This window comes from Prosthecobacter sp. (genome assembly GCF_029946185.1).
GTDB lineage: Bacteria > Verrucomicrobiota > Verrucomicrobiia > Verrucomicrobiales > Verrucomicrobiaceae > Prosthecobacter.
Genome location: NZ_JAQSEA010000136.1, coordinates 1 through 40,785 on the forward strand (window position 1 = coordinate 1; position 40,785 = coordinate 40,785).

Consider the following 40,785-nt stretch of genomic DNA (forward strand, 5'->3'; position numbering starts at 1 on the left):
GTTGGGTTTGCTGCCCGGAATTGTCTGCCATACCCAGGGTCGCCTCGCTGAGGCTTCCTCCTTCGCTCAAGCTACGGAGGACGAGCTGGCATCCCTGGGCTATAATCCGCAGCCCATTCAGGGCTGGTGTGTGGCGGGACGAAGCGAGGAAAGAGCTCAAAAGGCCCTTACTAAGCGCCATGGATTCAGACCCTTTTTCAACTGTGCGTGGTTCTATATAACGGTTCGCAAAAACTCATTTCCATTTAGCGGACTGTCTCTTGCTCGAAGGTCATGGGCTTCCTTCTTCGCTCTCCTGCGTCGAGCTACGAAGGACAGGTCGACGGCGGCGGACTGAGGACAGCCAGCCCTACCAGCGACTGGCATGCGCGTGCACCGGCGCGAGGCAGGGAGCTTGGTCCTCCAAGCGCCGTCGAGCGTCGCCATGCGCCGTTTTCCGGAAATCTGTTTTGCGAACCGCTAGAACTTCCTCGATTGAATCGACGGCCTACGCTTCAGGGCAGATCCCTGGCGATGCTCTCAACGCGCCGCAAATGGCAACAAGGGAAGCTAATCTCCTTTCCACAATCCAGCCTACATTTCTGACACTCACAGGGAATCTGTGAACAGCGTGTGAGGACACGACGAAGGACGAGAAAGCCGGGGCTGCAATACGTGCGCTGGGTTTTACACGTCCGCGACTTTGACTGCTTTGGCTTGGGCGGCCTGCCACTCTTGGTAGCGTTCCAGTTCGCGCTGGACGAGTTTCAAACAGAAGGCGACTACGGTGGCGTCGTCGAGGTAGCCGACGCCGACGAGGACGTCGGGGATGACATCGGCTGGATTGAGGACGTAGAGCAGAGCCATGGACACGGCGCTGATGGCCCAATAGGGGATCTCGCGGTAGGTGCCTGCCCAGTAGTCCTTCACCATGCTGAGCATGATCTTGGTCTGCTCAAACACCTGCTTGAGCTTGGGCAGCTTGCGTTCGATCTCCTGGGCGCGCTGGTTGACCTTGGCTATGTCCAGATCGTGGTCGCCATTCGGGGGAGTGCTCATTGGGGAAAATAACCATCCGATGCGGTGAAGTCCAGGCGGCAGTGATGGAGCTTGGCGGGATGCAGGGCTTAAGATGAAAAGGCTAACGACAGCGCAGTGTCGCTTCTGAAGGACAAAAAGGACACCGTATTCGAAGACAGTCAGGAATGGCACTCGGTTAAAGACGTGGATCGTTGTTGCCGGTGATGCTGAGCCCCACGTGTCGCAGGCGGGTAGAGGAGCTGAGCGCAGACGCTGCTGGTGGCTGGTGTGGTGCAGCGGAGTGCTGGATTTGCTTCCCGCGCATGCATGCAAGCCCCCCTGGGCGATGCCCAGGGCTGCGATAGGCCGCACCTTTGGTGCTGAAGAACCAGAGTGCTGGCGCTCACGATAACCATCCTTAACCGAGTGCCATTCATGACAGCCAGACTTTTTGCAGCTGTTCATGCGTCAACCCTGGGTGGGATGTGAAGATTCTGCTACGTGAGGGAGATTGACATGCCTGCGGCGGTCCGAATCATTCACGTTCTCATGCCCGCAGAAAACGCTCCGCTTATTATCACCGAGCCGATTCATTCTTTGACCCGCGAACTCATTGAGTGCGGGCGGGATTTTCACCGGCGTGGCTGGTCACTGGGAACGAGCAGCAATTACAGCGCGGTGATTGAACGTGGGCCGCTGACGCTGCTGATGACTGGCAGTGGTTTTGACAAAGGACGTCTGGAGGCGGACCAGTTTGTGATGGTGGATGGAGAGGCTCAGGCACTGGACGAAGCCTTTTCCAAGCCCTCTGCGGAGGCGCTGCTGCACACTGTACTGGCAAAGCATGGTGCGGGGGCGGTGCTGCATACGCACTCCGTGGCGGCGACGGTTTTGAGCGAGCACTTTGTGAAGGACGGAGGCTTGAGAATCACGGGCTACGAAATGCTGAAGGGGCTCGCTGGTGTAACGACGCATGAGTCTGAGGCGTGGATCGAGATTTACCCGAACACGCAGGACATTGCGGCGCTGGCGAGGGTGATTGATGCGCGACTGCGAGATCCTGCGAGGCCGCTGCGCCATGGTTTTCTGATGGCGGGCCATGGCCTTTATACCTGGGGTGAAACTACTGCGGCAGCACGGCGGCAGGTTGAGGTGCTGGAGTTTCTCTTCGAAGTCGTCACACAGAAGCGATTGCTCTTTGGTGCCTTTTGAGGAGCACTATTCCCATGGCCCACATCCGCATTCCCTCCGCAGACCGTGTCATTCACGATGCGGAAAGCATCCGTCATTTTCTCCTGCCGCATGGCATTCATTATGATCGCTGGCCGGTGGCGGGGCGAATCGGGCGTGATGCCTCGCAGGAGGAAATCCTGGCCGCTTATGCACCGGAGGTGGAAGCACTGAAGCAGAGCGGCGGCTACACCACGGCGGATGTGGTGAACGTGACGCCTGATGTGCCCGGCCTGCAGGAGATGCTGAGCAAGTTCAACCAAGAACATCGCCATGCGGAGGATGAGGTGCGCTTCATCGTGAAGGGTCACGGCATCTTTTACATCAATCCTGAAAATGGTGATCCGGTGTTCTCCATCGAGATCGAAGCAGGCGATCTGGTCAACGTCCCCGCCGGTACCAAGCACTGGTTTGATCTGTGCGCCGACCGCACCATTCGTGCGATTCGCCTGTTTCGAGAGAAGGCTGGCTGGACGCCGGAGTACACGGGTGACGCGATTGCCAGCGGGTATCAGCCGCTGTGTTTCGGCCCAACTCCGATTGTGGCGAAAGGCTTCCGCATTGAGCAGGCTGCTTCCAGCGCCGCATGATCACGTTTGGAGGCAAACTGATCCTGCTGGACATTGAGGGCACCCTCTCGCCCCTGGCATTTGTGCATGACGTGATGTTTCCGTATGCGCGGCGGCGCGCAGGGATTTATCTCGCCATGCATTGGGGGACGGCGGTGATTTCACAGCTCGCGCGTGATGTGGGTGTGGCTGGCTTTGCTTCACCAGCCGAGGCGGAGGATGCCGTACATCGATTGATGGAGGCGGACGCGAAGGTGACTGGTTTAAAGCAGCTTCAGGGGATGATCTGGGAGGAGGGCTTTCGCAATGGCGAGCTGCGCAGCCGAATCTTTGACGATGTGCCGTTAGCGCTGGCGGGCTGGTGTCGGCAGGGGCGGGAAATCCGCATCTACTCCTCCGGCAGTGTTCATGCACAGAAGCTCTTTTTTGCGTACACGAAGCGCGGTGATCTTTCGGTGCATTTCTCCGGCTACTACGACACCACGACGGGTTCGAAACGCGAAACGGCCAGCTACGCTGCCATCGCGGCGGATTGCGGTCTAACGGCGGAGCAAATTCTCTTTGTGAGTGATGTTGTGGAGGAATTGAATGCGGCGCGAAATGCAGGCATGGTCACGGTGCTCGCGCTACGGCCTGGCAACCCACCTGCCCTGCTGCATGATCATCCAGCCATCACTTCCTTTTCAGAAATCTCCCTCGCATGAATATTCACGGACAGCCGCACCGCTCCATCGAAGCCGATCACGCCACGCAGAGTGCGCGGATCATTGATCAAACTTTTCTGCCGCATCAGGTGGAGTGGCGTGAGTTGCGGACGCTGGACGATGCTGCGGAGGCGATTCAGGTGATGCGGGTGCGGGGAGCGCCGCTGATCGGTGCGACGGCTGCGTTTGGTTTGTTCTTTGCGCTGCGGGAAGATGCCACGGATGCGGCGCTAGAAGTGGCTTATCACGTGCTGCATGCCACGCGACCCACGGCGATCAATCTGCGCTGGGCGCTGGACCGGGTGAGACGAGTGGTATCGCCGCTGGGTGTTGAAGAACGTGCCGCTGCTGCCTGGGACGAGGCGCTGGCGATTTGCGAGCATGATGTGGAGACGAATCATGCCATTGGGAGGCATGGGCTTGAATTGTTTCGGGCCATTCAAGCGAAGAAGGGTGATCCTGCGGCGACACTGAACGTGATGACGCATTGCAATGCGGGATGGCTGGCCACGGTGGACTGGGGAACGGCGATTTCGCCGATCTATCAGGCGCATGATGCGGGCATGAACGTACATGTGTGGGTGAGCGAAACGCGCCCGCGCGGTCAGGGGGCGTCGCTGACGGCTTTTGAACTCAAGGAGCATGGAGTGCCGCACACTTTGATCGTGGATAACAATGCGGGACATCTGCTGCAGCGCGGGCTGGTGGATGTGGTGATCGTGGGCACAGACCGCGTCACGGCGGAGGGTGATGTGGCGAACAAGATCGGCACGTACCTGAAGGCGCTGGCGGCCAAGGCGCATGACGTACCGTTTTATGTGGCGACCCCTGTGAGCACCATTGACTGGACGATCACGGATGGCATTCGCGACATTCCCATCGAGCAGCGAAGTGCGCGGGAGGTGACTCACATGCCCGGTCTGAATGCGGCGGGGCTGCGTGAAGAAGTGCTGATCGCGCCGGAGGGCACGCAGGCGCGTAATGATGGTTTTGATGTAACTCCTGCGTCTCTCGTCACTGCGCTGGTGACAGAACACGGGGCTTTTCTGGCCAGTGCCGATGCATTGCAGCAGTTGCGCTCTATGATTTAAGCCCTAACGCGTCATTATTTTTGTAATATTTTGACGCTATTTGACATCGGATTGTCAATGCTTCGAGTCACTTTCAACACACCCGAAAAATCACCCTTATGAATCGTTTACTTACCACTGTTTTGACAGGATGGGCGTTGCTCACAGGAGCCTCGAATGTTCAGGCGCAACAACCCGCCTCTCGGGCGATCATTGTCTTTGATGCCTCAGGCAGCATGTATGGCGAGGTGCCGGGTGGTGTGAAGATCGACATCGCGAAGAAGGTGGTGAGCGACATCGTCGGCTCGATTGATCCAGGCATGGAACTGGGTCTCATGGCTTACGGACATCGTAAAAAAGGTGACTGCGAGGACATTGAACTGCTGGTGCCGCCGCAGCCGGGCAGCTCGGCAGCCATCTTGAAAGCGGTGGCGGCTTTGGAGCCGAAAGGCAAGACACCGCTCACAGCGGCGGTGATTCAGGCGGCCAAGTACTTGAAATATGAGGAGGTGAAGGTGTCCGTGATCCTGGTCAGCGATGGCGTGGAGACCTGCCACAATGATCCCTGCACGGCAGCGGATGAACTGGAGCGGCTCGGTATCGACTTCACCTGTCATGTGATCGGTTTCGATCTAAAGCCGGGAGAGTCCTCGGGGCTTGAATGTCTGGCGAAAAAAACGGGGGGGATGTACCTCTCGGCCAAGGATGCCGCGTCGCTGAAGTCTTCGCTGGAAACCGCCATGAAGCAGGTGGCGAAGCCGGTGACGACGCTGGTGATCGAAGCCAAGAAATCTTCCGGTGGCGCATTGATCGAAGGCGCGACCTTTCAGGTGTTTGCGGAAGGTGGCGGTGAAAACGCCATCGCCACGGGCAACGGCGGCCGCTGGAGCACGGAGCTGCCGAAGGCGGGCAAATTCACCATCAGCGCCAAGTTGAACGGCAAAGTCGTCGAACTCGAGGCGACGGTGAAGGAGGGCGACACGGTGACGAAGGAAGTGGTGTTTGCAGAGAGCGGCATCAAGGCTGTCGCTTACGCCAAGGAAGGCGGCACGGCTTTTGAAAAAGATGTGTCCTGGGATCTCTTCGGCCCTGCGAATGCGGAGGGGCAACGCGAAACGATTGCCACGAGTTATGAGGCCAAACCTTTCCTCAAGGTGGTGGCTGGCAAGTACCTGCTGAAGGCCACACGCGGGGACGCCCGTGCCAGCGTGGAGGTCACGGTGAAGGATGGAGCAGCGCAGGAAGTGAAGCTCGTCCTCGGCAGTGGAAACCTCAAACTGAGCGCCATCAGCGCGGAGGGGCAGACCGCCATTACCAAAGACCTCAGCTGGGACATTTATTCACCGGCCGACGCCGAGGGGCAGCGCAAGCAACTCGGCAACAGCTACGAAGCACAGCCCATGTTTACCCTGCCCTCCGGGCCGTGTTTGATCGTCGCCCAATATGGCAACGCGAAGGGGCAACAAGAAGTCGAAGTCAAAGCGGGAGAGACGCAGAACATCGTCGTCCTGCTTGGCAGTGGCAAATTGAAGCTTTCCGTCATCATGGAGGAAGGCGGCAAACCGGTGGCGGAGGGCGTGTCTTGGGACGTCTTGGGCGAAGCTGATGCTGAGGGCAATCGGCCCAAGATCGCCTATAGCTACGATGCGCAACCCACACTCGCACTGCCCGCAGGCAAGTATGAGGTCGAAGTCGTTGTGGGCAATGCGAAGGGCAAAGTCATGGTGGAGATCAAGGCGGGAGCTACGCAGGAAAAGGTGGTGACACTCGGAGCTGGCCGGATCAAGCTCTCCGCTCTCGCCGTCGAAGGTGCGGAACCGCTTTCCACGGGTGTCTCCTGGGAGATTTTTGGCGACGCCGATGCCGAAGGCAACCGGGTGAAGGCAAGTTACAGCTATGATGCCGTGCCTACACTCAGCCTGCCTGCTGGAAAATACCTCGCCCAGCTCGACTGGGGCAGTGCCAAAGGGAAACAGGAGGTCGAGGTCGCCGCTGGCAAGCTCACTGAAGTCTCGATCGTCATCAACGCCGGCACATTGGCCCTGAGCGCCCTCATGGCTGAAGGCGCAGATCCTGCGCCTGAAGGCCTCAATTGGGATGTGTTTGGCGAAGCCAATGCTGAAGGGGAACGTCCGAAGGCCAGCTACAGCTACGATGCGCAGCCTAAACTCCACCTGACTGCGGGCAAGTATCTCGTGGTGGCGACACGTGGTGCAGCGGTGGCTCAGATTGAAGTGGAAGTATTGGCAGGGAAGATGGTGACCAAGGCTCTGACCTTGAATGCTGGAACCTTGAAAATTAGTTCAAGCACGCCCGGCAGCTGGGAGATTTTCGGCACAATGGATGCCGAAGGGAATCGGAAAAAAATCACCTATTCTTATGATGCGGAAGCCAAGCTTTTCATTCCCGCAGGCAAAGTGCTGGTGGTGCGCAGTGAGGGCGACAAAAAGGCTGAGCAGGAAATTGAAATCAAAGCCGGAGTACTTAGCGAGATGAAACTCGATGCTAAATAGTTGCCCTATCCCGTTCTGTTACTCAATAGGGCTTGTAAAAAGTCTTAAACCGCTGACCCTATAGTCCCAAACTATGAAACTAACTCCATTCATTCTGATCGCGCTGCTCGCTGGCGGCATTGCCTCATGCAAAAAAACAACGCCGGAAGCTTCCAAAGCCTCTGAAGACACCCAGAAAGCGATGGAAGCCGTCAAGGAGGCCATCAAATCCAACGCTGAAGTTGCAGCCCAGGAAATGGACGCTGCCAAAATTGCGACTGAAAAGAAGGCTGCTGAATTGAAAGTGGCTGCTGAGAAGGAAGCCGCTGTCCTCAAGGAAGCGGCTTCACGAAAAGCTGCTGAAGCGAGCAAGGCCATCGAAGAAGCCGCCGCGAAGGCGAAGGCAGCGCTGACACCGGCTCCTGCTCCTGCAGTTCAGCCAGCTCCTGTGACTCCGGCTGAATCGGCCGCTCCGACACCTGCGCCTGCGGCTCCGCCGGAAGCGCCTGCGGTGCCGAAATGATGTTCCATTTCACTGCGAAGTGAAGTGCCTAGAGCGTCAGGAGGAAACTCCTGGCGCTCTTTTTATTTTGGAGAATCGGCGGTGCTGACGGTGGGCAGGGCAAAGGGGGAGCCTCTTCGCGTTGAAGAGGTGGGGGCGTTGTGGGGGAGGGGCTTGATTGCCGATCTGGTGCGATGGGAAGAAGGACGCGTGAGGGATCAGGATGATCCCTCTCCTGCCGGATGCTGCGGCGAGGCGTTACACGGCCTGTGGCACGGCGAAGCCGGGGCGGTATTCGCGGGTGAGGAGGGCGAGGGCTTCGGGAGTGGCGGTGTCACCGATGAAGGTTTCCTTGGCGGGGTCGATCTCGAGCATGGGGCCCATCTTGATGTCGAGCTTGGAGGCATCGAGTTCGTTTTTGATGAGGTGCTCGTGGTAGTCGGCGATGACGTCGTTCCAGGGCTGGAAGTCTTTCACGGCGGCTTCGGCTTGCTCGCGGTTGTATTTTTGACCGAGGCGGAAGGAGTTGTTGGCGAGATGGCACCAAGCACTGGAGAAATGAATTTTTTCGACTTCGCCTTTGAGGTCCTCGGATTTGCGGCTGCGGATGGCGTCGATGAAATTGGCGGCGTGACTTTTGCCGCCGTCGCCTTTGAAGATGTGGAGTTTTTTGCCTGCGGCATCAAAGGCGGTGCCACCGCCACGGCTGCCGGTGTAGTAGCCGCCTTCGCATTCGATGATGAGGAAGGCCCCGGTGCGGCGGCGCAGATAGACGTCGGGCGCTTTGATGCCTTTTTGACGTGGGAGATTGTGGAAGTCGATGATGACCGGGATGCTGCCGGTGTCCATGTAGGCGAAGTGGGTGTTGGGTGTCTCGCCAGCGTCATCCCAGGCGAAGCGCCCACCGCCGGCGATGACGCGCTTGGGCAGGGCCACCTTGTCGCGGAAGACGACGTTGCGCAGATCGTCGAGTATGTGCGGGCCCCAGTTGCCCATTTCACCGTTGCCGGTGTTCCAGTCCCAATGCCAGTCGTAGTGGAGTTTTTCGCGGTAGAGGGGTTCGTCTTTCGCAGGGCCGAGCCAGAGGTCGTAGTCCAAGGTAGCGGGCGGTGTGAGGGGCTGCGCGAGTTTGCCGATGGAGTTGCGCATGCTGTAGTGATTGCAGCGCACGTATTTGATCTTGCCCATGGTTTCGGCATCGAGGAAGCTCTTTATCTCCTCCTGCAGGGGATCGCTGCGCTGCTGGGTGCCGCCCTGCACGATGCGGTTGTACTTGCGTGCGGCTTCGACGAGTTTGCGGCCTTCCCAGATGTTGTGGGAGACGGGCTTTTCCACATAGACATCCTTGCCGGCCTGCATGGCCCAGATGGAGGCGAGAACGTGCCAGTGATTGCCGGTGGAGACGACGACAGCGTCGATGCTCTTGTCTTCCATGACCTTGCGGAGGTCCTGGGTGGTCTTCGCGTTGGGGTAAACTTTTTTGGCCCGGTCTAGGGCGGCCGTATCGGGATCGCACAGATACGCGATTTCCACGCCGGGGACTTTGGCCATGCGGCTTGCATTGCCCATGCCCTGGCCGCCGAGGCCGATAGAGGCTATGCGGATGGTGTCATTGGCCCCGAACACACGGCTGGCGGAGAGGGCGGTGAAGGCGAGAGCGGACTGGGAGAGGAAGGAACGGCGGGAGGTCATGGCGGGAGCAGGTTGGAAGCAGGATATTTTGCTGGAACGAAGCGCGGGTTGCAACTCCTTCGCTCAATCCTGTTTTTTCGACCTATCGCACGCTCTGACGCTGATGGGCGCGATGGAGATAAGCGGAGCTTTGTGTCACCGCTACGCGGTTCCACTGGATATAAACGATGGATGGCTTGCAAACCGTGGGTTGGCACCCACGGCTACGATTATGCCAGCGCTACGCGCTTAAGAGGAGGGATGCGGGCGCTCCGGTTTCCATAGTCCTCCATTTCCCGGCGTCACGCAGTGGCGGAGTTGCGTTCGGCTGCGTTGATCTCGCTGATCTGGGTGTTGAGGGTGCAGAAGTCGTAAACGACGCCGACGAGAAAGAGACCGCCGGTGCAGAGGTAGATGAGGCCGGAGATCCATTTGCCCATGTAGAAACGGTGCACGCCGAAGATGCCCAGGAAGGTGAGGAGTATCCAGGTGATGGAGTATTCGAGATGGCCTTGGGCGAAGCGGTGGTCGGCATCGCGATCCATGCCGGGGATGAGGAACAGGTCCACGATCCAGCCGATGAGGAAGAGGCCGCCGGTGAAGAACCAGAGGATGCCGGTTTTCGGCTTGCCGAAGTAAAAGCGATGCGCGCCGGTGAAGCCGAAGATCCAAAGGAGGTAGCCGACCAGCTTGTTATGGGTGGAAGGAAGAGGGATGTTGTTCATAGCTGTGTGTATCATCATGCGTTGTGAAAATCATGCGATTCCAAGTTTTCGCCGTTTTCGCAACCGGTGGCTGAAGGCTGGACAAGCAGAGGCTGGGGCGGCTAAGCTCGATTTACTATGAACACCGCTGATCTTGTCTTTGTGGGTTTCAATCGTCGTGTGGCTGCACTGAAGCGCCAGACAGGGGAGCTTGTGTGGGAATGGAAAGCGCCCAATGGCTTGTCTTATGTAAGTCTGCTGCTGGATGGTGAAATGCTGATCGCCTCGGTGAATGGGTATATGTATGGGCTGGATGCGGCGACGGGAAACGAGCGATGGTACAATGAGATGAAGGGGTTTGGCACGGGTGTGGCGGCGCTGGTTTCTGTGAATGGGATGAGCAGCAATCCGGTGATGGCGGCGGCTGAGGAAGCGACGCAGGCGAGTCAGTCTGCTGGGCCGGTCAGCACGAGTACCTGATGCGGCTCGAGGACGCAGAAAGGAACATTGCGGACAATGGCGGATGCACTAAAGTGTACGGCATGACTCTGACTGTCACCATTCCTGACGTGCTTGCTGCTGCACTCCAGCGAGTGCAGCCTGCTTTGCCACAGGTGCTGCTCGACGGGTTTGCAGTGGAAGCCTAACGGGAGGGCATACTCTCGGCGGCAGAGGTGCGTGTGCTGCTGGGGCATGAATCGCGCTGGGAAACAGAAGATTTTCTTGCCGCACATGAGGCATGGCCAAGCACCACTCCGGAAGAAATTGCAGCTGATGGAAGCAGGTTATGCTTGGTGTCGTGACTGGCCTTCAATTCAAGTGGCATGGCGCTGAAAGTTGACGCATAGCACATCTGCGCTGGCATCGCTACGCGATGCCCATGCATGGATATGTTTATGCGCACGAAACGAGGGGTGTCGCTTCGCTCAACCCCTCGCTACTGGCTTTGATGGCTACGCCATCTCGAAGTTCGGCGGCAGCTTGAATCATCAAGTGAGCGTGCCCTGCCAGATGCACCAAAAAAAGAGGCCGCTTTGCAGCGGCCTCTTCGTGGTTTTGAGTATTGAGCGGATGAGGCTTAGCCGAGGTCTTCGGCAGGAGCGGCGTCGCCGTTTTCGCCGGCGGCGGCAGCTGCGTCCTTGTCTTTCATGGCGGCCTTGCGGCTCATCTTGATGCGGCCCTTGTCGTCGATGCCAATGCACTTGGCGGAGACGATGTCTCCGGTCTTGACGACGTCTTCGGTGCGGTTGACGCGGAAGTCGGCGAGTTCGCTGATGTGGATGAGGCCGTCCTTCTTGCCACCGAGGTTCATGAAGGCACCGAAGTTTGTGGTGCTGACGACTTTACCTGTGTAGATCTTGCCGACTTCGATTTCCTGGGAGGTGCCGCTGATCATTTCGATCGCGCGCTCGATGCCTTCCTTGCGGCTGGCATAGACGTACACCGTGCCGTCGTCTTCGATGCTGATTTCAGCACCGGACTCGGCCTGGATGGCCTTGATGTTCTTGCCGCCAGGGCCGATGAGCTCACCGATCTTGTCAGGGTTGATCTTGATGATCTCGATGCGCGGGGCATACGGGCTGAGAGGCTGCACTTCAGCGATGGCCTGGGCCATGGCGAAGAGAACCTGGGTGCGGCCTTCCTTGGCCTTGACGATGGCTTCTTCGAGGATGCGCAAAGGCAGGCCTGGAAGCTTGAGGTCAAGCTGGTAGCCGGTGACGCCTTCGGAGGTGCCGCAAAGCTTGAAGTCCATGTCGCCGAAGTGATCTTCGCTGCCGATGATGTCGAGCATCGTGAGGTAGCGGGTCATGTTTTCGCCTTCGAATTCGGAGACGAGACCGACGCTGATACCGCCGACTGGGCGCTTGAGAGGAACACCTGCATCAAGGAGGGCCATGACGCCGGAGCAGACGGAGGCCATCGAGGTGGAGCCGTTGGACTCCATGACTTCGCTGCTCACGCGGATGGCGTAAGGGAAGTCAGCCTTGGCTGGGATCACTGGCTCGATGGAGCGTTCAGCGAGGGCACCGTGGCCGATTTCACGACGATTCTGACCACCGAAGCGGCCGGTTTCACCGACGGAGAACGGAGGGAAGTTGTAATGAAGGATGAAGCGCTTGGATTCCGGGCCACCTGCGTAGGTGTCCATTTCCTGAGCTTCGTCAGCCGGAGCGAGGGTGGCGATGGAGAGAGCCATCGTTTCGCCGCGGGTGAAGCTGGCGGAACCGTGGGTGCGGGGAAGCACGGAGGCTTCGCCAGAAAGCTGGCGGAGCTGGTCGATGCCGCGACCGTCGCAACGGCTCTGCTTGTCTAGGATGGAGATGCGGAAGGCTTTCTTCTGGATGTAGTCGAAGGCCTGGCTGATTTCAAAGCCGGTGGCTTCTGGGAACTTGGCTTTGATGGCCTGCTCGACTTCGTCCTTGAGGGCGCCGACGGCTTTGCCGCGAGCCACTTTGGAAGGGGTGTAGAGAGCGCCTTCGATGCGATCGCCAGCGACGGCGTAGGCGATTTCGAGGAGTTCGTCTTTCACGAGCATGAGAGGAACTTCGCGCTTGGCCTTACCGGCGAGGCGGGTGAGTTCTTCCTGGGCGACGACGAGCTTGACGACTTCGCTTTGTGCAAAGTGAAGGGCTTTGACGAATTCCGCTTCTGGGATTTCGTTGGCGGCGCCTTCGATCATGACGACTTCGGTCTTGTTGCCGACGTACACGAGGTCCAGATCGCTTTCGAGGCGCTGCTTCTGGGTCGGGTTGACAACGAACTCACCGTTGATGCGGCCGACGCGGACGGCACCGACTGGGCCTGCGAACGGGATGTCCGAGACGCAAAGAGCGGCGGAGGCACCGTTCATGGCGCAGATGTCCGGATCGTTTTCGCCGTCTGCGCTGAGCAGGATGGCAACGACCTGGGTGTCATAGAGGTAGCCTTTCGGGAACAACGGGCGCAATGGGCGGTCCGTCATGCGGCAGGTGAGGATTTCCTTTTCAGTCGGACGGCCTTCGCGCTTGAAGTAACCGCCGGGGAAACGGCCTGCAGCGGAGGCTTTTTCCTTGTACTCAACGGAGAGGGGGAACCAGTCCTGGCCTTCCTTGAGCTTCGTCGCGGAGACCGCAGTGACGAGGATGATGGTGTCGCCGAGACGCACGGTAACGGCGCCGTCAGCAAGCTTGGCAAATTTGCCGGTTTCGATTTCGAGGGTGCCAGCACCGAGCTGGACTTTTTGTGTATGAATGGCCATAGGTTGGCGTGTGTGTGTTGTTTGGTTTGGGTGAAAATAGAATGCGGGCTTCAGCCCAGCAGCGATGCGCGAGAGTGCGCATCATGCAGCATGAAACATCGGCTGTGCCGACATGCTTGTAGTAGCCTGAAACAGAAAAGGGGCGATGCGCGTGGCATCACCCCTCGTAAAATTCTGTTAGCGGCGGAGACTGAGGCCCTTGAGCAGCTTCTGGTAGCGCTCGTTGGCAGTCACTTTGAGATAGTCAAGAAGCTTGCGACGACGTGCGACCATCTGAAGGAGGCCGCGACGTGTGGAGTGATCTTTCTGATGCTTAGCCAGGTGCTGCGTGAGATCATTGATCCGCTTCGACAAGAGGGACACTTGGACGTCGGCGCTGCCGGTGTCTTTTTCGTGGATCTTGAAGGAAATGGAATCGGTGGTGGTTGCTTCGCTCATGGTTCGTTTGAATGGCCGGACAACTTGTCAGGCGGTGTGTATTCTGGGATGTGGGGCTGCGAAGGAACCATAAACGCCCTTTTTGGCAAGGAGAAGTTTGGGGAGTTTGCGGATATTGGCAGTGGTTTTCGGAGGTTGGAAGGTGGTGTTTCTATGGGAGAACCCAGCCGTGGGCGGCTGTGGCAGGCTGCACTTTCAAGAAAAACGCACGGTGGGCGGGGATTGGGAGCGTGGCGCTGACGTTCAGGAGGGAGACGCTGCTTTTTGCGGTCCAGTAGGCGGTGGGAGAACGCTTGACCAGCCAGAAGGCGTCATAGGTGGTGGCTCCGGCCACGCGGTCGGCCAGCCAGAGCTGAAGCTGGTCGGCGCTGGTCATGCTGGTGGAGGCGGCGAAGCCCGACTCAGCGCTCAGGCCCAGTCGCAGCGGGGTGGAGTCCACCGGCCAGGGCAGGGCGAGGAGGTTTTGCCCTACGTCCAATGATTTGCGCCAAGGGCCCAAACGCACGTGGCCTGTGAGTGTGGTGGACTTGGGCTGGGTGGCAGCTTTGACCATGAGGCCTGTGCCGGGAGGGATGATTTTCGCGTTCTGTGAGAGCTGCGCGGCATCCGCAGAGGAGACCCACTGGCGGACGCCGGAACGTGCCGAGAGCCAATGGGTGTGCCATGCACCGTTCTCATAGAAGAGCACCTGATCGGCGGCTGACGCCACCGCCGCAGCCTGAAATACTTCCACAGGAAACGCCTGCGCCAGCGTCACATGCGGACGCAGCACTGCACGAGCGCCCATCAAGTCTTCCGGCAGAGCTTGGAGGGTGCTGAGCGGAGAAGCGGAAAAGATGGTGGCGACTCCGCCAATGAGAGTGTCGATTTCAAAACGATGACCGGCGTGTGCGCCGTCCAGCACTTCGAGATAGCAGGAAGTGGCGGCATCGACGTGAATCGCCTGCGCATTGGCGAGGATGAGCGCCGACGGACCGGACAACTGCGAGATGTGACCGGCATACAAGGGTGGATTGACAAGGGAGATGCCTGCGGTTTGCGATCCTGCCGTGAAAGTGAAGCTCTGCCAGGCCTGAGGTGGGGTGACTGAGCTGGCACCGTCACGATACGTTACACGCAGGCGGAGGATGCCACGCTCCTTGTCCTGGCCACTCAAACTGCTGATGCCGCTCCAGGTGAGCTGTTCCATATCACCGCTCAGGAGCGTCGGGGTGGGTGCCAGCAGCAATGATGTCCAGGTGCCGAGATCCGTCGAGCTTTCGAGGGAGAACGAAACTCCGGTGATGCTGCGAGGATGGTTGAGATGCGCATCCACGCGTCCATCGCTCGTGGTGGTCAACCACCAGCCCCCATCGAAGCCAGCGTCATTACCAAGAGCGAATTCGATGAGGTCACTGACGCCATCACCATCGAGGTCTGCCTCCGCACCGGGCTGAGTTGAGGTGGAAAGAAGGGAGGTGGTTTGAAGAGAGGCAGGGGAAGTGCCGAGAACATTTGTGACGATGGTGGCCGCTGGCGGCGTGGGGGCGGCCTGGATGATCTGCACGTTGTCAAAGGTGGAAACGCCGAGGTCGTAAGGAGACGAAGACGTGACGGCCAGACCTATGTGCACCCCGGTGGAGAGGCCGGTCAGCGTGGTGCTGCCGATCAACGTCCAGGCGCTGCCATTGGCGGATGCATAAGCGGTGAGCGTGTCACCGGTGCGGACGAGGCGAACCCAGTTGTTTGGCGCGGCGTTTACCGCAGGTCCGCCTGCGTAATCGGAGTCTGCATTGACGGTGGAGCGCGACACCATGCCGAAGCCGTTGTTTTCCGCGGCGGGGGTGGTGAAGGCGATGGCGTGACGTGCGCCTGCGGTCAGGGTCTCACGGATCATGACGCCGGTCTTGCACCAAGAGTTGGTGCTGGCCTGAGTGGTGATGCGCGCGCGGATCTCGCCATTGCCGGTGAGCTGAGTGCTGGCGTAGTGGAAGCCGTCTGCGGCGAAGAAGATGTCCTCCCCTGCCCCGCGCAGTGTGTAGGTGTCCGTGCTGCTGTTGTAAACGGAGCTGCCTGCGAGCTGCACGGTGCCGATGTCCTGTCCCTGCAATGTGGTGACCACCGGTGGCGTGTAGGTGACGCTCAGGGTATTTGAGGCGGTACTGCCCGCGGCACCGACATTTTGCGCCGCATTGGCGGGCAGTGTCGCGGTGACAGCGCCGGTCGCGACGGGAGTCAACGTGATGCTGTAGCTTGTGCCGGAGCCGGTGAGATTGGAGGCTGTGGCATTTGCCACCACGAAATCGCTGAGGGTGAGACCGGTGACGGCCTGGCTGAACTGCGCCTGCACGGTGAAGGGTCCGACTTCGGTCGAAGAGGCGGCACTAAGCGTCACTGATGGAGGCACCAGTGCGAGCGCACCGACGACCTGCACATTGTCGAAGGTGGAGGTGGCGAGCGCCGAGGGAGAAGAAGAGGTGACAGCAAGGCCGACATAGACGGTCTGGGTGAGACCGGTCAGCGTGGCAGTGCTCATGAGTGTCCAGGCATTGCCATTGGCAGAAGCGTAGGCGCTGATGGTGGTGCCGCTGCGCACCAGTCGCACCCAATTGTTTGGCACTGCATTTATAGCGGGGCCAGCGGCGTAGTTTGTGGCTGCGTTGGCGGTCGGACGCCAGACCATGCCGAAGCCGTTGTTCTCTCCGGCAGGGGTGGTGAAGGCCATGGCATGACGTGCGCCGGCGGTGAGCGCCTCACGCATCATGACACCGGTTTTGGACCAGGGATTGGTGTTGCTCTGGCTGGTGACACGCGCGCGGATTTCGCCATCGCCGGTGAGCTGAGTCAGCGCGTAGTGGAAGCCGTCTGCGGTGCCGTAGATGTCGCTGCCAGATCCTTTCACGGTGTAAACGCCGCTGCTGAAAGTGGTGCTGCCGGCCGCGAGTGGCGCGCCTAAATCCTGGCCAACGAGAGCCACGGCTGCTGGCACGGTGAAAGTCACAGAGACCGCGTTGGAAGCGGTGCTGGAAGTGGCTGCGGCATTTTGAGCCGCGCCTGCTGGGAGGCTCACGGTAACGACACCGGCCGCCACTGGAGTCAAGGTGATGGCATAGGCCGCGTCGCTGCCGGTGAGATTGGAGGCGGTCGCATTGCTCACGACAAAATCGGACAAGGTCAGGCCGGTCACGGACTGGCTGAACTGCACCTGCACGGTGAAGGGGCCGGTTTCGATGCCGGAGGCTGCGCTGAGGGTAACGGAAGGCGACACGACGGTCTGCGCGCCGATGACCTGCACGTTGTCAAACTCAGCCGTGGCGGTCAAACTGCTGTCGGCAGCGGTCGCGGCCAGTCCGACATACACCTGCGCGGATAGATTGGTCAGGGTGGTGGAGCTCACGAGCACCCAGGTGCTACCGTTGGCGGAGGCGTAGCCGGTGAGGACATTGCCTTCACGCACGAGGCGCACCCAGTTGTTTGGCGCAGTGCTCATGGCGGGGCCGCCTGCATAACCGGTGGTGGCATTGGCGGTGAGACGAGAGACCATGCCGAAGCCATTGCCTGCGTCTGGAGGGGTGATGAACATCATGGCGTGGCGTGAGCCAGCGGCGTGTGTCTCGCGAACCATGACACCTGCCTTTGCCCAAGGATTGGTGTTGGTGAAGCTGCGGACCCGAGCGCGCACTTCGCCATCGCCACTGAGCGCCACGTGCTCAAAGCGGAAGCCGTCTTCGGTGGAGTAGATGTCCGTCCCCGAGGCGACGAGTGTGTGGACGCCGGTGCTGATATTGATGCTGGTCGATCCGGCGAGGAAGCCGCTGCCGATGTCCTGGCTGACGAAGGCGGGGCCGCTGGTCGCTGCCGAGTAGGTGCGAGTGAGAATGTTGGAGGCAAGGTTTGTCACCGTGTCCGCATCCTGCGCCTGACCTGCGGCAATGCTGAGAGTGACATTGGCCGTCGGTGTGATGGTGAAGCTGTAAGTGGTGCCGGAGCCGGTGAGAGCGCTGGCGGTGCCGCCGGTGACGCTGATGTCTGCCAGCGTGAATCCTGTGACGGTATGACTGAAGGTGGCGGTGACACCGAAGGGGGCGCTCACGGAAGCTGGAGCTGCGGTGGCGAGTTCCACGGTGACTGGCAGAGGCGCGGAGACGGGTGCGTTGTCGATCTGCTGGAGGTAGGCGACGAGATTGGCGAGGTCCGTTGGATTTAATGTCACGCCCTGATGCGCGGTGACGGCGTCTGCCAATGTGGCCGAGGAGCCGTCGTGCAGGAAAGGGGCGGTGGCCCAGAGGCCGCGCAGGGTGGGGACATCGAAGCCGGTGAGCGCGCCATTGAGGCGTTTGCCGCTGGTGGGCTGCTTGATGGTGCCGACATCGCGGAAGACATTCAGTGAGCTGTTGGTGAAGGGTGCGCCGCTGTGGCAGGAGGCGCAGTTTTGCTGACGGAAGACGCGCTCGCCGGACGCAGCGGCCGTTGTCAGGGTGCCGTCCGTATTGCGATTCGGGCTGCTGGATTCTGTGGTGAGAGAGGTAACGTAGGCGGCGAGGGCATCGAGGTCGGGGCTTACTCCGGCCTTGGAATCTCCCAGCGGCTGATTACGGGTGCCGGTGTTGAATTGAGCATCCGTCATGAGGCCGGTGCCGCCGGAGAAGACGCGGATCTGTCCTTCGAAATCATGCACCTCGTCGAAGTTGCCGGTCCAGTGCAGTGCACCATGCGCGCCGTGGCCGCGCAGTGTGATGGTGTTGCGCAGGCCTTCGCCGACGCCGGTGAAGTCCCAGGTGCGACCGTCGTGACCGCCGTCATTGTGACAGGAGGCGCAGGAGATGTATTCCTGCAGAGCGACGCGCACGTCCGCCGCATCGTAGAAGAGTTGTTTACCCTTCAGCACAGCGGCGCTGAGTTTTTCGGTGGTGACGGTGCTCACCACGCCCAGGGTGGGAGGGGTTGCACTGCCGCCTTGGATGAGGCTGCTGACGTCATGCACGCTGACGGAGCGGCTCATGAAATTATGCACGAACAGAGTGCGGCCATCGGGTGAGAGCGCGAGACCTTGAGGAGCGAGGCCTGCGTCGAAACGGGTGATCACGGTCTTATTCCATGCGTCCACCACGGCGATGGCGCGGCTGCTTTCCAAGGCTACGAAGATGTAGATGCCCCAGGGGTCAAAGGCGGCGGCGCTGGGCATGCCGGCGTTGTCGAAGTCCACGCGGGCCGCGTAGTCCTCCGCCTGCGTGCTGAGATTGATACGGCTGGCGATGGCGCGCAGTGACTGATCGTGATTGAGGCTTTCGCCATTGCGAAGCGTGCCGCGCTTGATGTTGTCCTGCTTGGAGGGCACCCAGGCGGAAAGGCCGTCGGGAGAAATGGCGGTGGCGCCGAGGTAGTTCGGGAGGCCGCGTGCGGAGGTGGGGGTGTCGGCCTGCTCGCTGTGCTGGAGAAGGATGGTGCGCTCCAGTGCGAGCGTGGAAGCGGTAACGACGAGGACCTCGCCACCGCGCCCGGTGGTCGTGGGTGCGGCGGTGTTTTCACCGGGCAGAGGAGGCGTGATGAAACGGCTGACATAGACACGTGCGCCATCAGCACTCACGGAGACATGGCGAGCATGCTGTCCGGTGGTGAGCGTGGCGATCTGTGCGCCGGTGCTCGGATTGAGCTTGAGCAGGCGGCCGCTGCCTTCGAGCGCCACATAGGCGGCAGTGCCATTGGGATCGAACGCGATGCCAAAAGGGCGTGCGCCGCGTGGCAGAGTGAGTGTGGCGGCCAAGGCGTAGGTGGTGCCGTTGAGGATGGAAATGGTGGAGCTCTCCGCATTGGTGACCCACACGCGGCCATCGGGCGCGAGTGCGAGGCTGCGGGGTGCGGTGCCGACGCTGGTCTCGGCCAGCTTGGCGCGAGTGACTGAGTCGAGCACGGTCACGCTGTCGGTGTCCGGATTGACGAGCCAGACGCGGTCATTGCCCGTGGCGCGATCTTCGAATATGAGGCTGGAGGAAACGGCGGGCTTTTTCGCGGTGAGCGGCGCATACACGGCCTGGAAGAAGGTGCTGGTGACGACTGCGCCGGTGTCATCGGTAGCAGTAACTACCACGGTGTAGCGGCCTGGATTTGCAAAGGTGTGGCTGATGCTGGCGCTGCTGCTGTAAGCAGTGAGAGCTGTGCCGTCGCCAAAGTTCCAGCGGAAGCGAGGGTTGGCACCGCCGGTGCTGGCGGCGGTCAGAGTGACAGCACCGCCTGAGCCTGCGGGCGCGGATTGCGGCGGCTGCATGACGAGGCCGTTGCTGATCACCCAGGAGAAGGAAGCGGTCGCGGGAGTGGTATTGCCATCGGTCACGCTGACGGTCGCGGCGAAGGTGCCAGCGGCGGTGGGTGTGCCGCTGATGACGCCGGAGGCTGCATTGATGGAAAGGCCGGTGGGAAGACCGGTGGCGCTGAAAGCGAGTGTGTCCTGATTTGCGTCCGTGGCCTGGATGGCGAGAGAGGTTGCTTGATTGATGACGCCGGTACGTGTGCCGGGGTTTGTCACCACGGGAGGGGTGGGAGAGGCGAAGGCATTCACGTTGACCTGCCAGGCGAGGACTTCGTGCGTGTTGGTGGAGCCGCCGGTGGCACCGGTGAAACCCATCCATGCGCTGGGGCCGACGAGATTGGCGAGCTTTAGCGCGGTCTGGGTGAGAATCGGAGTCGCGGGCTTGGTGGTGCTGATGCCCTGCACGATGTAAACGCGCAGCGTGTCGGAGGGGCCGTCGTAGTCCACCCAGAGCGTGTGGCTTTCACCGTTCTCCATATCGAAGGTGGGCGTGGTGGTGCCCAGGTGCGGTGAGACGACACCATTGGTGAGTACACCGATGTGGTTGGCATTGGGGTCGGTGCCACCGGCGTAGGTGTCCAACTCGATGGCGAGACTTTTCAAAATGCCTTCATAGCCTTCACCGCCGCCCGGAGCGCCGAGCGCGGTGGCGGCGTTTCCTTGCAGCACGAAGGTCATGCCGTCTGCGCCATCGCCGGTGCCTTTCATGCGGAAGACGAAGCGGCTGGTGAAGGAGGTGCCTTCGGAGACGGGAACGGGTGCGGTGAGGCAAGCTGAGCCTGCCTGATTGCCCGTGTTGGGAGTCAGGACGAGGACGCCATTGCTCACGCTGGTGCTGCCATTGAGCTGAAGGCCGGCGGCCGAGGGGAAGCTGGCAAAGTTTTGACTGACATTTGGCGGGGTGATGGTCCAGGTGAAGGTGGTGCTGGCAGTGGTGATGCCATCGGTCACGGTGACTCGTGCGCTGCTGAAAGTGCCGGTGGCGGTCGGCGTGCCGCTGATGACGCCGGTGCTGGAATTGATGGCAAGTCCGGTGGGCAGACCGGTGGAGGAGTAAGTGACTGCGCCATTGCCGGGAGCCACGCCGTAAACAGCGAGTGTGGCCGGTGCATTCACGGAGCTGAACTGGCTGCCGGGATTGGCCATCGAGACGCTTTGCACTGGATCTACCTGAATGATCTTCGCGATGGAGTAGGCGCCATTGGAGGCGACGCCAAAGAGCATCCAGTAGCCGGGGGTCATCACGCTGAGGTTGGTGTGGCCTTGCACGGCGTAAACGCCGGGAGCGGTTTCTGTGAAAGGCAGGCTGAGATAGCGGAGGTCAGTGTTCATCGAGTGGGTTTGCGATGACATTTTGATGAAGCTGAACTTGGTGATGCCGGGAGTGGCCTGCACGGCAAAGGTTGTGCCGATGCCGATGTAGGCGGGGGACTGGGTGATGACGGGACGAGCGGCCAGGCTACCGTCCGAATTGTAGAGCATCGGCGGAGTGAAGAGCTGCCCGTCCCGATGGTCGGCGCTGTTGCCGGAAAGGCCGCCACCACCGGACCACACACGACCGTCTGGGAGCAGCAGCGCGAGGGAGTGATAGTTGCGGGGCACGCTCATGGGCGCGAGCTGCCGCCACTGGCGCGTGGTGGGATTCCACAATTCGGGGACCAGCACGGAGCCTGTGTCATTGAACTTCAAGCCGGAGGTGTTGCCGCCGATGACAAGCACTTCGCCATTGGGAAGGATGACGGAATTGGAAAACTGGCGTGTGTAGGACATCGAGGGGGCGCTGGCCACCACGGGTGTGCCGGTGCGGATGTCGATGGTGAAGGCGAGATTTGTGCTGGTGCCGGTGGAGCTGTCCGATGCGTTGGGGGTGGTGCTTGCTGAGCCGCCTGCCACGAGAATGCGGCCTTCGTCATACATGGCGAAGGAGCCTTCCTTGGGATAGTGCGCGCCGGGGACATTGACACCCGAATAGGTGAGGCTGCCGGTGGCGGAGGTGGTGAGCCAGTTCATCCGGTCGGTGGGGCCCCCGTGAAACAGACGGCCATCGGGTGCGACAACGATGAGCGGATGCCAGCGCGTGACATAACCTGGCAGGGCGACCTGCGGGGCCCAGTTGATGCCGGTAAGCCGCGCCCATCCGCCAGCGGAGGTCCAGCGCTCTGCGGTGTTGGTGCCACCGTCGCCGGTCACGGTGAAGACGCTGCCGTCGGTCAAGGCCACACTGGTGTTGTACCAGCGGCCATCGTTCATGTTGGGCAGAGCGGTCCACTGATTGGTGCGCCAGTCGAAGACACTGCTGAGCTTGGTGGTATTGCGCCCGCCATTGATGACGACCCGGCCGTCCGGGAGCATGGAGGTGCCACCGCAGAACATGTCGTGGCGGGTGTTGTTGATCTCGGTGAAGACGCCGGTGGCGGGGTTCCACACGGCAGCGTAGGTGAACTCCGGCCCCCCAGGAAAGGTGGTGCGCTGGTTTGAGGCAAAGGTGAGGAGGCGTCCGTCTGGCAGGGTAGCGGCGGTCACGGGAATGTGCGGGCTCCAGGCGATGACGCTGCCCCATTCCCCCAGGGAGATGCGATTCACCGCCACGGTGGCGGCGGGTGCTAGCAGGGTAAAGGCTGGAGCGAGTGACTGGGCTTCGGCGGAAAGCTGGTCGCTCAAACCATGATCGTCCGTGCCAGCGGTGAGGGAGGTGGAAATGAAGCTACCGATGAGAACAAAAGCCGCAGAGCGGGTCAGAAAACCAAACCATGAAGACAACGCCGCCTTACTATTCGCTTTTTTTGTAATTTTCATATAAACGCGTCGCATAATTTGGATTAAATATCGAAAATACGACATAACGAAAGCAAAAATTAACATTTTATATAATTTTGATACAATTAAGCTTTAGTTTCTTCTGTACCAGAGCGTACTGGATGCTGCGAATGATCGAAATTGGACTGGCTGGACGTGATTTGGCTCGTTGAAGGGGTGGCCACTTGCCAGCATCGGCATTCTCATCCACTAAAAGCCCCCCCTTCCCCACCACCTATGTCACGCACGTTCAAACTCGCAGTCCTCCCCGGAGATGGTATCGGCCCTGAAGTCATGGCCGAGGCGCTCAAAGTCCTCGACGCCGTCGCCGCCCGTTCCAGCCTCACCTTTGAATACAACCACCAGCTTGTCGGTGGTGCTGCGATTGATGCGGTGGGCAAAGCACTTCCTGCGGAAACCATCGCCGCCTGCGAAGCCAGTGATGCGATCCTTTTTGGTTCCGTCGGCGGCCCGAAATGGGAAAAACTGCCGCCTAATGAGCAGCCTGAACGCGGAGCGCTGCTGCCTCTGCGCAAGCACTTTGGCCTGTTTGCCAATCTACGCCCCGGCAACTGCTACCCTGCCCTGACGTCCTCCTCGCCAATCCGCGCCGACCTCGTTGAAGGCGGCTTCGAGATGCTTTGCGTGCGCGAACTCACGGGTGGAATGTACTTTGGCCAGCCGAAGAGCCGCACTACCCTGCCGGATGGCGACATCGAAGTCATCGACACGATGGTCTATAAGAAGAGCGAGATCGTCCGCATCGCCCATGTGGCCTTCAAAGCCGCGCAACTGCGCCGCAAGCACGTCACCAGCGTGGACAAGGCCAACGTGCTGACCAATTCCGTCCTGTGGCGCGAAACGATGGTCGAGGTCGCCAAGGAGTACCCCGATGTAACGCTGGCGCACCTGTATGTGGACAATGCCGCGATGCAGCTCATCAAGGCACCGCGCAGCTTTGACGTGATCGTCACGGAAAACCTGTTTGGCGACATCCTGAGCGACGAAATGGCGATGATCTGCGGATCGCTGGGCATGCTGGCCAGCGCCAGCCTGGGCAAGCCGAAGGGCGACGGACTGTATTTTGGCCTGTTTGAGCCTTCCGGCGGCACCGCCCCGGACATCGCGGGCATGGGCATCGCGAATCCGATTGCGCAGATCCTTTCCGTGGCGCTGCTGCTGCGCTTTGCGCTTGGGCTTGAAGCTGAAGCGGCGAGCATTGAGTCCGCTGTGAAGAAAGTCATCGATAGCGGTCTGCGCACGGGTGATATTTTCAGCGGTGCCGAAGGCACGAAGAAGGTGAACACGAAGGAGATTGGCGAGGCGATTATTGCGGCGCTGTGAGTTCCACTTCACAATCGAGTTCCGCACCGGCTGGCAAACTGCCACCGGTGCGGCGATTGGAAATGTAGAATGAGCCGATGGCTAGCACCGGCCTGTGGCTGAGACGAGCCACTCGTCCGCCGGATCAGGCGCACTCACGCTTCAAACTTTGACACACGGCAATGCAGCGTGCCGGACTGGCTTCGCTGTTTTGTAGGATGTCGATTCTTCGTCAATCGGGGTCATGCGAGAGCACTGATCGACGGACAGGAGTGTCCATCGTACTGAGCCTCACCCGTTCACCACATTTACGGGCTTGCCTGCGAGGAAGGCTTTCAGGTTGGCGGCGGTCATGTCGATGAGGCGGACGCGGGATTCGCGGCTGGCCCAGGCGACGTGGGGAGTGATGAGGCAGTTTTTGGCGGTGAGGAGGGGGTTGTCGGCTTGGGCGGGTTCGGCGGAGAGGACGTCGAGTCCGGCAGCGGCGATGCGGCTTTCGTTGAGGGCTTGGGCGAGGGCGGGTTCATCGACGAGGGGGCCGCGGCCGGTGTTGATGATCATGGCTTCGGGCTTCATCAGGGCGAGGGTGCGTTCGCCGACGAGGTGCTTGGTGGCGTCGGTCAGGGGGCAGTGCAGGCTGATGACGTCGCACTGGCGGAAGATGTCGTCGATTTCGGCGGCTTCGACGCCGACGGGCGGTGCTTCCTTCCAGGTGCGCTTGGAGGCGAGAACCTTCATGCCGAAGGCGACGGCGATGCGTGCGACGGCGCTGCCGATTTCGCCGTAGCCGATGATGCCGAGGGTGCGGCCGGAGAGCTCGATGATGGGGTGATCGTAGTAGCAGAAGTCGGGGCACTTGACCCAGCCGCCTTCTTCCACGCTTTTTGCTGCGTGGCCGACATGGTTGGTCATTTCCAACAGCAGGGCGATGACGTGCTGAGCGACGGCGGGGGTGCTGTAGCCGGGGACATTGGTGACGACGATGCCGCGTTCTTTGGCTGCGGCGACATCGACGATATTGAATCCAGTGGCGGTAACTCCGATGTATTTCAAATCGGGCAATGCTGCGATGATTTCGCGGGTCAGCGGGGCTTTGTTGGTGATGACGATCTCTGCACCGGTGCAGCGGGCGACGGTTTGATCCAGCGGCGTGCGTGGATGCACCTCACAGGTGGCGATGGCTTCGAGGGGCTGCCAGGAGAGGTCGCCAGGATTTGCGGTGTGGGCGTCGAGAAGAACGATTTTCATGTGAGCCTGATTCTATGCCGACGATTCGGCGGTGCTCCACTCAAATTCGCCGAGGGGATTGGGCGTTCCACCGAAGGTTTGCATCCCAGATATTTACCATGCCTTTTACAAAATCGCCCAAGCAAGAGACGAGTTAAAGAACCGCGCCCGGTTGAGAATCATGAAAGACAAACCCTACATTTCGCGCATACTCGGGCTCTCAACTTCATCCGCCGTCATGCGTCCCCTTCTCATCTCCCTGCTTTCCATCGTCTGTCTGCTTGCCGTCGCCGCCCCAAAAGAGGAGGTGAAACCGCTCAAGGTTCTGATGGTCACGGGCGGCTGCTGTCATGACTACGAAAACCAGAAGCTCATCCTGAGCGAAGGCCTCAGCGCCCGGGCGAATGTGGAGTTCACCATCGTGCACGAAGAAGGGCCGGAAGGTAAAAAGGACAAGAGCCACAAGATCTCGATCTATGAAAAGGACAACTGGGCCGAAGGCTATGACGTGATCCTGCACAACGAGTGCTTTGGCGGAGTCGAGGACGTGGCGTTTGTGGAACGCATCGCCAAGGCGCACCACGACGGTGTGCCGGCAGTGATGCTGCACTGCTCCACCCACAGCTACCGCACGGCCAAGACGGATGAATGGCGCAAGTGCGTGGGCCAGACCTCGATGAGCCACGAGAAGAACCGCGATTTGAAGGTGAAGAACATCGCCGAAGGGCACCCGGTCATGAAAGGCTTCCCAGCGGAATGGCTCAACGCCAAAGATGAACTCTACAAAAACGAAAAACTCTGGGAGCACTTCGTTCCGCTGGCCAAGGCCTATGGTGAAGACACGAAGATGGACCACAATGTGGTCTGGGTGAATGAATACGGCAAAGCCAAGGTCTTCGGCACCACGCTGGGCCATGGCAATGAAACGATGCAGTCGCCCGTGTATCTCGACCTCGTCGCACGCGGCCTGCTATGGGCCTGCGGCAAGCTGGACGAAAATGGGAAGCCGCTGCCGGGCTACGAACCGAAACAGAAGTAAACTGGCTCAGGCCCGCAATAGCTCGGCAAGAGTCTGCAGCAGAGTTTCGGCAGAGTAGGGTTTCGGGATGAAGTGTTTTACGCCGGCCCCCATGGCCTTGGCCACCATTTCTTTTACGCCCAGACCGCTGGCGGCGATGATGCGCACCTGCGGATTGATGCGCATGAGCACCTGAATCGTCGCCAGACCGTCCATGACGGGCATCATCATGTCAGTGATTACGGCAGCTATTTCTTTGTGGTGGGCGGTAAACAAGGTTGAGGCCTCAATGCCATCTGCTGCGAGCATGACACGGTAGTCGAAGGCTTCGAGGGTCTGCTTGATGATCTGCCTGACCGTGATTTCATCATCCACCACCAGCACCAGTTCACCCTTTCCACGCGGCAGCACGACTTCGGGAGCCGGTACGGCCTGGGCGCTCGGAGGGCCGACCGCGGGCAGGTAAAGCTGAAACTGGGTGCCGTTGCCCAGCTCACTGTTTACACGCATGAAACCGTGATGGCCTTTGATGATGGCGAGCGTGGTGGAAAGTCCCAGTCCGGTGCCTTTGCCAAGCTCCTTCGTGGTAAAAAACGGCTCAAAGATGCGTTCCTGCACTTCAGGTGGCATCCCGGCGCCATTGTCTTCGACCTCGATGAGGACATGAGATCCGGGCCTGGCCTCGGCACTGATTGTTGTGCAGCCCTCATCAAGCATCACGTTCCGGGCGGCGAGCTTTAGAATGCCACCATGGGGCATGGCGTCACGGGCATTGACGCAGAGATTGAGCAAGACCTGATGCAACTGCGTCGGGTCTCCCTGCACGCCCCATAGACCTGCCTGGAGATTGCACCGCACCTGAATGCTCTTCAGGAAAGTTTCATTGGCGATCTTTTCGATCTCTTTGAGCAGCTGGCCCACCTGCACTGCCACCTGCCGCCCTTCAACACCTCGGGCAAACGAGAGCACCTGCTGCACCATGTCCGCCCCGCGTTTTGCGCTTCCTTCGATGGTGGACAGAATGTCCAAGCGCAGTGCATCCTTTTCCCGCAGTTTGAGCAGTTCGATGGACATCATGATAGGAGCCAGCACGTTATTAAGATCGTGCGCGATGCCACCCGCCAGCGTGCCGATGCTCTCCATGCGCTGAGAACGCAGAAGCTGGGCCTCGACCTGTTTGCTCTCGGTGATGTCCTCCGCCGTGCCGACGATGCGCAGCACGGTGCCGTGTGAGTCGCGCACGGGAAAGGCGCGGTCATGAATCCACCGCACAGTGCCGTCAGGACGCAGAATGCGGTAACGCTCGTCATATTCACCCCGCTTGCGCTTGGCTGCAGTGATCAGAGTCAAGCGCTCCCGGTCATCAGGATGCACCGCCTCCAGCCAGGTGAGCGGGTCTGCATATAGACTGGCGCAGCTGCGGTGCCAGATTTTTTCGTATGCGGGACTGACGTAGATGATTTCGCGGCCCTCTGGGTCCGTCATCCAGAAGACTTCCTCGATGGTTTCTGCAAACTGACGGAAGCGCTTCTCGCTCTCGCGCAGAGAAGTCTCCGCCTGCCTACGCTCCGTTCCTTCCAGTGCCAGTGAAACGAGATTGGACATCGCCAAGGCGAAGGTCTTCTCATCCGCAGTCCATGCCCGGAGCGTGCGACTATGCTCAAGACAGAGAACGCCGGTGCGAACGCCGCCAACAATGATGGGCACATCCAGTATGGACCGGGTGGCATGGGCAAGCAGGTAGCTTGCGGCAAACTCGCAGGTGCTCGGATCGGTGGCGGCGTCATCGGCAATGATCATCTCCAGCTCTAGCAGTGCACGAAAGTAGGCCGGATAGGTGGAGGCGGAAAGCTCCATGCCGGATGAATGCCGCCCCTCCTCCCACTCGAAGAGATCCACACAGTTGAGGACGGAGCGGTCACTGTTGTAACGCCAGATGCTGACGCGGGAAACGTTCAGGGTCTGGGCGGCGCCCTCGGCGATTTTTTGCAGCAGCAGCGAGGCATCCTCACCCTCCCCGCCCCAGTGACGTGTCAGGTCGATCAAGGTGGTGCGCTGCATGATGAACCGCTTGTCGGCTTCGAGCAGCTCCGCTTCACGCCGGCGGATGTCGAGTGCGAACCCAATATCCGCAGCGAGATCATCCAGCAAAGCCAGCTCATCTGCGTCAAAAAAATCGGCAGTGTTGGCGTACAAGTTGAACACGCCGATGGTTTTGCCCGCTGCTTTCAACGGCAGCGAAGCCATTGAACGATACCCCCGGCACAAAGCTTCCGCACGCCAGCATGCGGCCTCGGGATCATGCTCGATGTCATTGCACACCGAGTGTTCAGCGGAGTGCAGCGCACGCGTAGTCATGGTACATTCCAAGCCGGGGAGCGATCCGCTGAAGATGGCCTCAAGCCTGCCCAAGGTATCCTCTGTGGCGCCATAGTGCGCGGCGATTTCCAGCAGGCCGGAGTCATCACTTAGCAGGCCAATCCAAGCCATGCCAAAGAGGCCTTTTTCAACCGCTGTCCGGCAGGCGGTTGTCAGCATCGCCTGCGGATTCTTCTCACGCACAATGGTCTCATTGATGCCGCTGAGCACTGCATAGAGACGATTGAGCTGCTGGATGCGCTGCTCCGCTTTTTTACGGCCGGTGATGTCCTGCATCTGGGAGACAAAAAAGGCGGGGGTCCCCAGTTTGTCATTCACCATCGAAACGCTGAGAAGCACCCACACGACACCGCCCTGCCGATGAAGATAGCGCTTCTCCATCTGAAATGTTTTGATTTCGTGGCGGAGCATTTTCTGCACATTGGCGAGATCAAGATCGAGATCGTCCGGGTGAGTGATGTCCTGAAAGGTGGCAGCAAGCAGTTCGGACTCGGTGTAGCCGACGATTTCACACATCAAGCGGTTAACACGCAGGAAGCGGCCGTCCGGGGCGACGAGAGCCTTGCCGATGGGGGCATTCTCAAAGGCCGCAGCAAAGGTGGCTTCGCTCTCGCGCAGCGCGTCCTCAGCGCGTTTGCGTTCGGTGATGTCTTGAGCCGTGCCAAAGTAGCCGGTGGATTTGCCCTGATCATCAAAGCGTGTCTCTACATTCACCAGGACCTGCGCAATGCGCCCGTCCGCACGCACGGCACGGTATTCGAATGGCGGAATGACGGCACCGGGACGTGCGGCAGTCAGTTGCGCATGGTAAGAGTCGTGTCGGACGCGGTCGTCGGGATGGACCATCTCCCGCAGCTTGTCGTACGTGATCCTGACCGATTGCGGCTGCAGACCAAAAATGAGGTAGAGTTCGTCGGACCAGTGGATGAAGCCGCCGGTTTCCGAATATTCCCAGCTGCCAATGTGGCTGATTGCTTGAGCGAGCCCGAGATCGGCGCTCAACTGAGACAGAGCCGCCGCTGTGCGTTTACGAGCGGTGATGTCCACCAAAGTCGCCACTACATGCGGCTCGCTGTGGAACTCGATGGTCTCCATGCTGGCGATGACATGAAGGACTTCGCCATCCCGCGCGTGCAGCATGAGTTCCATATCGTGAATCGAACGGTCTTTATTCAGAGCTTTGCGAAGCAATGCGGTCACGGTTTTATCAAAGACAGCGAGATCAATCATGGAGCGATCCACCGCCTCCTCGCGGGTCCACCCTAGGAGGCTGGAGAAGGCGTCATTGACCTCGATGATTTGTTGATCACGCATGCGAACAATGGTCAAAGCGACCGGGCTGCGGCGAAACGCTTTGATCAGACGCGTTTCGCCTTCACGAAGCATCTCCGAGGCCTTCTTGCGTGCGGTAATGTCTTCGGTGAACATGATGATGCCGCCGATCGAATCATCCGCCTGACGCCATGGCTGGATCTCCCAGCGAATCCAGTCTGTCCTGCCATCCTCTCGGAGAAAGGCTTCCTCCTCGCACTTTTCGGCTTCGCCCTTCAAACAGCGCTGATGGATTGCCAACCAGTGTGACGGAGATTCAGGAAAGACCTCGTAATGGCTGCGTCCGATAATGGACTGATCCCCCAGACGGTAGTCTACCATCCAGCGGCGGCTGACGACCAGATACTTCATGTCACGATCCAGCATGGCAATAGCCGCAGGATTGTGCAGTGTGTACAGCCGCAACTGCTCCTCACGCTCCCGCAAGGTCTGGGTGCGCTTTTTTACCTGCTTGGTCAGAAACCAGTTCCAGCCGACGAGCAGTGCCAGCAGCGTCGCGCTGCCGAGTGCACCGTAACCGAGATAGCTCAGATAGCGGGTGCTGCTCAATTTCTGCCCAAACCATTTCTTATCGATCCGGGTAAACTCCTCCTTTCCCACATCGGCGAACCCTTTCTCAATCAACAGCAACAGGCTGGCATTCCCTTTGCGAACCGCACGGTGAAACTTCCCGACGTTGATAGGCTTCGTCATCCTAAACTCTGCCTCCAAGCCCTGCTTATGGAGGAAGTAAAGCGCCGGGGGCTTGTCCACGACAAAGACATTCACTTTGCGCTCATTGGCAGCAGTGATGATGGCTTCATAGTTTTTGTATAGCAGCAAGGGACCAATGCCATTGTCCCGAAGCTGCTGTTCGACCGCATCCCCCGCTTTGACGGCCACAGGGAAACCCTTCAGGGAAGCTACATCATTGATGCCTGAAATCGATTCGCGAAAAAAGATGGGGACTTGGAGGGTGGCGTAAGGCCGCGAAAAGTCCAGATAGACAGAGCGTTCTACGGTTTCGAAAACCGTGTCAATCACATCAAACTCACCTGCCTTCATCCGCTTCACGGCCTCGCCCCAGTCCATGGCATGAATTTCGGCGGTTACCCCCGTCATTTTTTCCCAAGCGCGCCATTGATCGATAGTGATTCCCTGCACAGTCCCGGCGCGGTCTCTAAAGACATAGGGGGGGTAATTGTCGTCAGTCACCACACTTATTGTGCGCGGTGGCTTGGCCTGCTGCCCCGAGGCCGCGGGACACAAGCAGGCGATGAGTCCGCAAAAAAGGAACAAGCGGGATTTGCCTTTGGTGGCATTTTTGCTGACCCGACTGCACGACCACCCGCAAAACCATGTTTTCCAAATTTTGCTTCCAGGGGTCAGCCAGTTTGCTTGTCCTAACGCACAAGCCCCTCCTTGATTGACTGCAATGGAGGAAGTTCTCAACATGCACCTATGTCAGAGCGTGTAAAAGTTCATGGTCATAAATTACCTCATCCAGCCCACGGCGTCTAATTCTTTGAGCATCAAAGCGATAAAGATTTTAGGCGCTTTTATTATTACTGCTGAACATCGGCTCCGGCATGCAGCACGGCATCGAGCGTCTTAAGCAAGGTTTCCGCCGTGTAAGGCTTCGGAAGGAAATTTTTAACGCCTGTATTGGCGGCTTTTTCTTCCATGCCTGCAGCATTCATTCCACTGGCAGCGATGATGCAAATTTCCGGATTCATCCGCATGAGCACCTGAATCGTCGCCGGACCGTCCATAACCGGCATCATCATGTCAGTGAGCACTAGAGCCACTTCGGAACGATACTGAGAATAAAGGGAGACGGCCTCGGCACCATCTGCAGCCAGCAGAACGCGATACCCAAAGGTTTCCAGGGTTTGCTTGGTGATCTGCTGCACGGCGGCCTCATCATCAACCACCAGAATCAGTTCGCCGGCACCACGGGGGAGGTCGCCAGGGATCGCAGCGTCAACCTCCTCATGCTCGGACATGTGAGCCGGCAGGTAGATGTGAAACGTGGTGCCAGCCCCAAGTTCGCTCTCCACACGAAGGAAGCCATGATGGCTTTTGACGATGGCCATGACTGACGACAGTCCAAGCCCCGTGCCTTTTCCCAATTCCTTCGTGGTGAAAAAAGGTTCGAACATGCGTTCGATCACCTCGGATGACATGCCCGTGCCATTGTCCGCCACCTGAAGATGGAGGTACTGCCCAGGCTTCGCGCCCGGAATCATTGATGCGCATTGTCCATCCATGAGCAGGTTCGTGGCGGACAGTTTCAACTGGCCGCCGTTGGGCATAGCATCACGTGCATTCACACTCAGATTGAGCAGCACTTGATGAATCTGAGTGGGATCCCCCTGCACGACCCACAAGGGCGATGAAATTTCACAGCAAACCTGGATGCCTTTCAAAAAGGTCTCGTTGACGATTTTTTCGATCTCCTTGAGCAGGTGCCCGACCTGCACCGCCAGCTGCCGTCCTTCCACGCCCCGGGCAAACGAGAGAACTTGCTTCACGAGATCCGCCCCACGTGTGGCGCTGCCTTCGATGGTGGAGAGAATATCCAGCTTTTGCGCACTGCTTTCCTGCAGCTTTAGGAGCTCGATGGCCATCATGATCGGTGCCAGCACGTTATTGAGATCATGTGCAATGCCGCCCGCAAGCGTCCCGATGCTTTCCATGCGCTGCGCCCGTAAAAACTGCTGCTCCAGCTTCTTGCGTTCGGTGATGTCGGTATTGATGGAAAGGATCGACTGTGGACGACCTTGGGCATCTTTGATCAGAGTCCAGCGCGATTCCACGATGACGAGCCGTCCTTCCTTGTCGAACTGCTGCATTTCACCCGCCCACTCGCCCTGTTCTTTGACGGTTTTCATCACGGAAAAAAACTGCACCGAATCACGATTGAGGAGCTCCACCTGAGAAAGATTCAGCACCTCGCCAGCCTGCCAGCCATAAAGCCGCTCCGCACTGCGATTCCAATAAAGGATGTGGTGGTCTTCTGGACCGCAAACGATGATGGCGTCACGCGCCTTGTCCAAGAGGGAGGCCTGCTCGCGGATTTTATCTTCGTCCATCTTGCGCCTGGTGATGTCACGCATGATGCACTGCAGACGTCCGTCAGGAAGAAGGGTGGACCCTACTTCCGCGGGAAACAGGGTGCCGTCTTCGCGGCGGCACACCCATTCGCTACGCAACACTTCGCCTTGGTTCAACCGAGTCAGTTCTGGCAAAATCCGCACCATTTCACCGGAGGCAACGATATCGACGAAACCCATCCGCCCAAGTTCTTCACGGGTGTGGCCCAGCATCTTGCAGGCTGCCACGTTGGCTTCAAGCAGACGCCCGGCAGTATCGGCAACAAGAATGCCGTCAGAGGCTGATTCAATGAGGGTGCGGAACTCGGACTCGCTCGTTTGCAGGGCCAGTTCGGCCAGCTTCCGCGCGGTGATGTCTTCGGAAAAGATGATGATGCCGCCGATCGCACCGTCTGCATGGTGCCATGGCCGGATTTCCCAGCGGATCCAGTCGATGGAGCCATCCGAACGGACGAACTTTTCGTCCTCATTCTTTTCGACCGAACCCGCCAGGCAGCGCCGATGGATTTCGATCCAGTCAGGCGGCATTTCAGGAAATACTGCGTAATGACTGCGCCCGACGATATTCTGTTCACCCAGGCGATAGTCTTTCAGCCAGCGCGGACTGACCACCAGATATCTCATGTCATGATCCAGCATGGCGATGGCCGCGGGACTGTGATTGAAACAAAGGCTCAGTTGCTCCTCACGCTCCCGCAACGCGCGAGTGCGCATCCGGATCTGGCCCGCCAAGATCCAGTTCAAGCTAAGCAACAGCATCACCAGTGAGACTCCCGCGAGGGCTGCGTAACCCAGGCTGCGGAGATAAGGGTGTTCATCCAAGGTCTGCCCAAACCATTTTTGTTTGATTCTGGATTCCTCATGCCCCCCCACGTGCTCGAACCCTTGTTCAACGAGTTGCAGCAGTTGCACTCTGCCTTTGTGAACCGCACGATGAAACTCCCCAATGTTAATGGGGTCGGACATCCTGAACTCCGCCTTAATGCCCATTTTTTGCAGGAAATATTGAGCCGGCGGTTTTGCCATGACGAAGACGTTCACCTTGCTCTCACCAGCCGCAGTGATGATGGCCTCATAATTGTTGTACAACATCATGGGGGTAATGGCATTTTCCTGCAAAAGCTTGACTGAGGAGTCTCCCAACCTGGCGGCGACTGGAAATCCGTGCAGAGAAGACAGGTTGTTAATGCCAGTGATTGAGGAGCGGAAGAAGATGGGGACCTCGATGGTCGCGTAAGGTTTACCGAAATCCAGATACGCCGTGCGCTCCGGAGTTTTAAACACCGCGTCGATGACATCAAACTCACCGGCTTTCATCCGGCGCACGGCATCATTCCAGTCCATGCCATGAATTTCAGCGGTGACTCCGGTTCGTTTTTCCCAGGCACGCCATTGATCAATGATAATGCCCTGCAATTCCCCCTCATTGTTTCTGAAAACATAGGGAGGAAGATTGTCATCCGTCACCACGCTGATGGTATGCGGGATCGCTGACTCCTGCCCCGACACATCCAGGGAGACGAATAGAAATGACAAAAGCAGGAGGATGAAACACCTTTTCCAGAGAGGACCTGCTGGCGCTGCCTCCCGTGATGTCAGATCAGCCCCCTGTGCCATGGTGCACTCGGAAAACAAGGCGGGAATGTTGATAGGAGCTTCCGTCATGCTTCAAACTAGGGTCGTATAAATGGGGGGGAGGGAACCGCGATCTTTCGCTGGGTGAATTTTTACGCTTAATACGCCTACGGGGAGGCAACAGGCTGAATGTTAAGAACGGCGTGAATCATTCTCAGCAAAGTTTCCGCCGTGTAGGGTTTAGGGATGAAGTTTTTGACACCAGCGCTTGTGGCCTTGAGCACCATGTCTTTCACGCTCAGGCCGCTGGCGGCGATGATGCGGACTTTGGGATCCATGCGCATCAGCACTTGGATCGTCGCCGGGCCGTCCATGACTGGCATCATCATGTCAGTGAGCACCACCGAAATTTTCTCCTTGTGAGCGGCATACAAGGAGGATGCCTCGACACCGTCAGCAGCAGGCAGCACGCGGTAGCCAAATGATTCCAAGGTCTGCCCGGTGATATGCCGAACGGGTTCCTCGTCATCAATCAGGAGAACGAGTTCGCCATTGCCACGGGGCAACTCAGTCTCAACAGGAGCCGGTATGCTCACACCTTCTGCCATCTGCGCAGGCAGATATACCTGGAATTTGGAACCCTTGTCCATTTCACTGGTAGCACGGATGAAGCCTTTATGACTTTTGATGATGGCCAGCGAGGAGGACAACCCCAGCCCGGTGCCTTTGCCAAGATCCTTGGTCGTAAAAAACGGTTCGAAAATGCGGTCTATCACCTCCGGCGGCATGCCTGTCCCGGTGTCTTCCAGTTCGACGAGGAGATACGGCCCGGACTTTGCTCCGGGCATCATGGTTGCGCATTGCTCATCCACCAGTTGATTGCTGGCACTGAGGTTCAAAGTGCCGCCGTTGGGCATGGCATCGCGTGCGTTGACACACATATTGAGCAGCATCTGATGTATCTGCGTAGGATCTCCCTGAACGATCCATAGATTTGCCGGGATGTCGCTGCTGACGCGAATGTTCTTGAGGAAAGTTTCATTGGCGATCTTTTCAATTCCTTTGAGCAGATGACCGGCCTGCACCTCCACGCGCTGCCCCTCAACCCCGCGCGAGAAGGAAAGCACCTGGCGCACCATTTCCGCCCCGCGCCTGGCACTGTTTTCGATGGTGGCCAGCACCCCCATCCGCATCGCATCCTGCTCGTGGAGTTTCAGCAGTTCGATAGACATCATGATGGGAGTCAGCGCATTGTTAAGATCATGCGCGATGCCGCCGGCGAGAGTGCCAAGGCTCTCCATGCGCTGAGCGCGTAGCATCTGATCTTCGAATTTTTTGCGCTCGGTGATGTCGGTGTTGACCACCAAAATGCTGCGGGGCTGGCCTGCGGCATCACGTAGCAGGGTCCACCGTCCCTCCACGACGAGATTGCGGCCGTCTTTGCCCACCTGCTGCAATTCCCCGTCCCATTCCCCGGTTTGCAGGACTTTGTCATAGGCCTGCTGGAAAAATTCGGGGCTTTTGTCTTTGATGTTATCTGATACCAGACGGCCTACGGCCTCCGCTGACGTCCAGCCATAGAGCCGTTCAGCGCTCTTGTTCCAGTAGGTGACGTGGTGATCGAGCCCGCAGACCAGGATGACGTCGCGGGACAGATCCAGCAGTGATGCTTTTTCGTGTGCGACCATCTGGGATGCCTCCAGCTCCTGGGTGCGCTGCTTCACCCGCTGTTCGAGGTCTCGTAGATGTGATTTGGACTCTTGCAGCAGGCGCGACTTTTCCGTGAGTGAAATGGCCAGTTGCAGGACTTCGATGATGTCGAAGGGCTTCTTCAGAATGAGCATGCGGTCACGCGGCTTGATCTGCTCCTGCACATCGCTCCAGTTGCAGTCCGCATAGGCGGTGCAGATGACGATCTGCATGTCCGGGCAGACCTGCCAGATCTGCCGCGTGGTCTCGATGCCGTCCCAACCCGGAGGCATGCGGACATCGACAAAGGCCATGGCATAAGGTCGCCCTTCTTCTAGGGCGAGTTTGACCATTTGCAGGCCTTCCTCCCCCTGAGATGCAGTGTCAACGGTGAAGGTCTGCACCTGCTTTACTGTACCAAATAGCGCCGCTTCGGCAGCCTCGAGATCGTTGCCTGCGGCATTGGAAGGAGCGAGGATTTTACGAAAGTCAGCATGGATCGAGCGATTGTCGTCGATGACGAGAATGCGCCGGTTGGAGGCAGTCATGGAGGTGTGTGGCATGGTTGGATGCATCAAAGCTGGATTAATTCTCCAAAGGCAGCGTGAGCGTGAAGGTCGCGCCCAGGCCAGGGCCATCACTGTGCGCCTTCAAAGTTCCGCCGAGTTCCTTGGCGGCCAGCGCTCCGCTGTGCAGGCCGAAGCCGTGGCCCTGTTTTTTGGTGGTGAACCCGTGGGAGAAAATCCGGGTGATGTTTTGCGCAGGAATGCCGACGCCATTGTCCATCACGATGATCTCCAAGAACCCCTCTTGGTTTTGTGCTACACGAACGGACATGAGCCGGTCGCCCTCACAGTTGTCCAGCGCATGCTTGGCATTGCTGAGGAGATTCACCAGAATCTGCATCACCTTATGCCGGTCCGTTTTCAATGGCGGCACGGGGGCGATTTCACGCGTCACATTGACATCGTGGCGGCTAAAGCTGGCGGCGTTGATGCGGATGCTGTCCTCGACCAGATCCTCCACTGAGAGAGACTCCACCACTCCGGTGCCACGTGCGTAGCTCTGCTGCATCGCCACGATCTCCTTGATGTGGTCGATGTTTTTTTGCAGCATTTGCATCTCCTCCAAAATGGCCTGCTGCGGCTCCGCCAGATGCACCGCCAGCTTGAGCAGGTAGTCTGGCAGCATCTTCCCGCGCGGGTCTGTGGTGAGGAAAGCAGGTAGATCCTCTGAGTGCTGCTGGAGCATATCCGCCACGTTTTTAAGGCTGCCGATCCTGAATTCGCGCACTTTGCTGGTCGCAAGCTCAGCCGAGACGCCGACGCTATTGAGCACGTTGCCGACATTGTGCAGCACGCTGGTGGCTACCTCGGCCATGCCTGCAAGGCGGGAGGTTTCGAGCAGCTCCGCCTGAGTCTTGCTCAGTTCCGCTGTGCGCTCCACCACCTGCCGTTCGATTTCCAAATTGCTGCCTTCGAGAGTGGCACGGCGCAGCGAGATCTCAGACATTTCCTGCAGCATCCGGCGAATGGCGACGAAGAGAATGGCATCTTCAAAAAGCACCCAGCCGGCGTGCTCCACCCAGCGCCAGGAGCTGGTAGTCAGCACCCCGAATACGGACTGCGGCCAGAACAGGCCGCGGAGCAGGTGATCTGCCGCCACCACCACCGTGGCTGTCACCAGCACACGCCAGTCGCGGTAGAAGGCGAGAAAGGCCAGGGAACCGAAAATATGGAAGTGCGTCTCGATGCGGCCGCCAGTCAGGTGGATCAGCAGCGCGGAGGTCAGCACTTGGGCAACAGCAATGACATGGCGGGTCATGACCTGTCCGGGATGCTGCAATGCCAGCCACACCGGGAAGCCGGTGATCGCGCCACCGAGCAAAACCGCAGCCCAGACGTGCAAGTGCACCTGGCTGGAGTCGCCGATCCAGGTCAGGGGAGAAATCCACAAGGCGGCCGCGATGCCCGCCAGCCATTGGACGAGCATCAGACGGGCGAACAAATGGTCTGTGTGCCTATGCAAATCATTCTCTGCGTCGCGAAACAACTCCGCCGCACGTTGTTGCAGAGCCGAGTCAGGTGGTACTGCGGGGAGAGTGCCCGAGTCACCCACCAGCGTCCCGGTTTGCTGGCGCAGTCCCATGTCTGTGCCGCTGAGCAAGGCGGGGGCTTGTGTCAATGGATTGTCCTGTGGCAGGATGTTCGTGACTACTGCTGACATGCGGTGCATTCCTTTTGGGTTTTTTTCCATCCGAGAGCACAGCCGAAAACGGGTGCGCTGGCGGCATGGGCGATCTTTTTGTTCAATAAGCTTTCAATGAAATCACGTCCGGGATTGTCCCCTGAATGGCCGCGAGCCAGGGTGATCCCCCCTTGGAACATCAGACCGCCGCTGACATCATAGAGCAGCGTCTGACCCGAGGTGACCGCCTGAAAGAGGCTGGCTTCTTCGCCCTTATAATCCACATTCACCTGCACCCCCGGTATGGCTGCGGCAGTGCGCCATAGGTCGGATTTCACCCAGTCTTCGGTCATGCCCTCAGGCTGTATGAACCACACCTGCGCGCTGAACAAACCCTGGCAGTGGGCCATGAGCAGCTCGAGTTCGCCGAGGGTCGCGCGCGAGCAAGGGCAGCGCGGGTGCAGGAACATCACGAGACTGGACTGACCAGGAGCACGGTGCGCAAGGCTGGTTTCCGGCCATTGCGGCAGCGGGGAGCCGGCGGGGCCTGCGGTCTGGGAATACTGCGCCATCAGCACGCTTCCGGAAAGTACCACCAAGAGCCAGACCCCGGCAATGGTGCTGATTTTCAATGTGGAAGCGCCAAAGCCATTTGCTCCCGTCCCCTTGTCAGGGGGGAGGGAAGATTGAGGCGAATCTGGCGCTATGGGATTGATCACCCATAAACATAAGGGGGCAGATCAAAGCCCCCCAACTAAGCCATGCTTTATTTCATAGTGGTGAACCGCTTAGTGGTGCACCTTTCCGGCTCTGTTCTTATTGATCGAGGTCCAAAGGTATATCACCGGTCTCCGTATTCTTTCTGGACTCTGGAGCGCGCAGGGCTCTGGAGCCGTTGAAGCTTTCGCTATGGGCATGCTTGTAACCAGCTGGATCTAAAGTCTGCCAGAGCCGGTCTCTTTTTTCGCTGGAACACCCAGTCAATAGGAGGGCAGCCAGCATGCCCGGCAGCAGAAACAGGCGCTGAAAACAAAGTTCGTGAAGTGGTAAGGAGGTTTTCATCGGTCAAGGGGGGGTGATTATTTTTGTCCGTAATACGCGTCCGGCCCGTGTTTGCGCAAATGATGCTTTTCCAAGATGTGATGGGGGATCGCCCCGATGGCGGGATTCAGGGTGGCAGAACCGAGAGCCATGTGAGCGCACATTTCGAGGGCGATGCTGTTTTTCAGTGAATCCATGGCGTTTATGCCAAACGTGAAAGGCGCATGATGGAGCTGCAGGACGGCTGGCATTTCGAGTGGGTTCAGCTTCAGTTCGCGCAGGCGCTCGACGATGGCGACCCCGGTGAAATGTTCATAGTCTTGGGTCACTTCTTCAGGTGTAAGCGCGCGGACCAGTGGAACAGTGCCGTGAAAATGGTCCGCGTGCGTGGTGCCGAAGCAGGGAATTTCACGTCCGGCCTGCGCAAACATGGTGGCATGCAGGCTATGAGTGTGCGTGATGCCGCCGATCTCGGGAAATTCACGGTAGAGCACGAGGTGCGTCTTCGTATCGGACGAGGGCCTAAATTGGCCCTCCACCACCCGGCCCTCAAGGTCGAGGACAACGATGTCGGCAGGCTTGAGTGCCAAATAATCCACACCGCTCGGCTTTATGGCCCACAGACCGGAGGCACGGTCAATGCCGCTGACGTTGCCCCAGGTCAGGCGTACGAGGCCGCTGGGTTCCAGGGCACGATTGGCGTCACAGACTTGTTCGCGGAGATCTTGGAGGGTCATCGCAGGCATGAAAGCCCAAACGTCTTACAATTCCAGCAACATAAACCGTACTGCGAAGCGTTAATACATTGATCCTTGAAGGTTGACGTGGTGAACGCCCCCGTTGACCAGTACCGCTTACACACATGCCCGCCACCGACGCCCCCCCTGCAGTTCCTGATCAGGAAGCCATCGCCAAAGCCTCTCTCTGGGTGGCTCCGCTCCGAACCGAAATCGCCCGCGTGCTGATCGGCCAAACCGCGTTGGTGGACCGCCTGCTGGTGGCGCTGCTGACCAACGGCCATGTGCTGCTTGAAGGTGTGCCGGGCATTGCCAAGACACTGGCTGTGCGCACGCTGTCGGGAACATTGAAGGCCAAGTTTCAGCGCATTCAATTCACACCGGACCTGCTGCCAGCGGATGTCATCGGGACCATGGTGTACCATCCTAAAGACGGCACGTTCACGCCACGGCTGGGGCCCATTTTTGCCAATTTGGTGCTGG

At 59.0% G+C, this 40,785-nt stretch carries 24 protein-coding genes; 10 read left to right on the top strand and 14 right to left on the bottom strand.

The features are described from left to right. Window positions 1–666: 666 nt before the first annotated feature. Window positions 667–1,038 (bottom strand): YkvA family protein, encoded by a 372-nt coding sequence (locus tag PSV43_RS11215; protein WP_300196787.1) that lies wholly within the window; start codon window positions 1,036–1,038, stop codon window positions 667–669. A 510-nt stretch (window positions 1,039–1,548) separates the two neighbouring features. Between PSV43_RS11215 and mtnB the strand changes: the two genes are divergently transcribed. From mtnB to PSV43_RS11245, 6 genes are all read left to right on the top strand, one after another. Beyond that, on the top strand, window positions 1,549–2,211 hold the full coding sequence (mtnB, locus tag PSV43_RS11220; protein ID WP_300196789.1) for a methylthioribulose 1-phosphate dehydratase: 663 nt from the start codon (window positions 1,549–1,551) through the stop codon (window positions 2,209–2,211). 14 nt (window positions 2,212–2,225) lie between these two features. Then, entirely contained in the window at window positions 2,226–2,819 is a 594-nt protein-coding gene (locus PSV43_RS11225) for a cupin domain-containing protein (RefSeq protein WP_300196791.1), read from the top strand. Next, window positions 2,816–3,502: an acireductone synthase gene (gene mtnC, locus PSV43_RS11230; RefSeq protein WP_300196793.1), complete on the top strand. Its 687-nt coding sequence runs from the start codon at window positions 2,816–2,818 to the stop codon at window positions 3,500–3,502. The genes PSV43_RS11225 and mtnC overlap by 4 nt, the downstream gene beginning before the upstream one ends. After that, window positions 3,499–4,593 carry an S-methyl-5-thioribose-1-phosphate isomerase gene (mtnA, locus tag PSV43_RS11235; protein ID WP_300196795.1) on the top strand — a complete coding sequence of 365 codons (1,095 nt, stop codon included), beginning with the start codon at window positions 3,499–3,501 and terminating at the stop codon, window positions 4,591–4,593. The genes mtnC and mtnA overlap by 4 nt, the downstream gene beginning before the upstream one ends. 98 nt (window positions 4,594–4,691) lie before the next feature. Then, window positions 4,692–7,085: a VWA domain-containing protein gene (locus PSV43_RS11240; protein ID WP_300196797.1), complete on the top strand. Its 2,394-nt coding sequence runs from the start codon at window positions 4,692–4,694 to the stop codon at window positions 7,083–7,085. Between the two features lie 73 nt (window positions 7,086–7,158). Further along, window positions 7,159–7,587 (top strand): hypothetical protein, encoded by a 429-nt coding sequence (locus tag PSV43_RS11245; RefSeq protein ID WP_300196799.1) that lies wholly within the window; start codon window positions 7,159–7,161, stop codon window positions 7,585–7,587. Window positions 7,588–7,824: 237 nt separating this feature from the next. Here the strand turns inward: PSV43_RS11245 and PSV43_RS11250 are convergent, their stop codons facing one another. Together PSV43_RS11250 and PSV43_RS11255 are read right to left on the bottom strand one after the other, a co-directional pair. Next, entirely contained in the window at window positions 7,825–9,258 is a 1,434-nt protein-coding gene (locus PSV43_RS11250; RefSeq protein WP_300196802.1) for a Gfo/Idh/MocA family oxidoreductase, read from the bottom strand. Window positions 9,259–9,539: 281 nt separating this feature from the next. Continuing rightward, the gene (locus tag PSV43_RS11255) at window positions 9,540–9,980 is read right to left on the bottom strand and encodes a TM2 domain-containing protein (RefSeq protein WP_300196804.1); all 441 of its coding nucleotides are present in this window, start codon (window positions 9,978–9,980) and stop codon (window positions 9,540–9,542) included. Between the two features lie 99 nt (window positions 9,981–10,079). Between PSV43_RS11255 and PSV43_RS11260 the strand changes: the two genes are divergently transcribed. Then, entirely contained in the window at window positions 10,080–10,421 is a 342-nt protein-coding gene (locus PSV43_RS11260) for a PQQ-binding-like beta-propeller repeat protein (protein WP_300196806.1), read from the top strand. 598 nt (window positions 10,422–11,019) lie between these two features. Here PSV43_RS11260 and PSV43_RS11265 read toward each other — a convergent pair. From PSV43_RS11265 to PSV43_RS11275, 3 genes are all read right to left on the bottom strand, one after another. Further along, a complete protein-coding gene (locus PSV43_RS11265; RefSeq protein WP_300196808.1) occupies window positions 11,020–13,179 on the bottom strand; it encodes a polyribonucleotide nucleotidyltransferase in 2,160 nt (719 codons plus the stop codon). Between the two features lie 177 nt (window positions 13,180–13,356). After that, complete coding sequence (gene rpsO, locus PSV43_RS11270) at window positions 13,357–13,617, bottom strand: 30S ribosomal protein S15 (protein WP_300196810.1); 261 nt, start codon at window positions 13,615–13,617, stop codon at window positions 13,357–13,359. Between the two features lie 151 nt (window positions 13,618–13,768). Beyond that, window positions 13,769–22,699, bottom strand: a complete 8,931-nt coding sequence (locus PSV43_RS11275) for a putative Ig domain-containing protein (protein WP_300196812.1) — start codon at window positions 22,697–22,699, stop codon at window positions 13,769–13,771. A gap of 237 nt (window positions 22,700–22,936) precedes the next feature. Here PSV43_RS11275 and leuB point away from each other — a divergent pair, with 237 nt between their 5' ends. Further along, window positions 22,937–24,043 (top strand): 3-isopropylmalate dehydrogenase, encoded by a 1,107-nt coding sequence (gene leuB, locus PSV43_RS11280; RefSeq protein WP_300196814.1) that lies wholly within the window; start codon window positions 22,937–22,939, stop codon window positions 24,041–24,043. 270 nt (window positions 24,044–24,313) lie between these two features. Here leuB and PSV43_RS11285 read toward each other — a convergent pair whose 3' ends face one another. Beyond that, the gene (locus PSV43_RS11285) at window positions 24,314–25,270 is read right to left on the bottom strand and encodes a D-2-hydroxyacid dehydrogenase (RefSeq protein WP_300196816.1); all 957 of its coding nucleotides are present in this window, start codon (window positions 25,268–25,270) and stop codon (window positions 24,314–24,316) included. Between the two features lie 217 nt (window positions 25,271–25,487). On the opposite strand from PSV43_RS11285, the gene PSV43_RS11290 reads away from it, so the two are divergent. Then, on the top strand, window positions 25,488–26,288 hold the full coding sequence (locus PSV43_RS11290; protein WP_300196818.1) for a ThuA domain-containing protein: 801 nt from the start codon (window positions 25,488–25,490) through the stop codon (window positions 26,286–26,288). Window positions 26,289–26,294: 6 nt separating this feature from the next. On the opposite strand, the gene PSV43_RS11295 is transcribed toward PSV43_RS11290, so the two are convergent. The 7 genes from PSV43_RS11295 to araD all read right to left on the bottom strand — a co-directional run bounded on the left by PSV43_RS11295 (window position 26,295) and on the right by araD (window position 40,302). Beyond that, window positions 26,295–31,412, bottom strand: coding sequence for a PAS domain S-box protein (locus tag PSV43_RS11295; protein WP_300196820.1), 5,118 nt, complete (start codon window positions 31,410–31,412; stop codon window positions 26,295–26,297). A gap of 110 nt (window positions 31,413–31,522) precedes the next feature. Beyond that, on the bottom strand, window positions 31,523–34,738 hold the full coding sequence (locus PSV43_RS11300) for a PAS domain S-box protein (protein ID WP_300196822.1): 3,216 nt from the start codon (window positions 34,736–34,738) through the stop codon (window positions 31,523–31,525). Between the two features lie 77 nt (window positions 34,739–34,815). After that, on the bottom strand, window positions 34,816–36,900 hold the full coding sequence (locus PSV43_RS11305) for a response regulator (RefSeq protein WP_300196824.1): 2,085 nt from the start codon (window positions 36,898–36,900) through the stop codon (window positions 34,816–34,818). A gap of 22 nt (window positions 36,901–36,922) precedes the next feature. Continuing rightward, complete coding sequence (locus PSV43_RS11310) at window positions 36,923–38,563, bottom strand: ATP-binding protein (RefSeq protein WP_300196826.1); 1,641 nt, start codon at window positions 38,561–38,563, stop codon at window positions 36,923–36,925. Further along, entirely contained in the window at window positions 38,551–39,156 is a 606-nt protein-coding gene (locus tag PSV43_RS11315; protein ID WP_300196828.1) for a hypothetical protein, read from the bottom strand. The genes PSV43_RS11310 and PSV43_RS11315 overlap by 13 nt, the downstream gene beginning before the upstream one ends. Before the next feature lie 184 nt (window positions 39,157–39,340). Continuing rightward, window positions 39,341–39,586 carry a hypothetical protein gene (locus tag PSV43_RS11320; RefSeq protein ID WP_300196830.1) on the bottom strand — a complete coding sequence of 82 codons (246 nt, stop codon included), beginning with the start codon at window positions 39,584–39,586 and terminating at the stop codon, window positions 39,341–39,343. A gap of 17 nt (window positions 39,587–39,603) precedes the next feature. Next, window positions 39,604–40,302: an L-ribulose-5-phosphate 4-epimerase AraD gene (gene araD / locus PSV43_RS11325; RefSeq protein ID WP_345784662.1), complete on the bottom strand. Its 699-nt coding sequence runs from the start codon at window positions 40,300–40,302 to the stop codon at window positions 39,604–39,606. Between the two features lie 125 nt (window positions 40,303–40,427). On the opposite strand from araD, the gene PSV43_RS11330 reads away from it, so the two are divergent. Next, a partial coding sequence (locus PSV43_RS11330; RefSeq protein ID WP_300196834.1) for an AAA family ATPase occupies window positions 40,428–40,785 on the top strand: 358 nt, incomplete at its 3' end.

Bases quoted from the DNA above. Each gene is read 5' to 3' on its own strand.
- PSV43_RS11275 (WP_300196812.1), bottom strand. From the start codon at position 22,699: ATGAAAATTACAAAAAAAGCGAATAGTAAGGCGGCGTTGTCTTCATGG.
- PSV43_RS11265 (WP_300196808.1), bottom strand. From the start codon at position 13,179: ATGGCCATTCATACACAAAAAGTCCAGCTCGGTGCTGGCACCCTCGAA.
- PSV43_RS11260 (WP_300196806.1), top strand. From the start codon at position 10,080: ATGAACACCGCTGATCTTGTCTTTGTGGGTTTCAATCGTCGTGTGGCT.
- PSV43_RS11295 (WP_300196820.1), bottom strand. From the start codon at position 31,412: ATGTTGAGAACTTCCTCCATTGCAGTCAATCAAGGAGGGGCTTGTGCG.
- PSV43_RS11225 (WP_300196791.1), top strand. From the start codon at position 2,226: ATGGCCCACATCCGCATTCCCTCCGCAGACCGTGTCATTCACGATGCG.
- PSV43_RS11215 (WP_300196787.1), bottom strand. From the start codon at position 1,038: ATGAGCACTCCCCCGAATGGCGACCACGATCTGGACATAGCCAAGGTC.
- araD (WP_345784662.1), bottom strand. From the start codon at position 40,302: ATGACCCTCCAAGATCTCCGCGAACAAGTCTGTGACGCCAATCGTGCC.
- mtnB (WP_300196789.1), top strand. From the start codon at position 1,549: ATGCCCGCAGAAAACGCTCCGCTTATTATCACCGAGCCGATTCATTCT.
- PSV43_RS11290 (WP_300196818.1), top strand. From the start codon at position 25,488: ATGCGTCCCCTTCTCATCTCCCTGCTTTCCATCGTCTGTCTGCTTGCC.
- PSV43_RS11310 (WP_300196826.1), bottom strand. From the start codon at position 38,563: ATGTCAGCAGTAGTCACGAACATCCTGCCACAGGACAATCCATTGACA.
- rpsO (WP_300196810.1), bottom strand. From the start codon at position 13,617: ATGAGCGAAGCAACCACCACCGATTCCATTTCCTTCAAGATCCACGAA.
- PSV43_RS11240 (WP_300196797.1), top strand. From the start codon at position 4,692: ATGAATCGTTTACTTACCACTGTTTTGACAGGATGGGCGTTGCTCACA.
- mtnA (WP_300196795.1), top strand. From the start codon at position 3,499: ATGAATATTCACGGACAGCCGCACCGCTCCATCGAAGCCGATCACGCC.
- PSV43_RS11245 (WP_300196799.1), top strand. From the start codon at position 7,159: ATGAAACTAACTCCATTCATTCTGATCGCGCTGCTCGCTGGCGGCATT.
- leuB (WP_300196814.1), top strand. From the start codon at position 22,937: ATGTCACGCACGTTCAAACTCGCAGTCCTCCCCGGAGATGGTATCGGC.
- PSV43_RS11250 (WP_300196802.1), bottom strand. From the start codon at position 9,258: ATGACCTCCCGCCGTTCCTTCCTCTCCCAGTCCGCTCTCGCCTTCACC.
- PSV43_RS11305 (WP_300196824.1), bottom strand. From the start codon at position 36,900: ATGCCACACACCTCCATGACTGCCTCCAACCGGCGCATTCTCGTCATC.
- PSV43_RS11285 (WP_300196816.1), bottom strand. From the start codon at position 25,270: ATGAAAATCGTTCTTCTCGACGCCCACACCGCAAATCCTGGCGACCTC.
- PSV43_RS11255 (WP_300196804.1), bottom strand. From the start codon at position 9,980: ATGATGATACACACAGCTATGAACAACATCCCTCTTCCTTCCACCCAT.
- mtnC (WP_300196793.1), top strand. From the start codon at position 2,816: ATGATCACGTTTGGAGGCAAACTGATCCTGCTGGACATTGAGGGCACC.
- PSV43_RS11320 (WP_300196830.1), bottom strand. From the start codon at position 39,586: ATGAAAACCTCCTTACCACTTCACGAACTTTGTTTTCAGCGCCTGTTT.
- PSV43_RS11300 (WP_300196822.1), bottom strand. From the start codon at position 34,738: ATGACGGAAGCTCCTATCAACATTCCCGCCTTGTTTTCCGAGTGCACC.